The sequence below is a fragment of the Marinobacter sp. genome, from assembly GCF_046484525.1.
Lineage (GTDB): Bacteria > Pseudomonadota > Gammaproteobacteria > Pseudomonadales > Oleiphilaceae > Marinobacter.
In genome coordinates, this window is sequence record NZ_JAWOIS010000003.1 from 1 (window position 1) to 57,671 (window position 57,671).

Here is a 57,671-nt window from a genome sequence, read left to right on the forward strand (position 1 = left end):
GCATCAACTACTGACCCTTTACGGCGACCGGCCGGAGGCTCGGCTCGCCGCAGCCCAGAAATTCATTGCCAGCAGGCTCGGGGATGTGTGCGTTATCGCCAGTGTGCTGCTGCTCTGGAGTCATTACGGGACGTTCCGACTGCCCGAGATGATCGCCGCGGAAGCGGCTGTAGGCCAGTCTTCCGCAGCACTGACGCTTGCCTCCGTACTTCTGGCGGTGGCTGCCATCCTGAAATGTGCCCAGATTCCCTTCCACGGCTGGCTGCTGAGGGTCATGGAAGCTCCCACACCGGTTTCTGCCTTGCTCCATGCCGGCGTCATCAACCTGGGTGGTTTCCTGTGGCTGCGATTGTTCCCGGTGTTTGAGGGATTCACCGCCGGCCACGCGTTGTTGCTGGTGGTGGGTGGGGGCACCGCCCTGATTGCGGTACTCACCATGATGACCCAGACCTCTGTCAAGCATGCCCTGGCCTGGTCCACCATCTCCCAGATGGGCTTCATGCTGTTCGAAATCGCACTCGGAGCCTACGTGCTGGCGCTGCTGCACCTGCTCGCCCATTCCCTCTACAAGGCGCATTCGTTCCTGGCATCGGGACGGACGGTGAAGGTATCCGCCACCTCGTTCCACTCGGGTGCGACTACTGGCAGCAACATCATCCTGGCCGCTGCCGGCGCAGCGCTCTCCGCCCTTATCCTCTGGCTCTGGCCCGATCTGGTGCAGGGCAAATCGGTGCTCGCCGGACTGTTGGTGCTTGCGATTGCCAGTGTCATCCTGGGGATTCCCAACGGTGCCAGCACCAGAACGCGGGCACTGGTCATGACCCTGGCACTCATGCTGGTGCCGCTCTATGGCGCATTGCACGCCATGCTAGGCGGTGTATTCGGAACCTACGAGGCAATGGTTCCGCCCCTTGAGGCTTCCATTGTCGCCTGGGCAATCCTGATCGCGCTTGCACTGCTCTCTGCGCTGATCCTGGCTGCCAGCCGGTCCAGAGCAGTCCAGGTGCTCCAGGCGCGATTCAGCCAGGGGCTGCGCCTTGAACAGCCTTTTGAGCAGATCACCCGCAAACTTGCCAGTGATGCCCTGAACGTTCCGCACAAAACTCGCGACCACCTGTCCGGTTATCCCGCTACTGCAGGAGAAAGATCATGACTGCAAAACTCGCTGTTTCTCTGGCGGCCCCCGAGAAAGAGGTCACCGCCTTGCTGTCGGGAATTTCCCAGACCATTGCGCCGATCTGGCCGCTGGACCGCTGGATCGCTGTCAATCCCTGGTGGGGCTTGCGGGACATGTCGATCATCGGCGCAGCCCGGAAGCTGCGGCAGAATGCCGGCATAGAGATGCTGATGCCCGCGGAATTTTATCTGAACGCCCTGGAAAGCGGTCGGATCCGAGAGGAGGATCTCCTGGCGGCTATCTCAGAACGGCAACTGGAGGTGTCGGTTGATGCCGTCATCGGCGCGCTGAAAGGAAATCGCGGTGGCGACCGGCAGGTGTTTTCCGCCCTGGAGCATTTCCCGGCATCGAATTCGCGGCCGTCCCTGGCAGCGGAGATCAGGGAGCAGGTGGGCCGTGTCTGTGCACGATTTTTTGACCAGAGACAGTCACGGTGGCGGGCTGAGGACGATTCCGGGAGTCTGTTTGCTTTCTGGCTGGATCAGACCCGTATCGATCCCTGGCCCGGCAAAGGTTCCGAGCTGAGAATGACCCGCGAGGATCTCTCAGGGCTGCCATCGGACTGGCGTCTTGCGGCCGATCGGATCATCGGAGATCTGCCTTATACCCAGAGTGAATTAGAGGCCCTGGGCCACAGTCTGCTTTGCGGTCTGACCGGCTGGGCCTCCTGGTGCCGCGGTGTGGACTGGCGTGCGGGGCTGGAGGGCCGCAGTTCCCGCGTTTGCGACGAGCTTCTGACCATCCTTCTGACCTGGGAGAAGCTTGCCATTGACCGGCTTCCGGTAGAGCGAAAATCTGCGTGGCAGCGCAGCCGGGGAGCCTGGACGGACACCGCAACCGATTCACCGTCTCTCGATCTTCAGGAAATGAGCCCCTGGCTTTTCCAGCGGGCGTTCGAACTGGCGTGGACCCGAAGCTTTGAGAGCAGGCTGATCAAGGCTGCGTCAAACCATGACAAAGACAAGGTCACACCGCCGGCCATCCAGGCGGCGTTCTGCATTGATGTTCGTTCCGAGGTGTTTCGGCGGCACCTGGAATCAGGGCGGCCGGGGATTCAGACCATCGGCTTTGCCGGGTTCTTCGGTATTCCGGTGACCCGTCAGGAGCCCGGGCCCAGAGAGGATGAACCGCGGCTTCCAGGCCTGCTGGCCCCCAGTTACCGGTTCAATGAATCCACCGGTAACCTTGCTGCGGACCGTGAACTCAACCGCCGACTGGACCAACGGGAAATGACCAGGGAATCGGTACGCAAGGGCAAGTATTCAAGTCTTTCGACCTTTACCCTGGTAGAAACAACCGGGCTTGCCTGGGCGTGGAAACTGATCCGTGACAGCCTGAACCGGAAGTCCGCTTCGATATCGGGAGAGGACGGGCTCGGGGAAGGGCGCCTGTGCCATGTGCATGGCGGTGATCCGGTTCGGGATGAGGAACGGGTCACAATTGGGGAGAATCTGTTGCGGGGAATGTCCCTCACCAACAATTTTGGCAGCCTGCTGTTACTGGTCGGCCACGGGACCCACACCGATAACAACCCTAACGAGGCCGGACTGGCTTGTGGTGCCTGCGGTGGCAAGAACGGCGGTGTCAACGCAAGGATCGCCGCCGAACTGCTCAACGACCGGATTGTCCGTGAGGGACTGGCAGAACGGGGCATCCGTATTCCCGATTACTGCTGGGCGCTAGCGGCGGAGCACTGCACGGTCACGGACCGTATCAGTATTATCGGTCCTGACCTGGTACCGGACTCTCACCTGATCCAGCTTGAGGAGTTGGAGCGGGCCCTGGCAGAGGCTGGTCGAAAAACCCGTCGGGAACGGGCGGCTGCTCTGGGCCTTAATGGCAGCAAGGATTCGGAGCTCGCAGAGGCCATGGAGAAGCGAACCACTAACTGGGCCGAAGTCCGGCCGGAATGGGGCCTGGCCAACAACGCCGCGATTATCTTCGCCAAACGCCAGCGCAGCCGCGCCGCCAATCTTGGCGGCCGCTGCTTTCTGCACGACTACGACCCGGGCCGGGACGAGGATGGCAAGATTCTGGATGCGCTGATGACTGCCCCGATGGTGGTCGCGAACTGGATCAACCTCCAGTACTTCGCCTCCGTCACCGCACCCACCGTTTATGGTGCCGGCAACAAGTTGCTGCATTCCGTGGCGGGAGGCAATCTTGGGGTAATCGAAGGGAATGGCACCGATCTGCGGATCGGCTTGCCGATCCAGTCGGTCCACGACGGCCGCCTATGGCGCCATGAACCCATGCGTCTGACGGTAGTAATAGACGCGCCGGAAGCACGTATCCGGGCGGTACTGGAAAAGCATCCAGACGTGGCAGCGCTCGTGAACAACCAGTGGTTATGGCTGTACCAGCTGGGTAGTGGGGGAGAGTTGATTCCCTGGAGCGGATAAGACCGGCGAAACCGGGGGAGATAAATCCAGGTAGGGGTCAGATGAAAGCCTTCATCTGACCCCACTTTCAAATCAAGTCAAGACGCTCACGCCCAACCCGGGGTCTGATGAAAGCCTTCATCTGACCCCTTCTTTCAATACCGAAGCAGCGCCGACCCCCAGGTAAACCCACCCCCAAAGGCCTCCAGCAACACCACCTCATTCCGCTTGATCCGTCCGTCACGAACAGCCACATCCAGCGCCAGAGGAATAGACGCCGCCGACGTATTCCCGTGCTTGTCTACGGTTACGACCACCTGATCCATGGGCAGCTTAAGTTTCCTGGCAGTCGCCGAAATGATCCGCAGATTGGCCTGGTGTGGCACCAGCCAGTCCACATCGGTCTTTTTCATGTTGTTGGCTTCAAGGGTTTCATCGACGATTTTGCCCAGCGTATTCACCGCGACCTTGAAGACCTCGTTCCCTTTCATCTCCACGAAGGCGAGACCGGCTTTCACACGCTCAAAGTCATCGGAAATACCGCAGGGAACATGCAGCAGCTCTTCGTATTGCCCGTCCGCGTGGATATGGGTTGAGAGAATGCCGGTTTCTTCGTTGGCCTCGAGGATCACCGCACCAGCGCCGTCACCGAACAGTACACAGGTGCCACGATCTTCCCAGTTGAGAATTCGGGAGAACACTTCCGCGCCGATGACCAGGGCTTTCTTGCTGCTACCGGTCTTGATGAACTTGTCAGCAACGGACAGGGCATAGACAAAACCACTGCAGACTGCCTGGATATCAAAAGCCGGGCAACCGTGAATGCCGAGACGGGCCTGGAGTATACAGGCGGAGCTGGGGAAAATCTTGTCCGGAGTTGAGGTGGCAAAAATGATCAGATCGATGTCCTGGGCACTGATGCCGGCGGCCTCAATCGCCCGGAGCGCGGCCTGCTCGGCGAGGTCGACCGTGGTCTGTCTGTCTTCGGCAATGTGGCGCTGCTCGATACCGGTACGTTCCCGAATCCACTGGTCGGTAGTTTCCACCAGAGACTCCATGTCCTTATTGGTCAGAATCTTCTCCGGAAGATAGGAGCCGGTGCCAACGATTCGGGCGTAGGTCATGCTTTTTGTTCCTCAGGTGTACGTGTTCTGTCTGGCATGGGTTGTGATATTGCCATCCTATACCCTGGCGAGTGTTAAGGTTATTAGCGATTTGTCAAAGACCCCACAGGAATGTTCCAGTTCTACTATGATGAGGAGAGAGACAGACGCTCGCTCAAATTCAACTAACCGGAGGCCAATCACTATGGGTATTACCAGCCACGAACTCCACAAGGAATTCCCTGAATACAGGGGCCGGATTGAAGAGCTGAAGTCCAACGATCTGAAATTCAGTGAGAAACTCACCCGATACTCGGAGTTGGACCAGGAGATCGAAGGACTGGAACAAAGAGGTGGACCCATCAGTGATGACAAGATGCACCGATTGAAAGCATGGCGAGCCCAACTCAAGGATGAGCTCTATCAGACATTAACAAACGGTATGTAAAATCCGCTTATCTGCAGTCCTCAGGCAGTGCTTCTGGTGCCGGCGGTCGAGAGCTGGCGCCAAGCCATGAAGAAAATCATCAGACCCGCTACGGCGGTGGTCGCTCCAACATACCCTGTGGATTCCCACCCGAACCCGGCCGTGATCGCGAGGCCGCCCAGCCAGGGCCCCATGGCATTGGCCACATTGAAGGCCGCGTGGTGGGAAGCGGCAGCGAGAGTCTGGGCGCCGCTGGCCACATCCATCAGATGAGTCTGGAGGGCGGGGCCGAGTCCGACCATCAGGGCCACCAGGAAGCACATTCCCATTAATAACCAGAGATTGCCGGTGGTTAGCGGGAACAGCAAAAGCGTACCGGTGGCCCACAACAACAACCAGCCGACACCCTTGAACTGAAGGCGGTCAAAAATCCAGCCTCCCAGGATGTTTCCGGTGAATCCACCTAGCCCGAATATGAAAAGAACGACCGGAATCCAGCCGTCCGACACTTCAGTAACTTCCAGAAGAGTTGGCGCCAGATAGCTGAATACACAGAACATTCCGGAAAAACCGATCGCCCCAATGGCCAGTGGATACCAGATCTCGGCCCGGCCAAAGGCCCGGACTTCATGCCACGGACTGTTGCGTTTCTCGTTGCAATCAACCGGGAGAAATGTGTACACCGAAAAACCGGTAATCAGGGCCACCAAACCCACGAAGGCGAAGGCATAGCGCCATTCCACGCTTTGTCCCATCAGGGTTGCCAGAGGATTGCCGATGAGCAGTGCCAGCGTCAGGCCAATCATGACTCGACTGACCGCCTTGGCCCGTTGGTTGACGGGCACCAGGGACGCGGCAACCAGTGCAGCTACTCCGAAATAAGCACCGTGGGGCAGGCCGGCAACAAACCGGGACACCATGAGCGTGCTGTAATCTCCCGCGACCGCACTGGCCAGGTTGCCCAAAGCATAGAATCCCATCAACCCAATTAACAGGTGTCGCCTGAAAAAGCGCGCACCGATAATGGCGAGCAGGGGGGCACCGACTACCACACCCATGGCATAGGCACTGATCAGATGCCCCACTTGCGGTTCGCTCACTTCCAGATCGCTGGCTACATTGGGCATCAGACCCATAAGGGCGAACTCACCGGTGCCAATGGCGAATCCGCCCAGGGCGAGAGCAATCTGGATCAGTACTGCCCGCGTCGGCGTGACGGCTCGCGCTGCATTCTTGGCTGGCATGGCTTTCCTTTGGAAAGTGGACGGGAAACCGCACATTGTCACGAAGATTGCCCCCGATTTTTATAGGCAATTCCGCGAACTCGAAATTCTGGCTGGAGAATTCCCTAGTTGACCAACAACCTCCCTCGCAGTTCCGAGGACGTCACGTTCATTCGGATGAAACGGGCAGACAGGGTTCGCAGAATAATGATGGCAACGACCAATAGAGCGGTGCTCACCAATAACCGGAGCATCGACCCTGGTACTGAAAAGTTTTCCGGCAACAAAGTCAGATTCTCCAACATAGTCAGGTTCCTTGCGTTACCTCAAACCAGCCGCCGAAAAGGATGCAAGAGTTGGCGTCACTCATAAAAACGATCCCGAAAAGATTGACGGAAATCCTGGTGGCAGACCAGGCAGGCTTGCTGGAGCTCCGCGAACGCGGCGATAACGTCTTGCCCTTCTGCTTGCGTTGCCGCATCTCTCATCTTCATTGCTGCGTCGTGAACTTCTTTGTCGAGAGTTCGGAATGTCCCGGCATTATTACCCAACCATGCAAGAATACGCATTTTTTCACCCAGCGGAGGCTGTGCATGGTCTGCAATTCTCGGCGCTATTTCAGCTACAGAATCCCAATCTTCTTTTGAAATTGAGCCGGTAACCTCCTGCATATCATGTCCTAGCTGTTGCATTATCTTTTGAAGGGCCATTTGATTCGTGGAGTCTTCTTCCGAGGCTGCATATGATACACCGGATATTAGAAACGTCACTAAGGTTATAACAGCGGCATTAACGGTAAGATTTTTATTGGCTTTCATAATATCTCCTCTCAATATTGAGCATGTATTGTGGGTGGGTTGAGCTTTCCGAGTCTAAATTTCCAGACTTATTGCAACTGATCCGAAGGCATGGTGCCCGTTTTGTTCGTCGAACTCGCGTGTTCGCCAAACTCTCATCAATGCCAACCGGACTCCATGTCCCGAAACAAGCCATTGGCTACTAATGCCAATCGCTCCTTGAAGGACGAATGGACGTCGTTTGACATGGTGACTGTTGCTGAAGAGATTTCCGTCCAGAGAAAAATCCCAAAGTACGGCTTTCGCTTCCAGATTGGCGAATGTATGAACTCCCGGTCGAGGTGCATGTGTCGAATCGGGCTGCGTGGTGCGTAATTTGGCTGCTGATGATGGTGGGCGATTCTCGCCTCCAGGACGGATCGAATAGCTACCGAAGTCGTTAGGAATATTCCACCCGGTCCGTAGTTCGAAACCTGCTGAAGCTGAGGTTTCAATGTTTCCCAGACGTAACGCGTAGCGTCCTATAATATCACCACTAAACCCCGGTTCGACGGCGCCAGGAGAAGAAGGCTTAAACTTGCGCTCTAATGCGAGTAAAAATGCCGGTTCGTTATTCAATTGGTTATCCCACCCACTAAAGCGATCTATGCCACGCAGGTTATGCACAAGATCCTGGGACTCTTCAGCAAGCGACCAGGGACCAATTACACCTAATGCCAGTTCGCGACTATCAAGCATCTCGTAACCGACATTCTGGGGCTGGCGGCGTTGATTCCATCCCAAACCAAGGTATAACAACCCGGCATAGGGGCGGTCGTCGCGAATCAGATCAGTACGCGCCTTGTCATCAGGCGTATACATGGCTTGCCCGACACGCATGACGAGGTTCTGTGATACTGATCTCGCTTCCCCGCTTTGCCAGAAGCCCGGATCAACCCGGCCTAGAAAGCGTGTGTAAAGACTTAGAGGGTTTGGAAGGCAGTCTGGAATCAGCTTCCCTTCTAAATCATGGGAGACCGTGGTCACCGCCAATCCATTTGTGTAATTGCGGTCAGTGCCAGCGAACAAATCATTCTCTAAGCGGACAGTGGCACCACGCCAGCTTATGCTTTGCTCCTTCGTGCAAGTCTCATTTTCGCTCCGCCCAGCTAGATCGGCCGAATGGGCAAAACCGGGGAGGAGGGTGCAGTAAGCGAGCAGGCAGGCGATTATTGGACGCATATCGTCCCCCCGGTCTGGAAATCGCGGCATTTGGCGATGGGTACCAGGTATCATCGCTACGTGCCTCTCGGCATTCGGCCATCATAGAAACATTCCAGTGCAGCGATAATCTCGCATGCTTCGTCGACGCAACTGAAAAGATTGATATCCGCAGGCTCGATATAGCCCTCTTCAGCTAGATAGTCGAAATCAATTAGTCGACGCCAAAAGGAACGACCAACCAGGACCACCGGAATTGGATCGATTTTGCCGGTTTGAATCAGTGTTAAAACTTCAAACAATTCATCCAATGTTCCGTACCCGCCCGGAAATGCGATTAGCCCCCGAGCCCGCAAAAGAAAATGCATTTTGCGCAAAGCAAAGTATTGAAAGCGGAAGGCCAGTTCCGGGGTGATATAATTGTTCGGTTTTTGCTCGTACGGCAACGTCACGTTAAGGCCAATTGAACGAGCACCAGCCTCAAAAGCGCCGCGATTAGCAGCCTCCATGATTCCTGGCCCTCCGCCGGTTACGACGACAAAATCACTGCGTTTGCGTTGCTGAAATCGCGCCGAGATCAACTCTGCAAAACGGCGTGCTTGTTCGTAATAGAATGCTTGCCCGACCCGACGATGGGCCCGAGCCAACTCCTGTCCGCTGGTTAATGGATCCACTGCATCCAGTTGAGCTTTCGCAGAAGCGGTATCAACGATGCGGGCACTGCCGAAGACCACGACTGTTGATTGTATACCTTGCTCGCGCAATACCCGTTCGGGCTTGAGTAGCTCAAGCTGTAGTCGCACCGGTCTGAGATCGTTCTGATTAAGAAGCTCAAGATCTTCGTGTGCCAGGCGATAGGTTGGGGACTCAAGAATCGCCTTCAGACGTTTTTCAGGGTTCAGCGAATACTTCATGGCGACCTCGTAAATGATCAGTCAGGCCCAGGTCACTTCATGGCCATATTCAGGAATTGAGGTACTCCATCCGTATCGTTGTTCCAGGGCTTTTGCCAGTGGAAGAGCGGCCTCGATTTCGCCGTGAACAACAAACGTGTGATGCGGTGCTTTGCGAAATAAGCTTGCCCACTTCAAGAGTGCACTCTGATCCGCGTGGGCGGACAGCCCCTCAACCGAATGAATCGAGGCGCGTACCGGGATTTCCTTCCCCAAAATCCTCACTTTGTCTGCCCCTTCTTCTAACTGCCGCCCAAGTGTGCCACGCGCCTGGAAACCTGAAATCAATACGCTACATTCGCGTCTTGGTAGATTGTGCAACAGGTGATGTCGGATACGTCCTGCATCACACATGCCGCTAGCAGAAATTATGATGGCACCAGAGTGAATCCGATTAAGTGCTTTGGACTCCTCAACGGTTGCAGTGAAATACAGGTATGGAATGTCTTTACTTTTTGCGTGCCATCTTGCAAGGCCCTTAGCCTGCTCGTCGAAAATCTCAATGTGTTCGCGTGTGATGCGAGTAGCTTCTGTGGCCATTGGCGAATCGACAAAGATCTTTGTTTGTTGCAAGCGTCTTTCGCATGTGAGTCGATGCAGGTGATAAAGTATTTGTTGAGTACGGCCAACCGCGAACGCGGGAATAATAACGTTACCTCCGCGCTTGAATAGGGTTTTCTCAACGATAGCGATCATGTCCTCTTCCATTGAGAGCATGTCTTTATGGATGCGATTACCGTAAGTGGACTCCATAACGAGAATGTCCGCTTCATCGATTGGAGTTGGATCACGCAAAATGGGACGCCCAGGTTGTCCCAGATCGCCTGTGAATACGAGCTTTTTTGTGCTTCCACCTTCTGTGACCCAGACTTCGATGATGGCGGATCCCAAAATATGACCTGCATCTCGAAAGCGACATTGAACAAAAGGGTGTGGCTTTAACTGAGAATCATATTCAACTGTTGTTGCTTGGTTTAAGCATTCTCTGACATCTTTTTGGGTATACAGTGGTCCAATTTTTTCTTTCTTGCGGTACAACTTGGCGGGGCGTTTGAGCTCACTTTGCTGGATGTGTGCGCTGTCCGAAAGCATAACGCCAAGCAGATCGACTGTGGCTGGAGTGGCAAAAATGGGGCCTTTAAATCCGGATCGGGTGAGCTTGGGTAACAGACCGCAGTGGTCGATATGGGCATGAGTAAGCAAAACGAAATCGATTAACTCCGGGTCGAAAGGGAAGGGTGCATGATTTCGCAAGGCCGCCAAATTACCGCCTTGCACCATCCCGCAGTCAACCAAAAACCGAACATTCCCAGTTTCAACGAGAAAACAGGAACCGGTTACCTCACGCGCTGCTCCAAAGAAGTGTAACTTCATGGGAAACTCTTCTCCCTAAATTATTATGGCGCCCGTTTAACAATTGCCTCTCGGGCACGGATTTCAGCTCGCACGCCTGGCGCCCAGCCTCTGGCTCTGGCTCTGGAGCACTGGGTATTTTTCCCGACTCTACGGGGTGTGTTCGTCATTGCAGGCGTCCCCGTACAAATGCTGAGGCCATGGTGAGCGACACCAGGGCAATGAGTAGCAGTGGCCAGAGATTATCGAGTATGTCTGTGAGTGGCATTGCCTTTAGAAAGCTGCCCTCTACGATGATAAGGAAATGAGTGAGCGGAATTATCTGAGCCAGCCATTGCAGCAGCGTAGGCATATTCTCTACGGGAGTGGCAAAACCGGACATAAGAACAGCAGGTACGCCAATGGCAAACGCGCCTAGAATAGCTTGTTGCTGGGTTGCGCTAACTGCAGAAATCATCAGGCCGATACCCACTACCGAAAGAATAAAGAGCATCAGACTGACAAGGAGCAGAGAGAACGAGCCGTTGAAGGGAATTCGGAATAGCCACACGGCTGCGGCCATCATTGAGAGACCGAGCAATGTGCCGATGGCGAGCGCTGGCAACGACTTTGAAATAATGATCTCTGGTGTTGAGGTTGGAGACACCATCAGTTGGTCGAATGTCCCCAATTCACGCTCACGGGCAATTGACAGTGAGGTGATAACCAGGGCACTGAAAAGGGCAAGGATGCCACTCAGACCAGGTACGATAAACCAGCGGTATATTAGATTAGGATTGAACCAGTTGCGCACGACCACTGATGCTTCAGTCTGAGCGTCTGGGTTAATTTCGACACCAATTTGCGCGGCAATAGTGGAGAGGTAGCCGACGGTGATCTGACCTGAATTGCTACGTCTACCATCTACCAGTACCTGAACGTGGCCGTCGTTGCCTGCTCCGATGGAGCGCGAAAAATCAGCAGGAATATCCAGTGCGGCGATAACTTTACCTTCGTCCAGCAGCGCCCGAAGCTCCTGCCGATCAACCACTTTAAGAACTTGATTGACGAATTCGGCACTGTCCAACCGCCTGATCAATTCGTCAGACCAGCGGCCCGCGTCTTGATTGTAGACCGCGATATCGACGTTTCTTACTTCCAAAGTAGCTGCGAAGGCAAATACGAGTAATTGCAGCAGGGGAGGGACGAAGACAACCATCCGACTGCGAGGATCGCGTAGGATGCTCAATATTTCCTTGATAAACTGGGCGCGAAGTCGAGTTAAGGAAAAGCTATTGAAACGATGTGACATGCGCCTCACTCCAGATTTTTCCGCGTGGCGCGTTTGGCTAACATAAAAAAGAGCACTCCGATTACCGACATTGCAAAAAGGTTTGGCACAAAAACCGCCCAAATGTCGCCAGCCAAAAAAACAGTTTGCAGAGACGATACGAAGTAGCGGGCCGGGATTAACCAGGTAATCGCCTGAATTGGTGCCGGCATGGCTTCGATCTCGTAAAGGAAGCCCGACAACATGAATGCGGGGAGGAAACCCGAGAAGAGTGCGATCTGCGCAGATAAAAACTGATTGCGGGTAACTGAGGAGATCAGTAGTCCCTGGCCTAGCGCGGGAATCATGAATACTGCTGAAAGTAGGAGAAGGGCGGCCAACGACCCCCGTAGCGGCACCTCGAATACGAAGACTGCTAGCGCAGCCGCACCAAGGGTAGATAGCATGCCAAGAGCAAAATATGGTAGCAGTTTGCCGATCAGAATTTCAGCGACTGCAGCGGGAGTGGACAATATAGCTTCCATAGTGCCGCGCTCCCATTCGCGTGCAACCACGAGAGCAGTGAGCATGGTGCCAATAATTGTCATGACGATTGCAATCGCCCCTGGCACGAGTGATCGGCGGCTTTCCAACTCGGGATTAAACCAATAGCGTGGTTCCAGTAGCACCACTGCCGTTCGGGGAGGAGCGGAATCCGCTCTTGCTTGCCAGGTCTGCACGACCCCCTGCGTGTAGTTGGCAACGTAATTGGCTGTGTTTGGCTGCGAGCCATCGGCCACAACCTGCACTAGCGGCTGAGTGTTAACGTTTGAAAGACGGCGCTCGAAATCCTGGGGAATCACCACAAACCCACGGAGCTTGCCTGATACGACCTGTTCGGACACCTCGCGCCGATCATGGGCGAAGGTCACATCGAGGTAACGAGTTCCGGCAAAGGCGGCGGCTAAGTCCTGAGCCGAGGCAGACGGGGACTCCTGTACCACGCCGATTCGAACCTCACTCACATCCAACGATACTGCGTAGGAGAACAAGAATAGAAGTACCACAGGCAGCACGAATGCAATCAGTAACGTGGATGGATCCCGTATTGCCTGCAAACTCTCCTTGAGCACCAAGGCTTGCAGTCGCTTTAGATCAAAGCGGCGCATGGCGTAGGGAGACGAGGTTCTGCCATTTTGACGGCTTTGTGTGTGGTTCACGTTGCGAGCTCGCCACGAGCAGCTTGAGCCAAGTCGGCGGACTCAACCAAATGAATGAAGGCATCTTCCATAGTCGGATCGGGGCGAGAGGCGCTGGCGGCGTTGCGTTTGAGGGAATCGGGTGTGTCTAGGGCAATCAGCTTTGCCCGATAAAGCATAGCAACTCGGTCACAGTACTCCGCCTCATCCATGAAATGGGTAGTGACCATCACAGTGACACCCTTGTGTGCAAGACCATTGATGTGGGTCCAGAACTCTCGGCGCGTAATAGGGTCGACTCCGGAGGTCGGCTCGTCCAGAAATAAGACAGGAGGTTGATGCATCAACGAGCAAGCCAATGCAAGTCGCTGTTTAAACCCCAGGGGCAACGAGTCCGGGGCAGCCGAAAGCCATGTTTCCAGTCCGAAGGTGTCAATCATCTCATCAATACGTTTCCGCCGATTGGCGCCCACCAGTCCATAAACACCGGCTGAAAACTCCAGGTTTTGTTGGACCGACAATAAGCCGTAGAGAGAGAACTTCTGAGCCATGTAGCCAAGCTGGCCTTTCGCCGCGCTTGTTGCCCGCCGCAAATCCAGACCCACCACGTGCGCCTCTCCATGGGTGGGTTTAAGAAGGCCGCACAGCATCTTGAAAGTGGTGGATTTACCAGCGCCATTTGGCCCGAGCAGTCCGAAGATCTCGCCTTTTCGCACTTCAAAGCTAACGTTATCAGTGGCAGTAAAGCTGCCGAAGCTTTTGGTCAAGTTGCGACAGGAGACGGCAATGTCTGAATCGAGGTTCACCGGCGGCAGACGTTCTGCAAGCGCCGAGCGACCGCCAGGGCCACCGCCGAGGAGATCAATGAAGGCATCTTCAAAACGAGGTGGAACTGCGCTCAACCGGGCATTGAGCCGATCAGCCAGGGCGCGGATCTCTTCAGAGCTCTTGTCAGGACGCAACACCACGCGCACTCCGGCTCCCTGAATCACACCATCGCCAATACTGCCAAGAGCTAGCGCATCGGCCAGAACAGCGCGGCGCCGCTGGCCAAGTTCCTCGAGGCGGAAGCTGCGATTTTTTATACGCCCGGTCAGCTCTCGGGGTTGCCCATTGAAAGCGAGCTCTCCATCATTCATTAACATCACGCTATCGCAGCGTTCCGCTTCATCGAGATAGGCGGTCGACCAGACCACCGCCATGCCATCGTCCGCCAGTTCCTGGACCATGCGCCAAAGATCCTGCCGGCTCACCGGATCAACGCCCACCCCAGGCTCGTCCAGCAGAAGTACTCTAGGCCGTGCCATCAAGGCACAGGCCAAGCCTAGCTTCTGCTTCATGCCGCCGGACAGTTTGCCCGCCAAGCGCTCAGTAAAGGGCGTGAGGCGAGTAAAATCGAGCAGTTGGGCGAACAGGTCGGCGTGTCGATCCGTCTTCATGCCACGTAATTGGGCATAAAGACGCATGTTTTCCAACACCGACAGGTCCTCATAAAGCCCGAAACGCTGTGGCATGTACCCGGTTGCCACATGAATGATGTCGTTGTCTTCGACTACATCAAAACCGGCGACGGTAACGCGGCCGGCGTTGGGAACCAACAGGCCTGTCATAATTCGCATCAGGGTAGTCTTCCCGGCACCGTCTGGACCAACCAGGCCTGTGAGTTGGCCATAATGGATGCTTGCGTTGAGTCCACGTAGGGCTTGGACGGTCCCAAAGCGTTTGTCCAGGCCGTCAATGACCACGGCAACACTGGTATCCCCGTCAGGAAGAGGTATTGGCGCATCTGTGTCAATCGCCATATCAGAAAGCCTCTGCCCCGATGCGGGTATCTGGGGAGATCGCTATCTCAATGGTTACAGGCATTCCTTGACGCAGCCCTGCGATCGCATCGGAATCATTGATGACAATTCTCAGCCGATAAACCAGATCCGTACGTAACTCGGTGGTTTCCACGGTTTTTGGGGTGAATTCAGCGCGAGGTGAGATAAAGCCAATTTGGCCTTCGTACGCTTTCTCGGAGGAGTCGCTGTAAACTTTCACACGATCTCCCGGTGCTATCAGACCTAAGTTGGGTTCGTTAACATAGGCACGTACATACACTGGCGAATCAAGGCTTAAGCTATAGATTGCGTTTTGGCTGGTTACCATGCTCCCTGGCTCCCGCACCCTTGAAATAACTGTACCTGAGCTGGGTGCCACCAATTCGGTGTCAGCAAGAGCAGTAGCTGCCTGTGCTTGCGCCGCCTGAGCGGCGGCCAAGCGTGCTTCCGCCGCTGCGATGTCCTCACTACGAAAGCCTTCATTGGCGAGTGACAGGGTAGCTCTGGCTGCATTGACGGCAGCTATTGCCTGATCTCGCAAAGCGAGGGCAGTGTCTACAGTTTGCTGGCTACTGGAACCCGACTGGAGCAGTTTGCTCTGGCGGCGATAGTTGCGTTCAGCCTCGGCGGCGACAGACTGCGCCTGTTCCAGCGCCTCACGTGCCTGCACAATCTCTTGGGGGCGCAGGCCCTGACGCAACTTGGCCAGCTCCGCCCGTGCCATAAGAACGTCAGCTTCAGCTGCCGCCAACGAGTTTTTATAAGGGATGGCATCAAGTGTGGCCAAGGGAGTGCCGGCGGTGACGCTATCACCCTCATCAAACATCATTTCAGCCACCCGGCCGGGCTGCCGGAAAGCCAGTTGAACCTCCCGGATATCGACGTTGCCATACAAAAACAACACATTCCCGTCTTGATGCGTACGCAGCATCCACAGCCACCAAGAGGCACCGATGGCTACCAAGGTAAAAACGATAACCACGGCTACCATTACTGGTTTGGAAGCAAGTTTAAGTCTGTAGTTCTTCATCGGCGGACCTATGTGCACAAAGTAAATAGGAGCGTCTTCATAGCGCGATGATCCACTGCCAAACCATCAAAGAAAGTAATTAATTGCTATCTTAACAGCAATTAAAAGGGGTGCAACGCAATTTGTAGGGCGATCGAACGTTGTAAACGAGGGGTATCTCGTTCTCTAGCCGTTGTTCATGCCTGGCGTGGCAATTGCCGATTTCATTGAAAGCGTCCAGTCAACCCCAGGTTTGCTCGTCACGACCGGTCCACGGCTCCCGAGAAAGCCTGCTCTTGAGAGGTTGGCGAGGGCCAAATTCCTCCATACGCAGGGCCTTGATCAGACCGGCGACCATCATCAAAATCACGATGGAAAATGGAATTCCGGCCATTACTACTGCTGACTGTAGCGTAGGAACGCCGCCACCTGCGAGCAAAATCCCTGTCAGCGTGCCCACTCCCAGCCCCCAAATCACTCGAGGTAAAATTGGTGGTTCTGGATTACCTTCCGCCAGTATTGTGGTGATTACAAGGGTCCCGGAGTCTGCCGAAGTGATAAAATAGGTCGCTATCAACAAGGTAGCTAACGCAGAGGCGCCCGTTGTTATCCAGTCGGCACTTATGACTTCGATGGTGCGGTATAGCGCAAGCGTGACATCGTTCTGTACTGCTGAGGCAATGCCTCCAGTGCCGAACAGCTCGTTATGTATTGCGCTGCCCCCGAACAAACCGATCCATACAAAACTGAAGAGGGTGGGTACGAGCAAAACCCCAAAGACGAACTCACTGAGGGTTCGACCGCGAGAAATTCGGGCAATAAACATTCCTACAAATGGTGCCCAGGCTAACCACCACCCCCAGTAGAAGACTGTCCAATCCTGTTGCCAGCCCGAATCTCCGGTAACATTGGTCCAGAGACTCATCTCGGGCAGATGCTGCACATAACTTCCGGTACTTTGTACGAGGAAATTAAGGAGATAAGCGGTTGGTCCAAATAGTAGGAAAAACGACAGTAAGAAAACGCTCAGCCAGAGGTTACCGATACTCAACCAACGTACGCCCCTTCGTACGCCACTTACCACAGAAAGTGTGGCAAGGCAGGTCACTACAGCAATTATTATGAGTTGGTGCGATAGAGAAACCTCTAAACCGATGAGCTGGTTGAGTCCCGTGTTCATCTGTGTCGCTCCAAGTCCCAACGTGGTGGCGACACCGAACACTGTTCCAAATACGGAAAGGGAGTCTGCAACATTGCCCACCCACCCATGGATGCGATTTCCAAACAATGGATATAACGCCGAGCGAATGGTTAAGGGCAGACCTTTCCGATAGCTGAAATAGGCCAGAATGAGGGCTACCGTGGCAAATATGGCCCAGCCGTGGAGCCCCCAGTGGAAGAAAGTCAGGCGCATGGCTGCAACGGCGGCCTCGGGCGTGCCTGTGGTCGACGTGAAGGGATTTCCCTGCAGGTGGCTAACGGGCTCTGCGATGCTCCAAAAGATCAGACCAACACCAGTCCCGGCGGCGAACAACATCGCGATCCAGGAGGGCAGCCCAAATTCAGGTCGTTCATCGTCTCTTCCAAGTCTGACATTGCGATACCGGCCCGTTGCGAGCCAGATAATAACGGCTAGCAGAAAAGTAACCAACACCACGTAGTACCATTCCAGAGTTGGGCCTACCGCGCTTCGCGCTGCAGTAAGAACACGATTGGCAGTCTCTGTCCAGAGACCTCCCAAAACCATCCATATTCCAACGAGGACGCACGCGACAGTAGTAACCGCAAGGTTCAGCCCACGAAATGGCCCCCGTGCTATGGAGGTTGTAGCTTGTTTTTGCTCTGATACTTTTTGCGTCGACATCAAGCCGCTCCAGCCAGGTTATAGATTCTGGTAGTAACGCTCTGTATATGCCTTAACTGTCATTCGCCTGCGACCATCCCCAGTCATCAAATAATACATAGAGTGCAGGGATCACGAAGAGCACCAGCACCGTAGCGCTGAGAAGGCCAAATACTACCGATATCACCAATGGTTTGATGGCATCCGACTGGGCGCTGGTTTCCAGCAAGATTGGCAACAATCCGGCAATAGTTGTTGTTGAAGAGATCAAAATAGCCCGAAGCCGATCGCGACTGGCTTGACCGGCAGCAGATACAGCATCTAGCCCTCTGGCACGGTGCGTGTTTATAAACTGAATCAGCAGAATGGCATTGTTGACGACTATCCCTGCGAGTCCCGCGGCGCCAATAAGAGAGGGCATTGACATGTAGTACCCCATCAAAACATGCCCCCATACTGCGCCAATAAAGGCCAACGGGATTGAAAGCATTACGATAAGCGGCTCTATATAACTGCGGAATTGGAAGGATAGGATTACAAATATTCCCACAAGCCCGATGAGTAATCCCTGACCGATGGACGCACCGGTTTCCGCCGAACGTGCTACCTGCCCCTCGAAAATGACGTCTACTTCCGGGTGTCGATTTTGGAAGTCTGAAAGCCAACCACCACGCAAGTCGCTTACAATATTCTGGCCACTGCTTTGGCGGGCATCTACGTTGGCGTCAACAGTGACCGTGCGTCGGCCATTGATATGTGTGATGAGTGCCCATGAACGTTGTTCTGTAATCTCCGCCACTTCAATCAATGGTACACGACGTCCATCAGGAAGCGTGATGGTCTGGTCTGAAAGATCATCCAGGCTATTTCGATCACCAATAGGCTGGCGTACCAGCACTTCAACATCCCGTTCGCCTATCCGTAAAGTGTCGGCTATGTCCCCGAGCCATGATGCTCTCAGTTGAGAAGCTATCTCCTCAGCGTTGAGGCCCAGTGCATGGGCGCCAGGCGCAATAGAAATGCTGCGTTGGGGCTTCCCGGGCCGTAGATCATCCATGACGTTGTAGGCAGCAGAGTAGGTTGCCAGGTGTCCCGCCATTTCAAGTGCAGCAGCTTTTAAAGCATCCAGATTTTCACCTTCTAAACGCACCTCAATGGGTATCCCTGCTGGTCCGAACCCCGGTTCTTGAATGATCAGGCTGTGTATGCCGGCAATACTTCCAATCTCATTGCGCCAAGCCTCGGTCAGTTGATCCAATGTCACGGTTCGTTCTTCCGCGGTGAGCAAATCAACCATTATGGTGGCCACATGAGGGCCTTTTTCATCAGCACTTGGATTATAGTTGAAGCGGGTTTGGATGGATTTCACAAGAGATGCCCCGCGGGGTTGCTCTGGAGTCAGGCGTTGGTCGATACGACGCATGGCATCTGCCACTTCCCCGGCAATTATGTCAGTGCGCGGCAAAGGAGTTCCTTGCGGCATTAGAATACGCGCCTCCAGAACATCCCCGTCGATGTCAGGCATCGCTTCACTTCCGACATGGCCGCCAGCCATAAAACCTGCCGAAGCCAGTATTACTGCGAGGATAAGACCCAGAACCAGATAGCGAAATCGGATAGCCAGGTCTGCTATCCTGCCCACACTCTCTCGGAAACGCTCAAAGCCATGATCAAAAACAGTTCGGAATCGAGAATCATGACCTTGTTGGAGATTTTTGACGCTACCTTTCAAATGGTGCGGCAGGATCCAGAATGCCTCAACGAGGCTTGCCGCCAAGGCAGCAATGAGCACTACCGGTAAGACCTCTAGTACCGCACCCAGCTCACCAGCCAGGAACGAGAGCGGAACAAAAACCGAAACCGTTGTCATAAATGACGAAAGTACTCCAGGCAACACTTGACGAGTGCCTTCCACCACCGCCTCCAGTGGACTAGTGCTCTCTTGTGCATGGGCGGCAATGTTATCGGTAATTACAACAGCATCATCCATAACAATGCCGATGGCCATTAGCAAAGCCACCAGTGTGATCATGTTCAGCGACAGCCCTGCCACCGACATGACGAAGAAAGCACCCATGAATGCTGCGGGCAGCCCCAGAACCGCCCACATGGCCAGGCGAGGGCGGAAGAATAGGCTCATCACGCCTACGACCAGAAGCAATCCAAGGAACCCGTTTTCAACCAGCATTTGCAAGCGATCCCGGACTATGCTGGTTGCATCTTGGGTAATTGTCAGTTCCACGCCTCCATTCAGTCTTTTCTGCTCTGAGTCGACGAGATCTGTCAGAGAGGCCATGACATTAAGGGAGTCATCGCGGAGAGTCTTACTGACTTCCAGGACCACCGATTTATTACCGTTGAAAAGGATCTTTTCCTCTTCCTTATCGGAAATCTGCGTGACCTCGGCTATGTCTCCAAGGGTTAATTCTCCCCCTTTGGGATCAGAAACAATGATTAATTGTTCAAGTTCACGCATCGAGCGGCGTTGATCAGTGAACCGTAACTGAATGTCTCGCTCGCCAGTTTCAAGTGTTCCGAGTGGCATATCCACATTTTGCTGGGCAACACGGCGCGCCAGATCCCGTGCGGAAATACCGTGTTGACCGAGCACTTCCCGTGGTACGGCAACCTGCCATTGACGTTGCGAGACCCCGTGAATCGAAACCTCAGCAACTCCAGGAAGGGACATGATGCGATCTTCAAGCCGGTATGCGTAGTCCTCTAACCTGTCAATTGGCATCTCCCCGGTTACAGCAACGGCAGCTACCAAATCACTACGGTGCATCTCTCGTACCACGGGTTCCTCAGCCCTTGCGGGCAAATCCGTGATAGCGTTTACTTCACTGTCGATCTCAGCAAGGAATCGGATAGCATCACCATCCGCTTCCATGGTGGCGATAGCGCTGGCGACGTTATCCTGCGCAAAGCAAACGACTTCATCGAGAAAGTCGACGCTTTTGACGGCGTCATGAATGCGCCGACAAATTTCATCCTCGACATCGGCCGCAGTGGCTCCCCTGTATTCGACTTCGATACTGACTTCTACCGGCCGGTAGTCAGGAAAGGTCTCTCGTTTCAGGGAAGGGGAGGCAAAGAGACCGGCTGCCAGCAGTACAATCAACAAAAGATTGGCGGCCGTGGGATGACCTGCAAACCAGCGAATCATTTAATATCCCCTTCCGCACGAGCTTTCAGTTGTTCTTCTAATGCTTGGTCATGCTGGGGGGTGACCTGCATACCTTCAAACACTGGAACGGGATCATCCACAATTAACCGGTCACCGGGATTGAGCCCTGAGGAGATAATCGCCAAGTCGTGCTGCTCAAAGGACACCTCAACCTCTTGGAACCGCACACGGTCATCACTATCAAGTACGAAAACTTGCCCATCGTGAACCGCAGTTGCCGGAATCGCGATTCGATCGTCAGCTTCTGCAGTGAGTTGCACTTGAACATACATGCCCCGTTGGAGCGGTGGACGATCAGGCGGAAATGCATTGCGGTAGGGGTCTTGTACTCGCACGATCACACGTGCAGTGCGAGTAGTTGGATCAAGGCCACTCGATACGCGCGTAAGCTGGGCAGACCACCGCACACTAGAGGCACCCGCTAATACAACTTCAGCATTCACCGAGGAGAATTCCATCCGCTCACTGATGTCGAGTTGCCATTGATCTGCTTTGGAGACTGAGACTCCGGATAAAAGCCGACGCAGCATAGAAAATGGAACGTGCGCTTCTACTTCCGCTGCAGATATGCTTTCGGCGTCAAAAAGATGCTGACCTGATGCGGCATATTGATGCAACTCGACCTGGACATCGCCCAAACGCAAATCGTATGGCGCCACGAAAATCGTATCGTCGAGGTCCTTTTGCGCCTGGGCCAAACGGACAGCGGCCCGTTCCCTTTGAGATTCCAAAACCTCACGCCTTGCGGGGATCAAGTCGAGTGAGTTTTCCAAGGAGGCCACTGCCTGGCGCTGGCTGACAGTATTCCTGAGCTGGTCATCGCGTCTTGAAACGGAAACAGAGCCACTCTCTGCCAGACGTTCGATGCGAGATAGTTCCCGTTCGGCCAAAGCGAGGCTTTCTTTCTCCAGAGCCAATAGCCGACGAGTATTCTGTTGTTCAATCTCCAGTTGTCCGAGCTCTGCGGTCAGGCTTTCCAGATCTGCCTCAGCCTCGGAGATGGCTAGTTCATACCGAGAAGGATCGAGTTTCAACAAGATCGTTCCTTCTTGCAGCAGCGTTCCGCTTTCAAGTTCTGGATGCCGTTCCACAACGCGGCCAGCGACATTTGCAATAGCCTGCCAAGTCTCTGCCGGGCGGGCCTCACCATAGCCCCGAGCTTCGATTCTGAGGGGAATTGACGCAACATTAATGAATCGCAAATCTGCTACGTAGGATTCCTGGGGAATCTTCTCGGGCACCTGCCTGTCAGCAATAAATAGCAGCAAAAGGCCAGCTCCAACCGCTAAACTTACGACCACTGACATCAACCTTCTGGACCACTTCACGGTGTCTGCTCCTTGTCTGAGCTAATATTCGGTGGAAAACGGAACGGTACCCCAAAACCCGAAAAAGGTTTGTGGTATGGCTAGTCTGTCCAAGTGGGTCTTGAACAAAGAAATTTCGGTAACCGTGAAATCACTGACTTGGGCTCGGTCGTAGTTGCGGCACATTGTGGTTTTAACGTGAGGCCTGGAACCAGTCCTTCATGACTGGTTGATGCGTGGCGTGCGGTTGCCGTTGAAGGCTCCGACTCAGACATACCTTCCCCTCTCCCAGAAGTTAGCGATTAATTACTTTATATCATGGTAGCGATTCGTCGACAACCCGAACCACTGAGCTCCCAGGTTGGAAGTTTGTGAAGGCCGTGAGGGGCTTGGCGATGGCAAGTTGGTAATTCTCTGGTTTCCCGCTATTTCCCCGGGGTGCCAAAACCTGGAAACCAAGACCAGCTTGTTGTGCTTTCCCTGTACGGGCGATCAGGAGTGCTTTGACCCCATAGCCCTGTAGGATCCACATGACAATCAGTTTAGAATCCGACTGGATAACGTGGTGACATGAGATTTTTAGATGGATCACATAAAAGTCCCGGACAGATGGCGCGAGGAATTTGATGCGTATCAAGAGCGCATTGAGGCAGAGCTGGCGATTTATTCGGCCTGGGTTCTCCTGACAGCGCTAGTGATCTACCACGCCTTTCACCTTGGCTTTAATGGCGGGGAATTAACCAGCATCGAAATTTATCTGAGAGCCCCAGTGGTCGCTTTTGTAGTGCTCACATTTATCGCCAGATCTACGGGATTTCCGCCTTGGCCAACACGATATTTGCTGAAACTCACAGGAATATCCCTGCTATTCCTGGTTTTGGCACAGCTATATATCTATGCGAGCAGTGCGCCAGGCATGCTAAGCCGAGTGCCCCAGGGTCTAATGCTTAGTTTTTTTGTCGTTTCCATTTTGTCTTTGCGGAGCTGCCTGGATTGGGTTTTGATAATTCTGGTTCCTGTTCTTGCAATGGCGTTGATTGCTTTGACCAGCAATTTGGCGTCGATAGAACTGGCGGCAATACTTCTAGGGCCACTGATAATCTCATTTGTCACCTGCCTGCTCATAACTTTTATTCAGAAGATCGCCATCGAAAATTTCAAAAACAGGCAAAAGCTCTATGAGCTGGCTACCATCGACCCACTGACACAGCTTTTGAATCGCCGGGCTTTTTTACCCTTGGCCCACCATGAATGTTCCCGTACGGAGCGTTCTGAAAAACCGCTGAGCGTCGTAATCGCTGATTTAGATCATTTTAAGCAGGTCAATGACACTTGGGGTCATAATGCGGGTGACCAAGTGCTACGAGAAGTTGCCAGACGACTCAAAGACTGTCTCCGCAAACAAGATGTTGTGTGCCGATGGGGTGGGGAAGAGTTTCTGATCCTTCTACCCGAAACCGACTCTAATGGGGCGATGAGAGTCGCCGAGAAATGTGGCAGTAGTGTTTCAGAGACTTTGATCGACATTATGGGGCATGGACATACTCAAACAATCAGTCTTGGAGTTGCAACTCTCACTGGTGGTGAGTCAGTAGAAGAACTCATCAATCGCGCGGATAGGGCGCTTTATTCAGCCAAAAAGAGTGGAAGGAACCGAGCTGAATTGGCCCGGGTCACAGCTGCCCCGTCCTCTCAAAAGTCAGATGATTCCTGACATCAAGTCATTCCCTTGAAGAGCCTGCCGTGCCAATCCCTTCAGCTTTTGTCCTCGGAAGTGGTGACTGGGTCTGCGACAAGACTTCAGTTTGCTCTTATATAGCTTCAAATAAGGTACTTGCGCCAAAAAAGTCTTTGATTTATTCTTAAAGCAAGTGTGCAATTACTTTCGTTTCTGGTGCCGGCATGGCGCATTAGGCTGGATGTTCTTCCTGAAAAGATGGAGATCTAACAAGTCCACGTGCCGTTGTTGACACCATACCATGCCGTGCGGAAAAGGGAAGGTTGCGAGAAAAGTCGGTAGCCCCCAAACCCACAGGGTTTTGGGGATGCGATGCTGGCGCCAACGGCGGGATTTTATGATCCGGACAGTTACGCGGCTAACGCGGTCAACGCGGTTTTCGCAGGAACGAGTCCAGAAGAATATGAAAGGTTAACGCTCTGGTGTGGGAGTTTTTAGGTGGTTAACGAGCAAGTTCCGGAGAGAAGGAATGCGACCCTTGGTGAATATCAGGAGCACATCGAGGCAAGGTTGGCTATTTATTCGGCCTGGGTTCTCCTGACCGCGTTAGTGATCTACCACGCCTTTCACCTTGGTTTTAATGGTGGGGAATTAACCAGCATCGAAATTTATCTGAGAGCCCCAGTGGTGGCTTTTGTATTGCTCACAGTTATTGCCAGATCTACGGGGTTTCCGCGTTGGCCAACACGGTATTTACTGAAACTCACAGGAATATCACTGATATTCCTGGTTTTGGCACAGCTTTATATCTATGCGAGCAATGTCCCGGGCATGTTAAATCAGGTACCTCAAGGTCTGATTCTTGGTTTTTTTGTTGCTTCCATTTTGTCTTTGCGGAGCTTCCAGGATTGGGTTCTGATAATTCTGGTTCCTGTTCTTGCAATGGCATTGATTGCATGGATCGGCAACTCTTTGTCGGTGGAGCTGGCGGCAATACTTCTAGGGCCACTGATGATTTCACTTATCAACTGCCTGCTCATAACTTTTATTCAGAGGGTCACCATCGAAAATTTCAAAAACTATGAGCTGGCTATTAATGATCCGCTGACACAGCTTTTGAATCGCCGTGCATTTCTTCCACTATTTCATCATGATCATTCCCGTGCCGAGCGTTCTCAAAAACCGCTGAGCGTCGTAATCGCTGATTTAGATGATTTTAAGCAGGTCAATGACACTTGGGGTCATAATGCGGGTGACCAAGCGCTACGAGAAGTTGCCAGACGACTCAAAGACTGTCTCCGCAAACAAGATGTTGTGTGCCGATGGGGTGGGGAAGAGTTTCTGATCCTTCTTCCGGAAACCGACTCTAATGGGGCGATGAGAGTCGCCGAGAAATGTCGCAGTAGTGTTTCAGAGACTTTGATCGACATTATGGGGCATGGACATACTCAAACAATCAGTCTTGGAGTTGCAACTCTCACTGGTGGTGAGTCAGTAGAAGAACTCATCAATCGCGCGGATAGGGCGCTTTATTCAGCCAAAAAGAGTGGAAGGAACCGAGTTGAATTGGCCCGGGTCACAGCCGCCCCGTCCTCTCAAAAGGCAGATAATATTCCTGACATCAAGTCATTCCCTTGAAGAGCCTGCCGTGCCAATCCCTTCAGTTTTGTCCTCGGAAGTGAGTGACTGGGGCTGCGACAAGACTTCAGTTTTCTCATATATAGCTTCAAATAAGGTGCTTGCGCCAAACTAGTCTTTGATCTAGGCTTCTGGAAAGTAGGTAATTACTTTCCTTTTCTTCCTATAGGCGTGGCGTAACCGGGCAGTTTGTTCTTCGTGAAAGGATATAAGCCTAAGGAATCAAAGTGCCGTGTCGAAGGGGAAATGTACTGTTCCGATTGGCAGGTGAAATGGGGAGGAGACCCTGGCGTTCTATGCCATTCTCATTCCGGTGATCATCTCGGGCGGATATGACGCGGTCACCGGGGTCGCTGTCATCCTGGTGGGCGCCGGCATCGGGGTATTGGGGGCGACCATTAACCCGTTCGCCACCGTTATCGCCTCTAATGCCGCGGAAATTCCATTCACCGATGGCCTTATGTTATGGCTCGTGATGAGGAGATTGAAGATTTCACCCTGACTACTGTCTTCACCTTCTGTTGTGGCAGCAACGTGGTGACCAACGTCCAGGAAGTCGCCGATGAAGGGGTGTATTGCGGCCTGCACCCGGGCAAGGGCGACAAGTATCTGTCGTTTGAGCAGGATCCCCGACCGCTGTTTGAGGTTGTTGCATAACACAAATGTATGGCTTAGTATCAGTGTAAGTAAGCTATTACTTCCTTCGGCGTCAGTATTGATTGAGGAGCACGATGATGAAGGGCGCTGTAAACAATCGAACCTATTTTTTTTTATTGGCTAGTGTTGCAATTTTACTTCTAGGGTTCTTCGCCTCAAAAATCTTTCTAACGTCAGCCTTAGCTCATCATCTGATCGTGATTGGAGAGAATCCGACTTTTTTCAGGAGTACAGTGCAAGAAAATCAATTTATTGAATTTGATATCGGGCCAAATCAACGAACGATAAATTCCACTTGATTGTTGATGGCACGGCCTGAAGCTATCAGAAATATTTGCGCTGACAACCTCTCGAGAAAGGCAAGTGGTTAGAAACGAATGCAGGTAACCCGCCAAGGTGAAGTGTGTCTTGAAGTTTCTGGCCGTGCACCTATAAACCTTCAGGCCGGACCTGCGTACGAAGATAGATTGTTTCAAGCTATGATGCAATCCAAGGTGATTGCTTATAAAGCGATGTTAGAAAAGGTTCTAGGCGAGTTGCCAGAATCAATAAAAGCTCAGAATGTTACTGAGTTAGAGCAGGCCTTGACGGACTTTGACGCATGCTCTGAGAGGATTACTACGGTTACTTTAATGCATGAAATTGATGGGCAAAATTATACAACGCATTTGGTCGTAAATTTAGACCTTTCAGCTGAAATTAAGAGCGTTGTGCTTTCTAAACTGGCAGGCTTCCAATGATTGCACTATTTTTCATTATTTTTTTGGCCGTGAGTATGCCAGTTCACGGTTATAATTACCTCGCTCTCGGTGAGGCCACGGTTCTGAATGATCAAATAGAGGCTGCTAGAATTCTCGCCGCAAAAAGATCGCTTCGGGATATAGTGTTTGGCACAGGCTTATCACCCTCTGCATTAAAAAACATTCTGGTTTATATAAATGAGAAATCGGAAATTGTAATCGATGGCTCATCTGGCACTGTTCCGATCAAAGTCAATAACATCAAGGAGCTAAAACGGGGGAATGAGATTGAGGTTACGGCCGCCGTTGAAGTTCAAGAGTCCAACCACTGTCCAAGTAGTCCTGGAATTGTAGGGGCCGTTAGCATATTGCCTTTTGAGTTTGATTCGAGAGCCATTTTCGTGTCGGAAGAGTTTGGGCGGAATCTGGAAGGAATTTTCGAACGATATATTAGCATCCTTGATCGCTTCGGGGCGGGTTACAAGGTCAAAATTACGAATGCGGAACGAGAGGTCACAAAGCATACATCTGATCATATCACTCCCAAACAGTCGGTTAGGGAACTTGCTCAAGAACTAAAATCGGATTATATTCTAGGCGCTGAAATTTACGACACATCTATCCAGAGGCTTGGAGCAACACCCGAAACATACAAAAAACTGGTGAGGAATTTTAGTATTTCTTTCTCGGTTTTTGATGGTCGTTCCGGTTATAAATTAAGTGAGTACCATTACAAGACATCCGCTTCCTGGCCTTATAAATATACTTTTTACCCAGACCGTAATGCTCATGTTATTTGGGACACTGAGTATGGGGTTGCCATAGAGGAAGTTTTGTATAGTGCTATTCAGGATCTTAGTTTTTTTATTGAGTGCGAAAGACCTAAGAGTTGAGTGATATCGGAAAAAATATCTTGATAGACTGTTGAAATGATATAGAATTTAATAGTAATTTATTTTTTGGTTACAGAAAGATTTAGATTAAAAAAAGAGGTATTTCTTCGTGTCCGATAACAAGCGAACTTATGTTAGAACTGAAAAGCGCAAGGTTGAAACTGTGGAGGCGGTAATTAAGCTTTGCGGAATTCAAAACCCATCTACGCTAACAACCACAGATATAGCAAATGGCGTCAATTTGTCTCAAGGCGCATTATTTAAGCATTTCCCAAATAAGGGTAAGTTATGGGAGGCTGTAGCGAGATGGGTGGCAAATCAGATGATGGAGAAAGTGTTTAAGGCATCAGAGAAATACAAATCTCCTATGAAAGGTCTTGAGGCGATGTTTCTGGCCCATATGCAGTTCGTTTCGGATAAACCGGGAGTTCCAAAGTTGATGTTGGGAGAACTCCAGAAACCGGAAAGAACAGGGGCCCGGCTAATCATCGAGCATGTGTTGGACTCTTATCGGACGCAGGTGAAAAAACTACTCGAGGAGGGTATTAGAAAAGAAGAGTTGCGAGCTGATCTTGACATTGAAGCTGCTGCAACGCTCTATCTCGGGAGCATTCAGGGTTTGGTGATACAGTCACTCTTGGCAGATAACATGAGCAATACTGAGGAGGCTGCGGCCAGGGTTTACCTGATTTATAAGCAGGGGATCCAAGGCCACGCTTAACCTTACGAAGTAACCTCTGACGCCTGGTGTTGTAGTGGTCAACTAATCCCGGACAGTATTTTAAGGTTTTCCTCAGCTGTAACGAGTGAAATGCCGCCGTTGAATGTGTGAGGTCGCTGCCGGTTGTTGTAGCCCATCAGATAACCACCAACATCTTTCTTGGCCTCAGGTAGAATTCGATACCCCAGATCAGTTTAGATTGTCCAGTTTTCATCAGCTTTCAGTGTTCGGTTTTTGAGTGTCGGTGTCGTCAGATTCCTCCTGTTGTGGGATAGTGCCGGGAACGAGACCGGCCATTCGTTTGTCCTTCAACCGGTAGCCCAGCCCAGTCCAGTTAGTGATTGTTTTGATGACGGCTTAACGAGCAGTAGAGGAAGCAGAGACGGCGCCTACCCACCCGAGAGTTACCCACAACTGCGCATAATGTATATTATGTTAAATGCCCTGCAGTGTATCTTTTAGTTCATGAGTTATTGACCAATTCAGCCCTAGCCCAATAACTGTGAGCCTTCCTGCAAAAACCACCGAAAATCGTCCCTTTTTCAAAAAACATAAATGAAGCCAACACCAATCTCCGCTTCGTAATCATTCCGAGATATTGGGCTATCTGAAACGTCACTCCCATAGACTTCGTAAAGAGCTTCACCGAAGATCTGCCAGCTTTCGTTCAAGTAATTTCGGTAGTTAACATTGACACCAGTTGATCTATACCCGCTATCAACATCGGTTTCTGGAAGACCTGAATCTATGGATTGCCGTGTGTTCACGCCAAAGTCCCGGTTGGCTAACTTACCATCGTGGAAAGTGACAACAGCGCCAACTTCCCAGCCAGTGCCGTTAGGTTGGCAACCCAAGCAAGTTCCTGCGCCGAAAATCCCTAGCGTACCGATTTCTCCAGTTAATACACGGCCATCTAAAAAGTAACGCCAATCTTCTGCAAGGGCATGACGCACTTCCAACAGCAATGTCACCCCAGAACTGGATTCGCCTAACCCATCCAGTCTGCCATCTTCTGAATCACCCTCTTCACGGCCTTCTTCGTAGCCTACAGAGGCTTGAAACAACCAGGCATCCCTGGCCAGTGTTCGCCACCCAATTGCTTCACCTGCCCAGAAATAAATATGTTCACCAGTTCGCCACTGAACACCCCCAGCGGGATCGATCTCAAACTCGAATTCGTCCGAACCCTCATAAGCAGACTCATATTCAACGCCCAGCCCAAGCCCAACGCCCCAACCATCGCCATTTGTAAAATCGCCGATAGAAGGAAGCGGAACGAGAGGGGTTCTCGCCTCCGTCGCATTTACCGATCCAAAACATGAAAGAGCGCCTAGAAATGTGGCGACTTGGGGGACTATTTTTTTCATGATTTTTTCACCTATCAAGCAGTAGGTGGTAATACGACTTACTCATCACTATAGATGATTATTTTTAACTCGCACTACAGCGCTTTCGTTATCATCGTTCCGCGAACTCATCAAAAAAATGCCAAATTTGCCAATCGACTAAGAGCTCGAAACCCACTATCGAGACCGCGTTGGGCTTCGCAAAAATACCCCCTCGGCTCCAGACTCAGCCCTCACCAGCGCCATTCCGCCCCCTCGCAGTCCACCACGCAGCAGCAATCGCCGTTGCCAGCAGTATTGGCCAGATCAGAGTCCAGCCTTCACTTGCTGTCAGCACGAACCAGAGCTGTCCTGCCTCAGACAGGGCGCCTGGTAAAAACCAGAATGCCAGCAGACTGCATCCCGTAGCTGCCACCCAGCCCAGCCATTTGAAACGATGGTTATGCCCTGTCTGAACGTTTTGACGGAGTGCCCAGAGAAATCGCCAGATCAGGAGCATGGTGGCAACAGCCCCGGCGGTCATTATCAGAGGTAAGTATTCCGCCATGGCGAACTCATACTGCTCAGGCTTCAAGGCATCCTTCATGGCGAATTTGGCCGCTGCCCCACTGGTAAACGGCAGGCCCGCGAGTGAAAGCCCGGGCAATCCAATCAACAGCCAAACGAGCCACCGGGACCGGCGTTCTTCCGGCAGCGCCACTGCCGTGGAAAGAAACAGGCAACCTTTGGCCAGGCCATGATGCAAAGCATACAAGGCGATAACAGACAAAAGCATTGCCGCCTGGGCGGTATTTGCCATGGCAGCGCCAACCATCAAGGTAATGAGCCCCATCTGGCTGATGCTCGAATATGCCAGAATCGTTTTCGGACGAACCTCTTTTAACCCGAGTATTGCGCCGCCGAGAGCCCCGGTTGCACCAAGAAACACGAGCGTATTGCCCCAGGTCGGCAATGACAGTTCGCCGAACGGCAGCGTAACGAGCCAGCCAAGCAATCCTGCCTTAATCATTGCGCCGCTGAGCACAGCACTGGCCGGGGTCGGCGCGACCGGGTGCGCCAGGGGCAGCCAGAAGTGAAGGAACGGAAGCCCCGCCTTGACCCCGAAACCCGAGACCAGAAAGGCAATGATCAACCCGCTCCGCTCGGAATCCGCAATGGCACCGGGAAGCTCGGTGAGTAGCATGCTGTCCGCCTGCTGGGCCGCCATCAGCAGACCGGTGAGCAGAGCCATCTCGCCAGCGACGGCCATGGCGAGGTAGACCCGCCCTGCCCGGTTGGCTTCGTCGGTCCCGTGATGGACCACCAGTCCGTAGGCGGCAAAGGTCATCAGGGCAAAGAAGCTGTAGAAACTGGCAAGATCCACAGAGATTATCAGGCCCAGGTTTCCGGTTAGCGTGAGGGCCCAGAACACGCAGAATGCGCGTAGTTTGCGTGTGTTCATGTAGCCAACGACAAAGATACCTGCTGTCGCCCAGAGCAAAGACGTGAGCAGAAGAAAGGTTTGCCGCAGCGCATCCAGCCCCCACACCCCGCCAATAAGTAACCAGGGCAGTTCAAGCCAGTTATGGGGCTCGGCTATCAGGCTCGCCAGTATTGCCGGAAGTGGCAGCAGAGGCAGGCTGTACCGGTAACTCTCCTGCCATCGTGACCTGAAGGCCAGCAAAAGAGAGGCCAGAGGCAGAATCACGGTCATCAGAAGCAGTGGTGCGGTGATCATCACAAGTCCACCTCCCTTGCGACAATCAGCTCGACCCATCCCAGCGGGCTGAACGACGCCGAGGCCAGCAAGCCCGCCAGTACCAGGAAGGCGGCAGTCACCAGCGGAGGCCATAGCAGCCAGGCGCTGGTCTCAAAGCGGCCCCATTGCCGTTCCTCGGGCCACGCATCTTTCTGCTCGCGGAACCAGATCCTGTTCAGTACCGGCAAAAAGTACGCAGCGTTGAGCAGACTGCTGATCACCAGCACGGCAATCACCCAATCCATGCCCGCTGCCAGAGCTCCGGTCCCCATGGTCCATTTGGTGATGAATCCCGCCAGTGGCGGTGCTCCGGTCATGCCGAACGCCGCAAGGGTGAAGGCGACAGAAGTACCCGGCATCCGCCGCCCTGCACCATCAAGTTCATCTATTCGGTGTATTCCCAGAGTTTCCGCGTAATTGCCGGCACAGAAGAACAGCGTGATCTTCATGACGCCCTGATGAACCAGATGGACCAAGCCGCCGGCCACGCCCACCGGCCCGGCTAAACAAAGTCCCAGAATGATATAAGACACCTGACTGACGGTTGAAAACGCCAGGCGCCGCTTCAAGTCAGACTGACTCAACGCCCTTACCGAGCCGTAGACAATCGTGAACGCAGCAATGGCGGCCAGTCCCGATAACAAACCCAGCGCATTTGCTGTTTCCAGGCCGTAGATTTCGAGAACCACCCGGATAATGCCGAAAGCCCCCGCTTTTACCACAGCAACAGCATGCAGCAGCGCGCTGACCGGTGCCGGTGCCACCATCGCCACTGGCAACCAGCCATGTAGCGGCACTATGGCGGCTTTTACGCCCAGGCCGGCAATCAGAATCACGAAAACGATGGTCAAGGGGGACTGCAGGTCAGGCGCCATATCGGCAAAGTGACCGCCCGGTCGGAACGACAGGTCACCGGAAAAACCGTGGAGCAAAGCGATCCCAAAAAGCAGAACCGCACCCCCGGTGAGCGTATAGATGATGTAGGAGCGACCGGCCCGCAATGCCTGTTGGGTTCCTCGGTGTACCACCAGCGGATAAGTGGAGAGCGTGAGCATCTCGTAAAAAAGAAAGAAGGTGAACAGATTACCCGCCAGGGCGATGCCCATGGTGCTGGCCACGCACAGGCTGAAAAACCCGAAAAAACGACTTCGGTTGGGGGAGTTCTCCAGGTACCCCACCGCGTACACCGTGGTCAACAGCCACAGTGCTGCCGAGAGTCCCGCAAACAACAAGGCGAGGGCGTCCGCACGGAGCACGAATTCCACACCGGGGATCATGGGAAAAGAAATCCCATACTCCTTTCCCTGAAACACACCCCAGATCATCAGTCCGACCAGCAGGAGCTTCAGGATTGCCGCGGTAAGGTTTACGGCGGTTCGGAGTCGGTGCTTTTGCTCAGGCAGCGTAAAAATGATGACGGCCGCAGTCAGGGGTGTCATCAGCGCGAAAACCGGTAGCAAGGCGCTGGCAGTCATGTGCCCTCCCCGTTGGCGAACGCCAGGGCCATCACGGATAGTACCGGCTCGGCCATCAGGCCCAGCCCCAGGGAAAGCAGCGCCAGAATCATCGGGATGATCTCAAGGCGGCGGGCAGGATGAAAGAAATGATCGATGTTGGAGTCTTCGACAAATGAGGCTCGATACACCCGGAATACGTAGGCAGCAGACAACAGTCCCCCGCCCAGAAGCACCACCAGCCACCACCACTGACCGGTGGCCAGGCTTGCCTGGAGAAACAGCCATTTTGCGGCGAAACCGCCCGTGGGCGGCATGCCCATAAGCGATACCCCTGCCAGGCCAAATGAGAACAGCGAAAACGGTAAAAAATGGCTGACACCGGCCAGCGCATTCACCCGATTGCTGCGCACCGACATGATCAGGTTTCCCGCCGAAAGAAACATTGCAGCCTTGGCAAGCGCGTGGCTGATCACCTGCAGAGTCATGGCTTGTTGTGCCTGCAGTGCCGCCGCCTCTGTGGTGTTCCAGGTCAGCGGGAACAACAGGAACAGGTACCCGATCTGCGCGACCGACGAGTACGCCACAACCTGCTTGAGCTTCGCCTGCCGTAACGCCTGCCAACCACCCCAGAACACCGCCATACCGCCCAGTAATCCAAGCAACTGAGCGAGGGCAAGTGATCCCAGGGACGCACCAAGCTCAAGCCAGAGCCGTGCTGCGATATAGAACGACCCTTTTACCACCAAGGCTGACAGTAGAGCGCTGACCGGTGACCTGGCGATACCGTGAGCGGGTGGCAACCAGCGGTGCATCGGGAACAGCGCTGTTTTCAGTGCCAGACCGAAGAGCATCAGTATCAGGGCGAAACCGGCTCCCTCACCGGTACTCCCATGGATCAATGCAGATGCAATCCCTGTTAGCGACAGACTGCCAAACTGGCCATAGAACAAGGCAACGCCCAACAAGTAAGCCAGGGAACCCAACAAAGCGGCCATCAGGTAACGAATAGCAGCCCGCAAGGCTTCCGACTCCCCGCCAAGCGCAACGAGACCAACCGCCGAGAGGCTTATCAGCTCGAGGCCCACGTACAGGTTGAACAGATCATTTCCCAGCCAGACAACATTCAGTCCAGCCCAGAGAAACCAGAACAGCGGCCAGAAATAACGGTGCCACTGTTTGTCCGGGTCCAGATAGAATCCGGCGTGTAGGCCCGAGGCCGCTGCCACCAGCGCGGTCAGCATAACAAACGTCACTGCCAGGCCATCCACTCGCAGTTCTATTCCCAGGGGAGCCTGCCAGCCGCCAAGCGGGTATTGGAAGCCGCCCTCGCCGGCAACAACGGCCCAGAGCGCCAGAGATACCAATACCTGGATCACTATTCCCAGCCAGGTTATTGCCCTGCCCCGTCTGAATCCGGCAAGGAGGGTCAGAACTGCCCAGGCAAGCGGTGTGAACAGCAACCCCGCCATCAACCAAAGAGTCATTCGTGCGGAGCCTCCCGGGCCTGGCGAGGCTCCTGGCCCGGCGGTATGTCCTGGGCAGGATCCTCAAGGGAGGTCTTTCCGGAGAGGTGGTAATAGCGCCGGATCAAGACCACCGCCAGTGCGGTGGCAGCAATGGCAACCACGATGCCGGTGAGCACCAGAGCCTGAGGGACCGGATCGGGTCCGGAGCGATGCTGGGCAAGGCCGACCAGTATCAGAAAAACCCCGGAACCCATGAGATTGAACGCCAGCAGCTTACGCAACAGATGCGAGATGAAGATAAAACCGAACAGGCCAATGGCGCACAAAGCGGCTCCTGCTAAGCCGTACAACAGGGAAGGCGTCATCAGTCACCGCCCTCTTCCGGTTCCTCTGCATTATTGACCGGTGCAGATACAAACAGCGCCAGCAGTACCATTGCAATGGACAGCGTCAGGACCGTCTCTATTACAACAATAAGAGTCTTGGCCATTTCGGGAGGGTATGCCAGGAATGCACCTCCGGACAGAGCACTCGCCACAGCAACGAGCAGGAACAGGGCGAAGCCCAGTGAGAGTCCCAGCCGAAGCATTAATCCCGGGCGCAAAAAGTCCATTGGAATGCCTCCGAGTCGCATCAGAATCCCGCTCGCAGCCAGAACGGCCCCTGCCTGAAAAGCGCCACCAGGGCGATCGGCTCCGGCCCAGAGCAGATATCCGGCGAGCAAAAGCATCAGAGGTATCAGCCAGCGTTGCAATGCATAGAGCAATTCATCCGAAGTGCGAAGCTCCGGATCTTCCAACGATGAAGTCCTCGCCACCGAGATCCCGGCAATACCCGCGATCACCAATACACCGATTTCAAGCAGGGTGTCGTAGCTGCGAAAGTTCAGAAGCACCGCAGTGACCGGGTTCCCCACGCCGCTTTTTTCAAGGTTCTCGGCCAACAACCCAGGCAAGTCGACTGGTGTGGTCATTATCGAAATCTGCCAAATCGAATAGACCAGGCCAGCTACAAAGACAAGGCAAACGGCGGTGACAGTCAATATGCCCAGAACGCGGATCATGGCTTTTCGTCCTCACCGGCATCATTTCCGTACTCACCGTTCGAGAGGTGTCGGGCGGCGTCCAGCAGCAGCACCCCCGTCAGTCCGGCCCCAATGGCTGCTTCAGCCAGTGCAATATCCGGCGCATGCAGGCGCACCCAGGCAAGGGCCATCAGCAAACCGAAAGCAATAAAGAAGACAACAGCCCGGAACAGGTCCCTCGACCACAGGAGACTCCCGGCCGTCACCAGCAGAGCAATGACAAGCACAATGTCCAGCAACCATTCAGCCATGCTCATCCTCTGTCCCGGAACCATCCGTGGTACTGCCACGCACTGCTCGGGCCACAAGATGAGCCGAGGTGGCACTGGCTGCCAAGGCAACAACCCAGATCAGCAGCGTCTTGAAGCCGGCGGCAAAGGAAGGAGCCAGAGGCAGTAACGCCAGCACAATGAAACCCAAGCCAAGATTATCCGCCTTGGTCAGTGCATGAATACGCGAAAGGGTATCAGGGAAACGGAACAGACCAAGACTGCCCAGTGCAAAAAATACACAGCCCAAGATCAACAGAACCAACTGAACTACAATCAGCAATCCTTCAAACATGTGGCTCCTCTCTGGACTCGGCATTTCGGTAGTCGTCTGAGTTGTCTTCCTGGTCAATCCTGACGACGCGCGTAACGAAGGCCGCTACGGCCAGGACCGACAACACGGCAAGCGTTAATGCCACATCCATCAGGGCCGACCACGAGCGGGCGTATGCCAGTACCAGCAACAAGGCAACGCCGGTGGTGCCGAATAATTGGGATGCCAGCATCCGGTCAGCCGCCGCCGGCCCACGCCAGATCCGAATCAGGGCAAGGAGTAGCGTGAGCAAGAGAAAGACAGCAACACCCAACAAGACCACGGTCATGACCTGACTCCTTCCGGCGGATCCAGAGTGATTCCGAACGCTTGCGCGACTTTAAACTCTGCCTGACGAATTCCGGGTTCTATATCGACACGGGTATCCAGGCAGTGAACTGTAAGCTGGTTTTTTTTCATGTGGACACTGAGAGTGCCCGGCATCAGTGACAGGGTGTTTGCAAGCAGCCAACGAGGGCCACCTTCCGGCAGGCGAAGAGACAGGGTTATCTCTCCGGGTTTGATGGGCAGTGAAGGTGCCAGTAGACGCCTCGCCACATCAACGCCGGCAAGAACCGAGTGGATGAGGAAGTAATACAGGAATTGCACCAGGCCCAGCGGACGAAGCCGATGTATGGAAGGGGGAAACAGCATCACGGATAGCAGGGCCACAAATGCAATCACCACTGCCCCGACCCCCCGGGCTGAGGGGTCTCCGAGGGTCAACATCCACCAGACTCCGGCGAGAATAACCGCACGGGTGGCTAAGGTCGCAATAGGTGACGCCGGTGCCGGCTGCATCGGTACTCCTTTTACCTTGTCAGAGGTTCGGGCTCGCTATCTCCCCGCCATAACCTCCAAAAGCCTAACACAGTCGGGCTGGATGGCGGCACTGGGTGGAATAAGAGGAATTCCTGATCTAATTTTAGTCAAGAGGTCGCAGTCTTGGTTAATACCATTGGTCGTAATCTCGGATGATTAAACCAGGATTAAACGAAAGGAAGCGGATATGAAATGGACAAACTTTCCAATCACACTGGCAGGCTGCGCTTGCCTGTCCCTTGGCTCAGTGACGGTACTGGCTGACTCCCATGGGAAAGGCACGATGCAACTGGCCGAAGAAAAACAATGTATGGCTTGCCATACCACCAGTGAAGAGGTTCCCCGTTCGCCCTCTTTCCAGAGTATCGCCCAGAAATATACGAAAGACGATGCAGATCGACTGGTTCAGGTCGTTCTTACGGGCGGCGAGGATCATTGGGGCTCCGCAGAAATGCCTGAAATGGATGCCCGTGTAGAAGTGAGTGAGAAAGAGGCAAGAAAACTGGTGAACTGGATTCTGGATATGCGTGCGGAAAAGATGTGAAAACCCGGAAATTGGGCAAATGAATCGGGCCGGTGGTAAGTAATTCCACCGGCCGTCTTTTTTCGGCCCAGCAAAAAAGGCGGTAATCAGAACTTCCAGAAAGGCGTGCGAAGTCTTGCTTCGACAACTTCCGGCGAAAATCCCACATCGAGAAGCAGACGGGGTTCGGTGTTCTCTACGAGGCGTACGAAGTTGCGCTTCATACGCCAACCTTTGAACAAGGTAGCAGCTGTTTTCATGGTCTCTGATCATCCTGTTGGAGTTACGGGCAAATGAAACATGCCTTGGTAGTCATTAGGCAACTATTCTAATGCCTGCCTCTTGCTAAACAGATGCTTAGAAACCACTACGACCTGTTATCCTGGCGGGGGGAAGTACTGGCTACTACCTACGAAATCCATTCCTGATTCTTAGAAATACTCAAACTCCAGGTCTTGGTAAACGCGCCCTGCGTTCTTGCCGCCGAGTTCCTCGAAGGTATCAAGGTAAGACCATTGGGACTGGGCGATGATTGGCAGCCCTTGGTCACGCCAATAGCTGTTACCCAGCATCGAGTGGCCCTGGGCATTCTCGTTCACCACATAGTTAACGTCTTTTGACATGGAGAAAGCCGCTCTCGGGGACACCAGGATGCAGAATCAGCGAACCAGTTTGGCCTGCTGTTCTTCTGCCAGCTCCTCAAGAGTGCTGTATTCGCATTCCTTGCCGGCGATGAAGCTGTCCGAGGAGTCGACCAGAATGTTGTCATCCCGCATGAAGCGCCGACCAAGGAGCACCGGGTAGGAAAATTTGCCGCGATCGGTCAGTGAGAACTGGGTGGTGTGCATTGTGCCGGCGATACAGAACTCCAGATCGACGACATACCGGCGTTGTGACGGTGCCCCTTTTCGTTTGATAAGCACCGTCCTGCGCACAGGGCGTTCCAGCACCATAACCACATCATCATGGGCGAACTCGCCCTCCGTCGGTTGATCCTCATGATCTCCCAAAGGGATTTCAAAGCTGACCCACCGCTCTTCGTTACGGGTAAACTCCTCGACATTCACCGCATGCAGAGACGATGTTTTCGCTCCGGTGTCCAGCCGGGCCTTGAGTCTCAGCCGGGTATCTTTCATGACTACCCACTCCACGAAACCGAGCGCCTCAGGGACGCTGTCTTCGGTATCCGTTTTTTCCTCAGCCACGGCAGATGTGACTGCCAGCGACAACATCAGCAGAACAGTAGGCAGAAACCGCATTAAAACTCCTTCGCAATACATTGAAGATCCAAAAAAATTCAAGAAACCGTTCTTCAAGCTCCGGTTGATGATCATGGATTTCCTCAATCATCCCCTCAAACCGGTTGGAAAACCGGATGCGGGAAGCGACCCGATCCAACGCCTGCCCTATGTTATCCAGGTCCTGATAGGCCCCGAACCAGTCATGACCCACCATGCGTGCGGTTACCCGCGCCATTTGAGGCGGCATCAGATGACGGTTTTCGCTCAGCTCCCGATAGGTGCGCCCGATAAAGCAGGCACAATCATGATTACTGAACCTGTGCCAGTGTTTCAGTAGGAAATGGTCATAGAGTATGTCCAGCGCCACACCGGCAAACCGCCTTCGCTGGGATGAAAAAAGGCGTTTGGAAGCAAGAACCTCGGGATGGCGATCAGTGAAGCCATCCACAGAAAAATGGTGACGCACACCCCTGTGGACCTCGCCCGGAAGCGCCGAAAGCTCTACGCCCCGGGTAAAGTCACCGAGAATGCTGCCCACGCGGGCTTCCGGGGAATCCGGTGCGAGGAATACGTGGGCAAGATGGTTCAAATCAACTCCCGATTCGCTAAATCAGAGCAACGATCAAAAATTGAGCTGAATGCCGACGCCGAGGCCGTCGAGCTCAACATTGTCGTCGTCATAGTAACGCATGTATTCCAGGTTACCGGACAGGTTCGGAGCGAACTCCATGTTGGCGCCGATACCGTAGGAAACGTCAGAGTCATCGTCCTCGACCGAACCGACTTCCACCTCAACCCGGGTAAAACCCAAGACCGCGTATGGCGTTACCGGAGATTCGTTAGCCACGTTGAACGTGGCATAGGCGCCGTAGAAGTTGTCCACGGAAACATCAGCTCCGCCGATCCGGTCATCGTCAACACCGAAGCCAGCACGGGCCTCAATACCGAGGAAGGGGGTGGCCAGGACCCCGACCTTACCGGAGAGGGTGCCAACATCCGCATCGTAAGGCCCCAGCTCCGCATTCATGAAGGTATAATTCAAGCCGGCATACAACCCACCAACACCGGATTTGTACATGTCCTGAGCCTGAGCCGGACCGGTAGCCAGGAGGCCGCCTGAAAGGGTTGCCAGCGCCAGTGCGATTTTTTTTGTACGTGTCATGACTTGTTCTCCTTAACCGATTCATTCGGTGTTCAGTACTGAAAATGCACCAACCCCACGCTGTTTGCCATAGTAAAGATCCGAAGTTACCTGTCATTTACGCCGATTTAATTTTCGATTCATTGAACGCTAAGGCCTTGACTGCCTTGCGGATGACATGGCCTGCAGGTATTCTGGCGCGGTCTCCCGGTTCAGCTGGCTAGAGCACCCTTTTGAGAAACCTAAACCCTGTCATTTTTATAGTCAGCGTTATGTTTGTGCTTTTGAGCATTTTCATGACGTTACCGGTGATTTTTCTTGCCGGGTCCGAAGCGCCCAATGCCATGGCGTTTGCGGAATCGGCGGCGATTGTCTGCGGTCTCGGCATACTCGGTATTGTCACCACCTATAACCAGTCACGGGACCTGAAGCCCCGCTTCATGTTTGTGCTCACCGTTTCCAGCTGGTTCATCATTGCCCTCTTGTCGTCCCTGCCTTTCTACCTGAGTGACCTTCAACTCTCCGCCGCCGATGCTTTTTTTGAGGGCACCTCAGGCATAACCACCACCGGCGCAACGGTCCTGAGCGGTCTGGACGACATGGACCGGGATCTGCTGCTCTGGCGTTCAATCCTGCAGTGGATGGGGGGAATAGGGATAATCGGCATGTTCGTTGCCGTGTTGCCGTTCCTGCGGGTTGGGGGTATGCGCCTGTTTGCCACCGAATCCTCCGAGTGGACGGACAAGGCCCTGCCGCGGATGAAAACCCTGAGCCGCGGATTGCTGATCGTCTACGTTTTCTTTTCCGTGATCGCGGTCCTGACCTACTGGTTTTCCGGCATGACCCTGTTCGATGCGTTCAACCACGGGCTCACAAGCATCGCAACCGGGGGATTCTCCACCTCCGATCTCTCCATGGGCAAGTTCAACGATGTGATCCTCATGGAGGCGACGCTCTTCATGATCATTGGCAGCCTGCCTTTTTTCCTGTTCGTGAGGGAAATGCACGGCCAACACGGCGTGTTGTTCCGGGACCAGCAGGTGCGGATGTTCCTGGCCATCCTGCTGATCGTTCCGGCATTGCTGACACTCTATCGCTGGTGGGTCTCGCCGGTTCCGTTCGATCCGATACATAGTTACGCCGCCACACTGTTCAACGTTACGTCCGTCGTCACCACAACCGGTTATGCCTCCGAGGATTACAGCGCCTGGGGACCGCTGGCGTTCGTGCTGTTCTTTTTCCTGATGTTCGTGGGCGGATGCTCCGGCTCAACCGCCGGTGGCATGAAGATTTTCCGGTTCCAGTTGTCCCTGATCATCCTGCGGGAGCAATTGATGCGCCTGCTGCATCCCAGGGCGGTGCTGACCCGGAACTACAACGGCCGCTCCGTCAGTGACGAGATCATCTCCTCAATGATCGCCTACACCTTCATATTCCTGTTGTGCCTTCTCCTGATCACTGTCGCCCTGGCGGCCATGCAACTGGATTTCGTGACGGCCTTGTCCGGAGCGCTCACTTCCCTGACCAATGTCGGCCCGGGGCTGGGCGGGATCATCGGGCCCGCGGGGAACTTCGGACCTTTGCCGGATGCAGCCAAGTGGGTTCTGTCTGTCGGGATGCTGATGGGCCGGCTTGAAATCCTCAGTGTCATTATTGTGCTCTCGCCCGCCTTCTGGCGGGGCTGATAGCAATTTCAGCCATGACTACCGCAGCCAGAGCACCGAGGCGTTTTCCAGTGGCAGGTTCAGGCGATCGTCTCTGACCCGGATTCTGGGTGTGTAATGGCCCTCCGGACGGGCGGGAACGGTGCACTGGTAGATCCAGCCCCGGGCTGATCCTTCCATGGCCTGTTTGCGCTCCATGGCCTGCACCTGCCGGGGGCCGTATTCAGAGGCTTCTGCAATCAGCTCAACGCCGATATGCTCGGCCGGCACCCCGTCCAGATAGACATCCACCATGAAGGTCTGGTTCTGGTCCTGCTCCTCAACCTCAATTGAGGTAAATCGGAGGCGGGACCAGTGGGCATTGATCTCGCGCGTTTCCTGAACCAGGCCATGTGCCGTATCCGGGTCCCGCTGTTTGCCCAGCGCTATCATGGGGCGATAGAAATCCTCCACATATTCCCGAACCATGCGATTGGCAGAATAATGTGGCGTCAGCTGATCCATACTGGCCCGAATCATCCTGATCCAGTCCATCGGCCGTCCGTCCTGATCGACGCGGTAAAACGCCGGTACCACCCGATTTTCCAGCAGGTCAAACAGTTCCCGGGCGTCGGATTCATCATGGTCGTTGGTGTGACTGAGCTCCTCGAAGGTGGCACCGGACCTGATGGCCCAGCCCACATCCGGATTCCAGGCTTCCGCCCACCAACCGTCATATTGGGACAAGTTCAGTCCACCATTGACCAACACTTTCATGCCGCTGGTACCGCAGGCCTCCCAGGGGTGGCGCGGGGTATTGAGCCAGACATCCACACCCTGGACCAGTTGGTTCGCGACGCCCAGGTCGTAATCCTCGATGAACACGACCTTGCCCTCAGCTTGCGGCAATCTCGAAAATTGCTTCCAGCGCCGGATCAACTCCTTACCCGACTTGTCATAAGGGTGAGCCTTGCCGGCCAATACGATCTGTACCGGCTTGTCCCGATGATTGAGTAAGGTCAGTAGCCGGTCAGGGTCGCTCAGTAGCAGATTGGGCCGTTTGTAGTCCGTGAACCTCCTCGCGAAGCCCAGGGTCAGGGTTTCGTTATCCAGCAGCAGGCCGCAGGCCGCGACAGGATCATTGCCAGGATTGTGTTCACAATGCTGGCTGGCGAGGCGTCGGCGCAGGTAGTGGATCAGACGTTTTCTCTGGGCGCGGCGCATGTCCCACAGATCCTGGTCGGAAATCCCGCTCATGGGGCAACTGGCTTCCATCGGGCGGAGCCAGCGATCCTTGCCACAGGCCCGGGTCCAGAGTTCATCGGACTCCGCAGAATCCCAGCTTGGCGTATGAATCCCGTTGGTGACATATTCCACCGGAATGTCCTCCGTGGGCCACCGGGGAAAGAATTCCTGAAGAATGGTCTGGGAGACCTTTTTGTGGATCCTGCTGACGCCATTGACCCGCCCGCTCATGTTCAGGGCAAGCCATGCCATGTTCAGCAAGGGATCCCCGGTGGTGTCCTGATCCGAGTTGTGGGTCCCCAGATCCATCAACTGGTCCACGCTCAGATCCTGTCCGGCCAGCCAGGGGGTCAGGTAGAGTTGTACCAGACGCCTCGGAAAACGGTCGAAGCCTGCGGTCACTGAGGTATGGGTGGTAAACAGATTGGTTGCCCGGGTCGCCATACGGGCGGTATCGAAGTCACGTTCGTTGTCGCCGGCCCATCCGAAAGCCCGTTCAATCAATGCCAGGGCGCAATGCCCTTCGTTGATATGGCACGCGTCAGGGTCCCGCCCCAGGGCGCGCAGCAAGCGCCAGCCACCAATGCCGAGGACCATCTCCTGCTGCAACCGTTTTTCAGGATCACCACTGTACAACTCACTGGTGATACCCCGGTCGCCAGGTTCGTTGCGAAGGTCGTTGCTGTCCAGAAGCAACAGTTCGCAATGGCCTACCTGGCCGACCCAGGCTCTCAGGCGCACATCCCGTCCCGGCAGCGGCACGATTACCCGCAGCCACTGATCATCCTGATCCCGCAGTGGTGACACTGGTAGCATCGTAGGATCGTTGTAGGGGTAGAACTCCAGCTGCTCACCATCGGTACTGATGGCCTGCCGGAAGTAGCCCTGCTGGTAAAGCAGGCCAACGGCGGTGACGGGAACGCCGAGATCGCTGGCCGCCTTCAGGTAATCCCCGGCAAGAACGCCGAGACCTCCACTGTACAGCGGCAAGGACTCGCTCAGCCCATATTCCATACAGAAGAAGGCAATGCCACGGTCCAGTTCATCCCGGCACTCTTCGGAATACCAGTTTCTGGCGCGGACGAACCGGTCGTGGGCATCCATCTGCTCCCGGTACCGGGCCAAAAACTCCGGGTCCGAGCTGAGCTCGTCCAGGCGCTCTCCGGAGACACTATTGAGCACCAGCCAGGCATTTCGTGTGCTGTCCCAGGTTTCCTGATCGAGGGTGCGCCACAGGACATCACTGCCGTGATGCCAGCTCCATCTCAGGTCCAGGGCGAGAGTGAACAAACCATTAAGAGCCTCAGGCAACTGCCTTGGCCGGTAGGCCGCTAACGTCATTGGTGTTCAAATCCCTTTGTAGCTGTTTGCCAAATGATCAGTGCGCTGTGTACCCGCCGTCTATGACCAGTTCGCTGCCGGTCATGAACTTGGACTCCTCGGACGCCAGGAATACGATGCCCCAGGCAATATCATCCGGTTCGCCCATGTGTCCCAAAGGATGCAGGGCCGCGGTGGCTTCCTTGGCAACTTCAAGGTCCTCCCCTGTAGTTTTCAGATGGCCTTCCACCATCGGGGTCCAGATAAAGCCCGGATGGATGGAATTCGCCCGGATATTGTCCGGTGCGTAGAGCATGGCATCGGTCTTGGTCATCAGCCGTACCGCACCCTTGGAAGCATGGTAAGGAGGCACGTCCGGTGCGCTGACCAGGCCGTAAATGGAAGACAGATTGATGATGCTGCCGCGCCCGGCCTTTTTCATGTGCGGGATCACATGCTTGGTGCAGAAGAACACACCCTTCACGTTAACCTTCTGGACCAGGTCCCACTCCTCCTCGGTCAATTCGTGAGTTGGCTTGTTCGGGCCGGAGATCCCCGCATTGTTGACCAGCACATCGATATGGCCAAATTTATCCGCGGCCTCGTTGATGGCCGTTTTTACACTCTCCTCACTGCCGACATCACAATGCCAATAGGCAACCTGATGACCTTCAGCGGAGAGCTTTTTGGCGAGCGCATTACCCTCATCGTCCAGGCAATCCAGGATCGCTACGGTCGCGCCCTCTTCTGTCATCCTGGTTACCGCCGCTGCGCCAATTCCGTGTGAGCCGCCCGTGATAACAGCGACCTTGCCGTTCAGCCTGTCCATAATAACTCCTGGGAATTTAATCAGTAGGCCCGAGATTTCGGGGAAGAACCGTAATTAACCGTTGCGCGGTGGCCGGCCAGCCAGTTGAGGAGCTTGAAGATACCCAAAGCATCGTTCCCGGCACCGTCAAAATCAAGCCCCAGCCCTTTGGTCGATTTCCTGACAACGTGGGCCTTAAGCCTGCGAAGCGGCTTCTCGGTTTTCTCGGGGTAGCAGAGTTCCAGTTCGAGGGTTTGATTCAGATTTACATCATTATAATCAGTTGAGACGAAAACGCCCCTGCGTGAGGCATTACGGACCTGCCCGGTGGCGACGGGCATTCCACGTTTGTAGACCAGAATTGAAAGTTTACCGGGGACGCGTTTGCTGAGCCTGTGTTCCATTAGGTCCTCCCTGAACAAGTGTGAGGTTAATCAAGCTACCAATTTTTTGTACATCAACATGTCCGCGATCATGTTGATGCTGGTCAACATCTGACCAGTCAAACCCGAATTCGTTCATGTCGAGAAGCCACCTCCCGGATTCTTTCTGACAGTTCATCCGTGCACTTCGACAGGTCCACTAGCCAGACCCAGTTGCCCTGTACTGTGCCCGGTGTGTTGAACCGCGCCTCCGAGCCGAGCCCCAGAAAATCCTGCATCGGCACCATTGCCAACCAACATACCGAGCGGAAAGCCGCCTCCACGATTGGCCAGGGCATCCCGGTGCCATCGGTGCCGAGGTACCGGTTTACATAGGTTCTGGTGTGATCGTCCAGTCTCCGATACCAGCCAAGGCTGGTATCGTTGTCGTGAGTGCCGGTATATACAAGATCCCCGGGTTCGTGCCGGTGCAGCAGGTGCGGGTTATCCGGGCTGCCATCGAACCCGAACTGGATAACGGTCATGCCGGGGAGCCGGAACTCCCGACGCAACTGCTCGACTTCATCACTGATGATGCCCAGGTTTTCCGCAACCAGTGGCAATCCGGGGAAACGTGCGAAGCACGCGTCCAGGAACTTGCGGCCCGGTCCCGCAACCCAATACCCGAACCTTGGCTCCGGCGTTGCCGCCGGAATCTCCCAGAAAGATTCAAGGCCTCGAAAGTGGTCAATCCGGATCAGGTCAAACAGCTGGCGCTGGCTTTCCAGCCGTTGTAACCACCACTGGTATCCATCTTCGGCCATGGCATCCCAATCGTAGAGCGGATTACCCCAGTGCTGGCCGTCCGGCGAAAAGTAATCCGGCGGCACACCGGCAATCACGGTGGGGTTGCCATCACCGTCCAGCTTGAACAGATGACGGTTGGCCCAGACATCGGCACTGTCGTGGGCCACAAAGATCGGAATATCGCCAAACAGCAGAACGCCGCGCTCGGCAGCATAGTCTCGCAACGACTGCCACTGATGGTGGAACAGGAACTGCTCAAACCGGATGGCCTGAACTGAATCCGCATGTTCCCGGACAAATTGGGCAACCGCCCCGGGATGCCGGTCCCGCAGTGGCGCCGGCCACTCGGGCCAGCTCATACCCGGTTGCGTCTCCCGGATACCACAAAAGATTGCGAAGTCGTCGAGCCAGTCACCCTGCTCGGCACAGAATTCTTCGAAATCACGGTGGCGTAGTTGTCCTTCCCCATCAAAAAAACGCCTTGCGGCCAGCTTCACCAGTGCCCGCTCACTCCTGTCTGCGGAGGGGGCGAGCTCATCCCGCCGCAACAGACCAAGCGTGACCAGCTCTGACAGGTCGATAAAATCCGGATTACCGGCGTGGGCAGAAAGTGACTGGTACGGTGACAGATCACTGTGGGTCGGCCCCACCGGCAAGGTCTGCCAGATGCTCAGTCCACTCTTCGCCATGAAATCCACGAAGCGACGGGCGGTGGCACCAAGAATTCCGTATTCCCCCCCAAGTGCCGTCGGGTGCAGCAAAACCCCCGCTCGACGTGCTTCGAAAAGACGTTGCGATATTTCCTCCGTACTCATGGCGCCTCGGCATCTTTGTCGTGGCCCGGCCGCATGGCTCCGCCGCGAGCCGGTTCCCCACCACCCTGGCTCAGTTGCTGGAACACCGATGGGGGTGCCGGATAACCAATCCGTTCATACAGATTGACCAGATGCCGTCGGTACAGGCGCTCGAAGTCCTGGACGATCTGCGCCGGGTTATAATCTCCGAACCACCAGAACCAGTCAGAACCCTCACATAACGCAAGCTGTCGCTGTGCGGCCAGCTTTTCCTCGGAGTTCAGACTGCCGTTATCCATTACCCGGTCATAGTGCGCTTTCGCCTCGCACAACAGGTCCCAGGCACGGTTCTTGTCGGGATCCCCGATCCAGGTGGAGAAGGTGCCGTAGATCCAGCTCCCGGCGACGAGATGAGGCAGTTGGACCGGTTCAGCCACTCTCTGCTCAAGCAGCTCACTATAGGTCGCCAGCCTCAGTCGCGGATGATCCTCGAAAACCGAGTAGAGCCGGTCCAGAAAGTGGACGCCATTCTCCGGGTAATATTCCCAGGCATTTTCACCATCGAGAATCACGGAAATGACCGGTCGTGGTTTGCCTTTAATATGCCCGGCAATGTTTTCCATGTGGTATACCAAGTCTCCGACCGCGTCCTCGGCGTGCCAGTCCGCGTAATTGAATCCGATCAGGTCGGAAAGGCCATCGTCACGGAAAAAAACGGTTACGTCAGTGTCGCCGAAGCGGAAGGGCTGATGAATGCCTGCCTGCTCGGGCAGGTCACCGCTCTCGCGGGCCAGGTTCATGCTGTTGTTGATGACAGAATCGCCACTGGCTGTCCATTGGAACCCGTGTTTACCGAGCTCGGCCAGCGTTGCCTGGCTCAGGCCACCCTCGGACGCCCAGCACCCTCGCGGATCGATTTCGAAGAACCGTTTGAAGGTTTCCCGGGCCTGCTGCAATTGCCAACTCGCCCGCAACTCTCCCCCCGGGTAACGGGAGTGTGAGGGTAGGACAATGTCCGGCATGGCCTCCCGGGCTGATTCCAGGTCCAGCAGCAGAGGCAGGATCGGATGGGTGTAGGGGCTGACAGAGAGCTCCACCTGGCCGTTCTTCGCCAGATGCCGGTAACGCGGGCCGATTCCAGCCATCACCTCGAATATCACATCCAGGAGTGCAATCCGGTCCTCCAGGGTGAACCCGGCTGCTTTTTCCTGGAGGCTCTGGACACAGGCGTTGCGCTGGCGCACCGTCTCGCCCATCCAACCCAGGTGGTACCAGACCAGCAGATCGGTCAGGAAAGAGGGCGAGATGTAGCGTTGGATGTCCGGTTTGGACCGGTAGAATTCCGCCAGGTCAGCGAGGCGGGCATAAGCAGGAAAGCGCTTGATAATCCGTTCCGGGTTGGCCCTCAGGGCCTTGTTCATAAGGTCCTGGAATGCCGGGCTGCCGGTCTCGGGAAGCGTTTCGGAAACCAGGGCCGCCAAGAGCGGATCGCCGATGGATCCAGCCCCGTGCCGCCAACGCTCGATCTGTACCAGGTAGGTTTCTATCTGCTCCAGCAACACCGGCGCAAAATTCACCACGGCCCGGGCCTTCGGGTGCGCCTCCAGGTGTGCGGCCATATCGCTGTAATCCTTGATGGTATGGAGGTACACCCACGGAAACAGGAATTGGCCGGTTTTCAGATCCTGGTATCCCGGCTGGTGCATGTGCCAGCACAGCACCACCGGCGTTTTTGCGTCAGAGGCCATGGGGATAGTCCTGCCCGAGCATCTCGGGTGTCACCAGAACAACGCCTTTGGGAGAAACGTGGAAACGCTTGCGATCCTCGTCTTCGTCAAAGCCGATCTGAGTGCCTTCCGGGATCTTGCAGCCACGATCGATCAGGGCCCGCTGGATTTTGCAATTTCGCCCGATATCAACGTCCGGATAGATCACCGAATCAGATACCTCGCTGAACGAGTGCACCCTCACCTGTGAGAAGAGCAACGAGTGCCGCACCATGGCTCCAGAGACGATACAGCCTCCGGCAACCATGGAATCCACGGCGGTACCCCGTCGGTTCTCATCGTCAAAGACGAACTTGGCGGGAGGCAACTGCTCCTGATAGGTCCAGATCGGCCAATTGGAATCGTAGAGGTTCAGTTCAGGGCTCACACCGATCAGCTCCAGGTTGGCCTGCCAGAGGGAATCGATGGTCCCCACGTCACGCCAGTAAGCAGGCCCATTCTGCCTCGGGTCCCGGAACGGGAACGCCATGACTCGTAAACGCCGGATCACAGACGGAATGACGTCCTTGCCGAAATCATGGGAGGATGTGCCCTGCGACTGATGGTCCCGGATGAGTTCTTCAAACAGGATCCGGGTGCTGAACACATAGATCCCCATGGAGGCCAATGCCTTGCCCGGCTTGCCGGGCATGGGCTGCGGATTCTCGGGCTTCTCTTCGAACTCCCTGACCTTCATCTCCTCATCCACATCCATGACCCCGAAGGCCGAGGCATCCTCAATGGGCACCTCGATACAACCAACTGTGATGTCCGCCTCGCTTTCCACATGAGCGGCCAGCATGGTGCCGTAATCCATCTTGTAGATGTGGTCCCCGGCCAGAATCAGGACATATTCAGGATGGTGGCTGCGAATGATGTCGAGGTTCTGCAGCACGGCATCCGCTGTCCCCTCGTACCAGGACGTTTCGATCCGCTGTTGTGCCGGCAACAGTTCCACAAACTCGTCGAGCTCCCCCCGGAGGAATCCCCAGCCGCGCTGGATGTGGCGGATCAGCGAATGGGATTTGTACTGCGTGATTACACCGACCTGCCCGATGCCCGAATTGATGCAGTTGGACAGTGGGAAATCGATGATCCGGAATTTCCCGCCGAAAGGCACGGCGGGCTTGGCACGCCACTTGGTAAGATCGTAAAGCCGGGAGCCCCTCCCCCCGGCGAGTACCAGAGCAAGCGTCTGGCGAGTGATGCGACTGACAAAACGTTTGGCCGTATGCATGAATCCTTCCCTGCAAACCGTTTGGTTTGATGCTCACTGCCGAGCGCCTTTACACGCATCGACAGTCTTCGTACCGCCGTAATAATATTAGAACAGTATCACGGGATTATGACGTAGAATTGTTACAGAACATTTTTTGAACGCGCGTATGGGCGTTCAATACTCGGGAACCCGATAAGGAAGAAGCGCGGACTATGGAAAGCCCCACCCTGAGCGATTTCGATTTATACCTTTTCGGCGAAGGGCGTCACTGGCACATCTACAATGTGCTGGGAGCCCATATCCAGACCCGGAACGGTACCGAGGGTGTCCGGTTCGCAGTCTGGGCACCCAATGCAACCGATTTAAGCGTGGTCGGCGACTTCAATGACTGGACTCCCGGGCACCACCCCATGACTGTTCACGGGGCCTCCGGCGTCTGGACCGTGTTCATCCCGGGTACCGGCGCCGGTAGCCAGTACAAGTTCGCCATTACCACCCGGTCCGGCAACCAAGTCTTCAAGACCGATCCCTACGGTCAATTTTTCGAGCTTCGGCCCTCCAATGCGGCCGTGGTGGTGCAACGCGGGAATTTCAGTTGGGGCGATGGTGACTGGCTGTCCCGGCGCAGCAAGTGGGCCTGGCACAAATCTCCAGTCTCCGTTTACGAAGTACATGCCGCTTCCTGGCAACACCATGGCTCCGGCCGTTGGCTGACCTACCGTGAACTGGCCGACCAGCTGATTCCCTATGTCCGGGAGCAGGGCTTCACCCACATCGAGCTGCTGCCGGTTACCGAACATCCCCTGGATGAGTCGTGGGGTTACCAGACCACCGGCTACTACGCGCCCACCAGTCGCTTCGGCACACCCGACGATCTGCGTTACCTGGTTGACCAATGCCATCGCAACGATATTGGTGTCATTCTGGACTGGGTGCCCGGCCACTTTCCCGAAGATGAGCACGCGCTGGCAAAATTCGACGGTACGGCCCTCTACGAACATGAGGACCCGCGCCGGGGCCAGCATAAAGACTGGGGTACCCTGATCTACAATTACGGTCGACATGAAGTACGGAACTTTCTGATTGGCAGTGCCCTGTACTGGCTCGACACCTTTCACATGGACGGCCTCAGGGTGGACGCGGTTGCCTCCATGCTCTATCTCAACTACTCCCGCAATCCCGGCGAATGGCTTCCCAACATTCATGGCGGCCATGAAAATCTTGAGGCCATCGACTTTCTGAAAAGCCTGAACCAGATCTGCCAGAGCCGGTTCCCGGGCACACTGGTGGTAGCCGAGGAATCCACCTCCTGGCCGCGGGTGACACGCCCACCGGAAATCGGAGGCCTGGGATTCAACCTGAAGTGGAACATGGGCTGGATGCACGATTCACTGGAATACCTGCAGCAGGATCCCATTTATCGACAGTACCACCACGACAAGCTCACGTTCGGCCTGCTGTATGCGTTTTCCGAAAACTTCATGCTGCCGCTCTCTCACGATGAGGTGGTCCACGGCAAGGCCAGCCTGCTGAACAAGATGCCCGGCGACGACTGGCAGCAGCGAGCCAATCTGCGCCTGCTGTTCGGCTTCCAGTTTACCTACCCCGGCTCCAAGCTACTGTTCATGGGTGGGGAGTTCGGCCAGCGCCGGGAATGGAGCGAATCCCGGGAGCTGGACTGGTTTCTCTTACAATATCCCGAGCACCGGGGTCTCCAGAAACTGGTGCAGGACCTGAACGGACTCTACCGGCGTGAGCCTTCCCTGCACGCCCGCGACTACTATGGCGACGGCTTCGAATGGATCGACTGCCACGATTCACCCCAGTCGATCATCAGCTACCTGCGCCGAGGAGAAAACGAAGTCACGGTGGTGGTGATCAACTTCACTCCGGTGCCCCGGTACGGGTACCGGATTGGCGTTCCGTACGGCGGACGCTGGGTGGAGGTGCTGAACTCGGACTCGGAATACTACGGAGGGAGTAACGTCGGAAATCCATACGGTCTGGAAGCCCGTGAGGTTCCCTGGATGGATCGGCCCTGCTCCCTGGAACTCACGCTGCCACCCCTGGCAGCCGTTGTTCTCAGGCCGGAGTCATGAAACGGGTTCTTTTTGTTACCAGTGAAGTCTATCCGGTGATCAAGACCGGGGGACTTGGGGATGTTTCTGCCAGCCTGCCCGAGGCCCTGAGCCGGCAGGACTGTGACATCCAGATACTGTTGCCCGGCTACCCGGCGGCACTGGAGGCCGCGCGAACCGCCGGCAGTCGACGCAAGGCGAGACTGAGCATTGGCCAGTACCACATTACGCTCTGGCGCACCCGGCTGCCCGGAACCGCCGTCAGCCTCTGGCTGGTGGACTGCCCTGCGCTCTTTGACCGTCCGGGCAATCCTTACCAGAACGAGGAAGGCGAGGACTGGTGGGACAACGCCCACCGGTACCAGCTGTTCTGCCGGGTCGCAGCGATGATGGCCAGCGGCCAGCTGGGTCTCGGCTGGGCACCGGACATCGTGCACTGCAATGACTGGCAGTCTGCCCTGGTGCCTGTTTTCCTGGATCATCTGCCCAAGCGGCCAGGCACCGTCTTCACCATCCATAACCTGGCGTACCAGGGACTGTTTTCCCAGGACACTTTCCGGGCGATGGGGCTGCCGGATTCACTCTGGCGTTTTGATCGTCTGGAATTCCATGATCAGCTGTCCTTCATCAAGGGCGGGCTGGTTTATGCTGACAGGATCACCACGGTCAGTCCCACTTATGCCCGCGAGATCCAGACCCCGGAGTTCGGGTCCGGCCTGGATGGCCTGCTGAGATACCGCTCTGATCGCCTCTCCGGAATCCTGAACGGCATCGACACCCGGATCTGGAATCCCTCGGATGACCGGTATCTCGACTTTCACTACGGGCCGGACAGCTTCAGCAACAAGAGCCAATGCAAGGCTAGGCTCCAGCAACAACTGGGACTGGAAGTCAACGGCGCGCCCCTGTTCGGGTCCATTGGACGGCTGGTGGAGCAGAAAGGTATCGATTGGCTGCTGGCCGTCATTCCGCCCCTGCTTGAAAAAGGCTGTCAGTTTGCCATCCTCGGTTCAGGGGAGGCTCGATATACCGATCCCCTCCGGACCCTGGCAAGGGAGCATCCCGGGCAAGTCTCCCTGACCGTGGGTTATGACGAGCCACTGGCCCACAGGATCACCGCCGGTGCGGACATATTCCTGATGCCCTCCCGTTTCGAACCCTGCGGTCTAAACCAGATGTTCAGTCTGCGCTATGGCACCATCCCGGTTGTCCATGCGGTCGGCGGCCTTAAGGATACCGTCGTGGATCCTGGCCAGGCGGCTGGCAGCCGGGCCACCGGCTTCTGTTTTGAGCGACCCAATGCGGATGCGTTCCTGCACGCGATCGACCGGGCGCTGGAGTACTACAGTAACCGCAATCAATGGCGGCACCTGCAGCGCAACGGCATGGCGGGTGATTATTCCTGGAAGTACCGGGCCCGCGAGTATCTCGCCCTGTACCAGTCGATTCTGACCGAGCAATGCAAACGAAACTGACGCCAAGGCAGCAGGTTCCTTTACAGGAGAACAATCATGAGCAAGGTCACAGAGTTCCGGCTTGAAGCACGCCCCAGGATTCCGGAAGGTCTTGAACGCCTGGAAGAGCTGGCCAACGACCTGTTCTACAGTTGGGATCACGGTGTGAGGAATCTGTTTGCCCGTATTGACCCGATACTCTGGCAAAAGGTTGAGCACAATCCCAAGCTCTTCCTTCGCCGGATAGCACAAGAGCGTCTGGACGAAGCCGCGCAGGACCGTGCATTTCTTGCAGAGTATCGTCAGGTTCTGAGCAGTTACGATGTCTATGTGGAGTCCGAGCCAGGACCGGAAGTAACCGAAATACTGGATCCCGCACGGGATCTGGTAGCCTATTTCTGTGCGGAGTTCGGATTCCATGAAAGCTTTCCGATATACTCCGGCGGCCTCGGGATCCTCGCGGGCGACCATTGCAAGGCGGCCAGTGATCTGGGCCTGCCCTTTGTGGCGGTCGGCCTGTTGTATCAACAGGGCTACTTCATCCAGACCATCGACGCCCAGGGTCACCAGATCGCCCGCTACAAAACCCATTCCAGCGACGAACTTCCGATCTCCCTCGTGGAGGTGGACGGAACGCCGCTGAAGGTTGCGGTGCCCTTCCCCGGTCGGATGGTCACGGCTCGGGTCTGGGAGGCCCGGGTCGGACATATCCGCCTCTACCTCCTGGACGGCAACACCGCGGAAAACAGCCCGGAAGACCAGAATCTCACCCTTCAACTCTACGGCGGAGACGAATCCACCCGGATCAGTCAGGAAATGCTCCTGGGCATCGGTGGCACCCGGATACTGCAAACCCTGGGCCTGAAACCTACGGCCTGGCACATCAACGAAGGGCATGCCGCATTCCAGATCCTCGAACGATGTCGCCAGTTGATCGAGCAAGGCCTCGAGTTCGAAGCGGCGCTGGAGGCGGTTGCCGCTTCGACGCTGTTCACCACCCACACGCCGGTACCGGCCGGCCATGACATTTTCTCCCGGGAGCTGGTGCAGCATGCCCTCGGCAACTACCTGGAGGAATCCGGCCTGGATTTCGAGAAGGTCTTTGCTCTTGGCATCCGCGATGGCGGAGACAGATTCAACATGACCGCCCTGGGGCTTCGGGGCTCCCGTTTCCACAACGGGGTCAGTCGCATCCACGGCGGCGTGGCTTCGGGGATGGAGGGGTATGTCTGGCCGCAGGTACCGCCTGCCGAGAATCCCCTCGGGTATATCACCAATGGTGTCCACGTGCCGACTTTCCTGGCGCCGGAATGGGCAAGCCTGTTTGATATTCAGGCACCCACCTGGAAAAGCGAACTTCGGAATCCCGATTTCTGGAATTTCGTCGACCACATTCCCGACTATCACTACTGGAGTGTGCACAAGGCCCTGAAACAGCAAATGGGCGAATTCGTCGTAGAGCAAATGGCGCGGCAGCACGAACGCAACGGCACCGGTCATTCAGTTACAGAACGAATGACGCGGCAGCTGGTATCACCGGAAAAAGACACCCTGGTCATCGGGTTTGCGCGCCGTTTTGCCACCTACAAGCGCGCCACCCTGATCTTCTCGGACCTGGAACGTCTCGAGCACCTGCTGACCAATCCCGAACACCCTGTTGTGCTGATTTTCGCCGGCAAGGCCCACCCGAAGGACAAACCGGGTCAACAGCTGATCAAGGTCATACACGACCTCTCCATGCGCCCCTCCCTCATGGGCCATATCATCCTGTTGGAGGATTATGACCAGGCCATGGCCCGTTATCTGCTCGCCGGTGTCGACGTCTGGCTGAACAACCCCGAGTATCCGAAGGAAGCGAGCGGCACCTCCGGTGAAAAAGCCGCCCTGAACGGTGCCCTTAATCTCAGCGTCCTGGATGGCTGGTGGGGCGAAGGTTACGACGGCACCAATGGCTGGGCCATCAACCCGAGAGACACAGGTCTGGATCCCGAGTTTCGCAATGAAGAGGAAGCGCGGGACCTTCTGGACCTACTGGAATTCGAGATCGTCCCGATATACTACGATCGTGCCTCTCAGGGCTACTCAAAGGGCTGGGTAGCCCGCTCCAAAGCCTCCATGAAGACCATTACACCCCGGTTCAACAGCCAACGCATGGTGATGGACTATGTAGAACGCTATTACGAGCCGGCCTCCGCCCAGGGCCAGAGATTACTCGCCGATGGTGCCAGGGCGGCCCGGGATCTGGCAGAGTGGAAGGCCAGAGTGCGCGAAGCGTGGCCGGGCGTGTCCCTTTCCGTTGTCGGCTGCGTGGAGGGCCGCTGTGCCTACGATGAAACGGTCGAGTTACGGGTCGAGGCGGTGCTTAATGGCCTGACGCCCGAGGACGTTCGGGTGGAATGCATCGTGACACCGGAATGCACCGGCAGTCACGAGGCGCCCGGCACGGACCGTTTCCTGCTCACCATGGAAAGCGAACAGGACGGAAAAACCGTGTTTGCAACACAGGTTCCTCCGCCCTATCCCGGCCTGCAGACGCTCCGTCTGCGCATGTATCCCTATCACCCGGCCCTGACTCATCTTCTGGAGATGGGCGCGATGTTATGGGTTTAGCGGGAATTGGCCTGCAGAGCCGTGACCACCGGATTGGCGTACATGTCCAACAGGTAAGGCCGAATGGCCGGGTCACAGGCCTCCAGCCGCCGCTCCATCTCCGCCTCGGCGGCGGCAATATCCGCCGGAGACCAGGTATCCGCGGTCACGACGGACTCGGTCACCGATTCCGGCGTTGCGTGGGCGTCCGGGTGGAATCCCCGTTGCTGGTAGGCCACCAGGTTTGAGGCATGCAGGTGATAATTGGCGTGCATCTCCCGATCGATGCGGCTCGCCAGTTCCTTCGGGTTTTCCGGAGCATCCGCGATGGGTGCACTGAAGTGTACATGCACATGGCCCTTGAATCCGGTCAGGCCCTTCACGATCTGCTCGCTGTCCTCTCCTTCAGTCTTGGTGTAGCTGCCGGTCCGCGCCCGGGTCTCCAGTTCTTTGGCTTTGTCGACGTCACAGGGATCGTACTCGTAGGAGATCGAAACCGGCACGATATGAAGGCGATTCATGGCCTCGCCGAAGCTCGGCCCGCTCTTCTTGCGGCTCATATAGAACATCTTGATGATGGCCGGATCGGTGTAATCCAGCCCATCCTTGGCGCGGCCTTCCCGTTGGGCAATCCAGATGCTGTGATTGGTGTCGATACTGTGATTGATGAACGCGGAAAGCGTCATGTACGCGTCCCGCATTTCCCGCGGGCTGGTCATGTTCCTGCGCACCACGAAGCTCTTGTTGAGCCGCATCATTTCCGCGAATACCCGGTTCTGGAGCAGGTTGTCACCGATCGCGATACGCGTGGTATAGAACCCGTTCTGGAACAACAGGTAGTTCACCACCATGGGATCGAACACGATGTCCCGGTGGTTGGAGATGAACAGATGGGCGCTGTGCTTGTCCAGGTTTTCCAGACCACTGGTAGTGACCCGGGTGGTGGTGCCCTCAACCAGCTCGCCTACATAAGTGGACAGCCTGGCCTGCAAGTCATCCACGCGGGTGAAATGGCCGAAATGGCTGATCAGCCAGCGGCGGAGGAAAAACCGCAGTAACGCGGGCGCCCAGCGCTCGAGGGTGGGCGACTTGAAACGCCCGACCATGTCGAGAAACTCCCGGTCATTGACCAGGCGCTGGATGGCCGGACCGGTTTCTTCGTCCGAATACGGACGGATGGCATCAAATTCTTGCATTGAAACCCTGTTGTTATCGTATCTAACGGATTACGCCGGGAAATGTCTGGTTCAAAAACCGCGGTATTGTAGCGTTTCTGAGGCAGCTTTGCCTCACCCGAATGGCGCCTTGACCAACCCGCCGGATTATTCTGGTATCATCCCACCCGCGCCACGGACACGGCGCCACCTCCCTGTCATCTTTTTCCAATCACGGACGACACATACGGCTCTGCTATGCAACTTGACCAGGATTTCGAACAACTCGCCACAGAAAGGCCCACGGACACCCGCAGAGACCCCGAGCAGGTTCTGCACGAGGTTTTCGGTTACGAGTCATTCCGGCCACTGCAGGGTGACATTGTTCGTGAGGTAGTCAATGGCGGAGATGCCCTGGTCCTGATGCCCACCGGTGGCGGCAAATCACTGTGTTACCAGGTACCGGCCCTGGTG

The 57,671-nt window shown here is 55.2% G+C and carries 51 protein-coding genes (1 of these 51 running past the window's edge); 16 read left to right on the forward strand and 35 right to left on the reverse strand.

Going from position 1 to position 57,671, the window contains the following annotated elements:
* On the forward strand, window positions 1-1,153 hold a 1,153-nt coding region (locus R6W86_RS00465), incomplete at its 5' end, for a proton-conducting transporter membrane subunit (RefSeq protein WP_410327429.1).
* On the forward strand, window positions 1,150-3,579 hold the full coding sequence (locus R6W86_RS00470; protein WP_410327430.1) for a YbcC family protein: 2,430 nt from the start codon (window positions 1,150-1,152) through the stop codon (window positions 3,577-3,579). The genes R6W86_RS00465 and R6W86_RS00470, both read left to right, overlap by 4 nt.
* Window positions 3,580-3,713: 134 nt before the next feature.
* On the opposite strand, the gene R6W86_RS00475 is transcribed toward R6W86_RS00470, so the two are convergent.
* The gene (locus tag R6W86_RS00475; RefSeq protein ID WP_410327431.1) at window positions 3,714-4,682 is read right to left on the reverse strand and encodes a beta-ketoacyl-ACP synthase III; all 969 of its coding nucleotides are present in this window, start codon (window positions 4,680-4,682) and stop codon (window positions 3,714-3,716) included.
* Between the two features lie 184 nt (window positions 4,683-4,866).
* Between R6W86_RS00475 and R6W86_RS00480 the strand changes: the two genes are divergently transcribed.
* Window positions 4,867-5,109, forward strand: a complete 243-nt coding sequence (locus R6W86_RS00480; protein ID WP_410327432.1) for a YdcH family protein — start codon at window positions 4,867-4,869, stop codon at window positions 5,107-5,109.
* 20 nt (window positions 5,110-5,129) lie between these two features.
* Here R6W86_RS00480 and R6W86_RS00485 read toward each other — a convergent pair whose 3' ends face one another.
* From R6W86_RS00485 to R6W86_RS00540, 12 genes are all read right to left on the reverse strand, one after another.
* Window positions 5,130-6,332 carry an MFS transporter gene (locus R6W86_RS00485; protein ID WP_410327433.1) on the reverse strand — a complete coding sequence of 401 codons (1,203 nt, stop codon included), beginning with the start codon at window positions 6,330-6,332 and terminating at the stop codon, window positions 5,130-5,132.
* A 341-nt stretch (window positions 6,333-6,673) separates the two neighbouring features.
* Window positions 6,674-7,129, reverse strand: coding sequence for a cytochrome c (locus R6W86_RS00490; protein ID WP_410327434.1), 456 nt, complete (start codon window positions 7,127-7,129; stop codon window positions 6,674-6,676).
* A 54-nt stretch (window positions 7,130-7,183) separates the two neighbouring features.
* Window positions 7,184-8,329, reverse strand: coding sequence for a lipid A deacylase LpxR family protein (locus R6W86_RS00495; RefSeq protein ID WP_410327435.1), 1,146 nt, complete (start codon window positions 8,327-8,329; stop codon window positions 7,184-7,186).
* Between the two features lie 56 nt (window positions 8,330-8,385).
* A complete protein-coding gene (locus R6W86_RS00500; RefSeq protein ID WP_410327436.1) occupies window positions 8,386-9,222 on the reverse strand; it encodes a TIGR00730 family Rossman fold protein in 837 nt (278 codons plus the stop codon).
* A 21-nt stretch (window positions 9,223-9,243) separates the two neighbouring features.
* Window positions 9,244-10,635, reverse strand: coding sequence for an MBL fold metallo-hydrolase RNA specificity domain-containing protein (locus tag R6W86_RS00505; RefSeq protein ID WP_410327437.1), 1,392 nt, complete (start codon window positions 10,633-10,635; stop codon window positions 9,244-9,246).
* Window positions 10,636-10,780: 145 nt separating this feature from the next.
* Window positions 10,781-11,905 (reverse strand): ABC transporter permease, encoded by a 1,125-nt coding sequence (locus tag R6W86_RS00510; RefSeq protein ID WP_410327438.1) that lies wholly within the window; start codon window positions 11,903-11,905, stop codon window positions 10,781-10,783.
* 5 nt (window positions 11,906-11,910) lie between these two features.
* On the reverse strand, window positions 11,911-13,032 hold the full coding sequence (locus R6W86_RS00515; RefSeq protein WP_410327480.1) for an ABC transporter permease: 1,122 nt from the start codon (window positions 13,030-13,032) through the stop codon (window positions 11,911-11,913).
* Window positions 13,033-13,079: 47 nt separating this feature from the next.
* The gene (locus R6W86_RS00520) at window positions 13,080-14,864 is read right to left on the reverse strand and encodes an ATP-binding cassette domain-containing protein (protein ID WP_410327439.1); all 1,785 of its coding nucleotides are present in this window, start codon (window positions 14,862-14,864) and stop codon (window positions 13,080-13,082) included.
* A gap of 1 nt (window position 14,865) precedes the next feature.
* Complete coding sequence (gene hlyD, locus R6W86_RS00525; RefSeq protein WP_410327440.1) at window positions 14,866-15,915, reverse strand: secretion protein HlyD; 1,050 nt, start codon at window positions 15,913-15,915, stop codon at window positions 14,866-14,868.
* A 220-nt stretch (window positions 15,916-16,135) separates the two neighbouring features.
* Window positions 16,136-17,758 carry a BCCT family transporter gene (locus tag R6W86_RS00530; protein ID WP_410327441.1) on the reverse strand — a complete coding sequence of 541 codons (1,623 nt, stop codon included), beginning with the start codon at window positions 17,756-17,758 and terminating at the stop codon, window positions 16,136-16,138.
* Window positions 17,759-17,810: 52 nt separating this feature from the next.
* Window positions 17,811-20,903: an efflux RND transporter permease subunit gene (locus tag R6W86_RS00535; protein WP_410327442.1), complete on the reverse strand. Its 3,093-nt coding sequence runs from the start codon at window positions 20,901-20,903 to the stop codon at window positions 17,811-17,813.
* Window positions 20,900-22,252, reverse strand: a complete 1,353-nt coding sequence (locus R6W86_RS00540) for an efflux RND transporter periplasmic adaptor subunit (protein ID WP_410327443.1) — start codon at window positions 22,250-22,252, stop codon at window positions 20,900-20,902. The genes R6W86_RS00535 and R6W86_RS00540 overlap by 4 nt, the downstream gene beginning before the upstream one ends.
* Before the next feature lie 562 nt (window positions 22,253-22,814).
* Between R6W86_RS00540 and R6W86_RS00545 the strand changes: the two genes are divergently transcribed.
* From R6W86_RS00545 to R6W86_RS00575, 7 genes are all read left to right on the forward strand, one after another.
* A complete protein-coding gene (locus tag R6W86_RS00545; protein ID WP_410327444.1) occupies window positions 22,815-23,945 on the forward strand; it encodes a GGDEF domain-containing protein in 1,131 nt (376 codons plus the stop codon).
* A 462-nt stretch (window positions 23,946-24,407) separates the two neighbouring features.
* A complete protein-coding gene (locus tag R6W86_RS00550; RefSeq protein WP_410327445.1) occupies window positions 24,408-25,547 on the forward strand; it encodes a GGDEF domain-containing protein in 1,140 nt (379 codons plus the stop codon).
* Window positions 25,548-25,860: 313 nt separating this feature from the next.
* Window positions 25,861-26,049, forward strand: a complete 189-nt coding sequence (locus tag R6W86_RS00555; protein ID WP_410327446.1) for a hypothetical protein — start codon at window positions 25,861-25,863, stop codon at window positions 26,047-26,049.
* On the forward strand, window positions 26,013-26,204 hold the full coding sequence (locus R6W86_RS00560) for a hypothetical protein (protein ID WP_410327447.1): 192 nt from the start codon (window positions 26,013-26,015) through the stop codon (window positions 26,202-26,204). The genes R6W86_RS00555 and R6W86_RS00560 overlap by 37 nt, the downstream gene beginning before the upstream one ends.
* A gap of 377 nt (window positions 26,205-26,581) precedes the next feature.
* A complete protein-coding gene (locus R6W86_RS00565; RefSeq protein WP_410327448.1) occupies window positions 26,582-26,944 on the forward strand; it encodes a hypothetical protein in 363 nt (120 codons plus the stop codon).
* A complete protein-coding gene (locus R6W86_RS00570) occupies window positions 26,941-27,837 on the forward strand; it encodes a flagella assembly protein FlgT middle domain-containing protein (RefSeq protein ID WP_410327449.1) in 897 nt (298 codons plus the stop codon). The genes R6W86_RS00565 and R6W86_RS00570 overlap by 4 nt, the downstream gene beginning before the upstream one ends.
* Before the next feature lie 109 nt (window positions 27,838-27,946).
* Entirely contained in the window at window positions 27,947-28,558 is a 612-nt protein-coding gene (locus R6W86_RS00575) for a TetR/AcrR family transcriptional regulator (RefSeq protein ID WP_410327450.1), read from the forward strand.
* Window positions 28,559-29,100: 542 nt separating this feature from the next.
* On the opposite strand, the gene R6W86_RS00580 is transcribed toward R6W86_RS00575, so the two are convergent.
* From R6W86_RS00580 to R6W86_RS00625, 10 genes are all read right to left on the reverse strand, one after another.
* Window positions 29,101-29,925, reverse strand: a complete 825-nt coding sequence (locus R6W86_RS00580; RefSeq protein ID WP_410327451.1) for a MipA/OmpV family protein — start codon at window positions 29,923-29,925, stop codon at window positions 29,101-29,103.
* Window positions 29,926-30,130: 205 nt separating this feature from the next.
* Window positions 30,131-31,621, reverse strand: a complete 1,491-nt coding sequence (locus R6W86_RS00585) for a complex I subunit 5 family protein (protein WP_410327481.1) — start codon at window positions 31,619-31,621, stop codon at window positions 30,131-30,133.
* Window positions 31,621-33,117 carry a complex I subunit 5 family protein gene (locus tag R6W86_RS00590; protein ID WP_410327452.1) on the reverse strand — a complete coding sequence of 499 codons (1,497 nt, stop codon included), beginning with the start codon at window positions 33,115-33,117 and terminating at the stop codon, window positions 31,621-31,623. Before R6W86_RS00590 ends, R6W86_RS00585 begins: the two co-directional genes overlap by 1 nt.
* On the reverse strand, window positions 33,114-34,583 hold the full coding sequence (locus tag R6W86_RS00595; RefSeq protein WP_410327453.1) for a complex I subunit 5 family protein: 1,470 nt from the start codon (window positions 34,581-34,583) through the stop codon (window positions 33,114-33,116). Before R6W86_RS00595 ends, R6W86_RS00590 begins: the two co-directional genes overlap by 4 nt.
* On the reverse strand, window positions 34,580-34,930 hold the full coding sequence (locus R6W86_RS00600) for a cation:proton antiporter subunit C (RefSeq protein ID WP_410327454.1): 351 nt from the start codon (window positions 34,928-34,930) through the stop codon (window positions 34,580-34,582). Before R6W86_RS00600 ends, R6W86_RS00595 begins: the two co-directional genes overlap by 4 nt.
* Complete coding sequence (locus R6W86_RS00605) at window positions 34,930-35,628, reverse strand: MnhB domain-containing protein (RefSeq protein ID WP_410327455.1); 699 nt, start codon at window positions 35,626-35,628, stop codon at window positions 34,930-34,932. Before R6W86_RS00605 ends, R6W86_RS00600 begins: the two co-directional genes overlap by 1 nt.
* Entirely contained in the window at window positions 35,625-35,900 is a 276-nt protein-coding gene (locus tag R6W86_RS00610; RefSeq protein WP_410327456.1) for a Na(+)/H(+) antiporter subunit B, read from the reverse strand. The genes R6W86_RS00605 and R6W86_RS00610 overlap by 4 nt, the downstream gene beginning before the upstream one ends.
* On the reverse strand, window positions 35,893-36,213 hold the full coding sequence (locus tag R6W86_RS00615) for a cation:proton antiporter (RefSeq protein WP_410327457.1): 321 nt from the start codon (window positions 36,211-36,213) through the stop codon (window positions 35,893-35,895). Before R6W86_RS00615 ends, R6W86_RS00610 begins: the two co-directional genes overlap by 8 nt.
* The gene (locus tag R6W86_RS00620) at window positions 36,206-36,520 is read right to left on the reverse strand and encodes a monovalent cation/H+ antiporter complex subunit F (protein ID WP_410327458.1); all 315 of its coding nucleotides are present in this window, start codon (window positions 36,518-36,520) and stop codon (window positions 36,206-36,208) included. The genes R6W86_RS00615 and R6W86_RS00620 overlap by 8 nt, the downstream gene beginning before the upstream one ends.
* Complete coding sequence (locus R6W86_RS00625) at window positions 36,517-37,032, reverse strand: Na+/H+ antiporter subunit E (protein ID WP_410327459.1); 516 nt, start codon at window positions 37,030-37,032, stop codon at window positions 36,517-36,519. Before R6W86_RS00625 ends, R6W86_RS00620 begins: the two co-directional genes overlap by 4 nt.
* A 208-nt stretch (window positions 37,033-37,240) precedes the next feature.
* On the opposite strand from R6W86_RS00625, the gene R6W86_RS00630 reads away from it, so the two are divergent.
* Entirely contained in the window at window positions 37,241-37,597 is a 357-nt protein-coding gene (locus R6W86_RS00630; RefSeq protein ID WP_410327460.1) for a c-type cytochrome, read from the forward strand.
* Window positions 37,598-37,683: 86 nt separating this feature from the next.
* On the opposite strand, the gene R6W86_RS00635 is transcribed toward R6W86_RS00630, so the two are convergent.
* The 5 genes from R6W86_RS00635 to R6W86_RS00655 form a co-directional block, all read right to left on the reverse strand.
* Window positions 37,684-37,836, reverse strand: coding sequence for a hypothetical protein (locus tag R6W86_RS00635; RefSeq protein WP_410327461.1), 153 nt, complete (start codon window positions 37,834-37,836; stop codon window positions 37,684-37,686).
* Window positions 37,837-38,007: 171 nt separating this feature from the next.
* Window positions 38,008-38,199 (reverse strand): hypothetical protein, encoded by a 192-nt coding sequence (locus R6W86_RS00640; protein ID WP_410327462.1) that lies wholly within the window; start codon window positions 38,197-38,199, stop codon window positions 38,008-38,010.
* A 36-nt stretch (window positions 38,200-38,235) separates the two neighbouring features.
* Window positions 38,236-38,835, reverse strand: coding sequence for an ATP-dependent zinc protease (locus R6W86_RS00645; protein ID WP_410327463.1), 600 nt, complete (start codon window positions 38,833-38,835; stop codon window positions 38,236-38,238).
* Window positions 38,774-39,406: an ACP phosphodiesterase gene (locus R6W86_RS00650; protein ID WP_410327464.1), complete on the reverse strand. Its 633-nt coding sequence runs from the start codon at window positions 39,404-39,406 to the stop codon at window positions 38,774-38,776. The genes R6W86_RS00645 and R6W86_RS00650 overlap by 62 nt, the downstream gene beginning before the upstream one ends.
* Before the next feature lie 33 nt (window positions 39,407-39,439).
* Entirely contained in the window at window positions 39,440-39,979 is a 540-nt protein-coding gene (locus tag R6W86_RS00655; protein ID WP_410327465.1) for an outer membrane beta-barrel protein, read from the reverse strand.
* A 251-nt stretch (window positions 39,980-40,230) separates the two neighbouring features.
* Here R6W86_RS00655 and R6W86_RS00660 point away from each other — a divergent pair, with 251 nt between their 5' ends.
* Window positions 40,231-41,643: a TrkH family potassium uptake protein gene (locus tag R6W86_RS00660; protein ID WP_410327466.1), complete on the forward strand. Its 1,413-nt coding sequence runs from the start codon at window positions 40,231-40,233 to the stop codon at window positions 41,641-41,643.
* 18 nt (window positions 41,644-41,661) lie between these two features.
* Here the strand turns inward: R6W86_RS00660 and glgP (R6W86_RS00665) are convergent, their stop codons facing one another.
* The 6 genes from glgP (R6W86_RS00665) to glgC all read right to left on the reverse strand — a co-directional run bounded on the left by glgP (R6W86_RS00665) (window position 41,662) and on the right by glgC (window position 49,940).
* Window positions 41,662-44,187, reverse strand: coding sequence for an alpha-glucan family phosphorylase (gene glgP / locus R6W86_RS00665; RefSeq protein ID WP_410327467.1), 2,526 nt, complete (start codon window positions 44,185-44,187; stop codon window positions 41,662-41,664).
* A gap of 37 nt (window positions 44,188-44,224) precedes the next feature.
* On the reverse strand, window positions 44,225-44,995 hold the full coding sequence (locus R6W86_RS00670; protein WP_410327468.1) for an SDR family NAD(P)-dependent oxidoreductase: 771 nt from the start codon (window positions 44,993-44,995) through the stop codon (window positions 44,225-44,227).
* Window positions 44,996-45,015: 20 nt separating this feature from the next.
* Window positions 45,016-45,378, reverse strand: coding sequence for a PilZ domain-containing protein (locus R6W86_RS00675; protein WP_410327469.1), 363 nt, complete (start codon window positions 45,376-45,378; stop codon window positions 45,016-45,018).
* A 98-nt stretch (window positions 45,379-45,476) separates the two neighbouring features.
* Entirely contained in the window at window positions 45,477-46,958 is a 1,482-nt protein-coding gene (gene malQ / locus R6W86_RS00680) for a 4-alpha-glucanotransferase (RefSeq protein WP_410327470.1), read from the reverse strand.
* On the reverse strand, window positions 46,955-48,685 hold the full coding sequence (locus R6W86_RS00685; RefSeq protein WP_410327471.1) for a glycoside hydrolase: 1,731 nt from the start codon (window positions 48,683-48,685) through the stop codon (window positions 46,955-46,957). Before R6W86_RS00685 ends, malQ begins: the two co-directional genes overlap by 4 nt.
* Complete coding sequence (glgC, locus tag R6W86_RS00690; protein ID WP_410327472.1) at window positions 48,675-49,940, reverse strand: glucose-1-phosphate adenylyltransferase; 1,266 nt, start codon at window positions 49,938-49,940, stop codon at window positions 48,675-48,677. Before glgC ends, R6W86_RS00685 begins: the two co-directional genes overlap by 11 nt.
* Before the next feature lie 194 nt (window positions 49,941-50,134).
* On the opposite strand from glgC, the gene glgB reads away from it, so the two are divergent.
* The 3 genes from glgB to glgP (R6W86_RS00705) are packed head-to-tail and all read left to right on the forward strand — an operon-like array spanning window position 50,135 to window position 56,064.
* On the forward strand, window positions 50,135-52,021 hold the full coding sequence (gene glgB, locus R6W86_RS00695) for a 1,4-alpha-glucan branching protein GlgB (RefSeq protein WP_410327473.1): 1,887 nt from the start codon (window positions 50,135-50,137) through the stop codon (window positions 52,019-52,021).
* On the forward strand, window positions 52,018-53,475 hold the full coding sequence (gene glgA / locus R6W86_RS00700) for a glycogen synthase GlgA (protein ID WP_410327474.1): 1,458 nt from the start codon (window positions 52,018-52,020) through the stop codon (window positions 53,473-53,475). Before glgB ends, glgA begins: the two co-directional genes overlap by 4 nt.
* A 36-nt stretch (window positions 53,476-53,511) precedes the next feature.
* Entirely contained in the window at window positions 53,512-56,064 is a 2,553-nt protein-coding gene (gene glgP / locus R6W86_RS00705; protein WP_410327475.1) for an alpha-glucan family phosphorylase, read from the forward strand.
* On the opposite strand, the gene R6W86_RS00710 is transcribed toward glgP (R6W86_RS00705), so the two are convergent.
* Entirely contained in the window at window positions 56,061-57,239 is a 1,179-nt protein-coding gene (locus tag R6W86_RS00710; RefSeq protein ID WP_410327476.1) for a 1-acyl-sn-glycerol-3-phosphate acyltransferase, read from the reverse strand. The two genes, glgP (R6W86_RS00705) and R6W86_RS00710, sit on opposite strands and share 4 nt — an antisense overlap.
* A gap of 216 nt (window positions 57,240-57,455) precedes the next feature.
* Here R6W86_RS00710 and recQ point away from each other — a divergent pair, with 216 nt between their 5' ends.
* Window positions 57,456-57,671, forward strand: partial view of a DNA helicase RecQ gene (gene recQ / locus R6W86_RS00715; protein WP_410327477.1) — the start only. Its footprint extends 1,653 nt past the window's final position; only the first 216 of its 1,869 coding nucleotides appear in the window; it begins with the start codon at window positions 57,456-57,458; its stop codon lies off the right edge, out of view.

Bases quoted from the DNA above. Each gene is read 5' to 3' on its own strand.
- R6W86_RS00470 (WP_410327430.1), top strand. From the start codon at position 1,150: ATGACTGCAAAACTCGCTGTTTCTCTGGCGGCCCCCGAGAAAGAGGTC.
- R6W86_RS00475 (WP_410327431.1), bottom strand. From the start codon at position 4,682: ATGACCTACGCCCGAATCGTTGGCACCGGCTCCTATCTTCCGGAGAAG.
- R6W86_RS00480 (WP_410327432.1), top strand. From the start codon at position 4,867: ATGGGTATTACCAGCCACGAACTCCACAAGGAATTCCCTGAATACAGG.
- R6W86_RS00485 (WP_410327433.1), bottom strand. From the start codon at position 6,332: ATGCCAGCCAAGAATGCAGCGCGAGCCGTCACGCCGACGCGGGCAGTA.
- R6W86_RS00490 (WP_410327434.1), bottom strand. From the start codon at position 7,129: ATGAAAGCCAATAAAAATCTTACCGTTAATGCCGCTGTTATAACCTTA.
- R6W86_RS00495 (WP_410327435.1), bottom strand. From the start codon at position 8,329: ATGCGTCCAATAATCGCCTGCCTGCTCGCTTACTGCACCCTCCTCCCC.
- R6W86_RS00500 (WP_410327436.1), bottom strand. From the start codon at position 9,222: ATGAAGTATTCGCTGAACCCTGAAAAACGTCTGAAGGCGATTCTTGAG.
- R6W86_RS00505 (WP_410327437.1), bottom strand. From the start codon at position 10,635: ATGAAGTTACACTTCTTTGGAGCAGCGCGTGAGGTAACCGGTTCCTGT.
- R6W86_RS00510 (WP_410327438.1), bottom strand. From the start codon at position 11,905: ATGTCACATCGTTTCAATAGCTTTTCCTTAACTCGACTTCGCGCCCAG.
- R6W86_RS00515 (WP_410327480.1), bottom strand. From the start codon at position 13,032: ATGCGCCGCTTTGATCTAAAGCGACTGCAAGCCTTGGTGCTCAAGGAG.
- R6W86_RS00520 (WP_410327439.1), bottom strand. From the start codon at position 14,864: ATGGCGATTGACACAGATGCGCCAATACCTCTTCCTGACGGGGATACC.
- hlyD (WP_410327440.1), bottom strand. From the start codon at position 15,915: ATGAAGAACTACAGACTTAAACTTGCTTCCAAACCAGTAATGGTAGCC.
- R6W86_RS00530 (WP_410327441.1), bottom strand. From the start codon at position 17,758: ATGTCGACGCAAAAAGTATCAGAGCAAAAACAAGCTACAACCTCCATA.
- R6W86_RS00535 (WP_410327442.1), bottom strand. From the start codon at position 20,903: ATGATTCGCTGGTTTGCAGGTCATCCCACGGCCGCCAATCTTTTGTTG.
- R6W86_RS00545 (WP_410327444.1), top strand. From the start codon at position 22,815: ATGGATCACATAAAAGTCCCGGACAGATGGCGCGAGGAATTTGATGCG.
- R6W86_RS00560 (WP_410327447.1), top strand. From the start codon at position 26,013: ATGGCTCGTGATGAGGAGATTGAAGATTTCACCCTGACTACTGTCTTC.
- R6W86_RS00565 (WP_410327448.1), top strand. From the start codon at position 26,582: ATGCAGGTAACCCGCCAAGGTGAAGTGTGTCTTGAAGTTTCTGGCCGT.
- R6W86_RS00570 (WP_410327449.1), top strand. From the start codon at position 26,941: ATGATTGCACTATTTTTCATTATTTTTTTGGCCGTGAGTATGCCAGTT.
- R6W86_RS00580 (WP_410327451.1), bottom strand. From the start codon at position 29,925: ATGAAAAAAATAGTCCCCCAAGTCGCCACATTTCTAGGCGCTCTTTCA.
- R6W86_RS00585 (WP_410327481.1), bottom strand. From the start codon at position 31,621: ATGATCACCGCACCACTGCTTCTGATGACCGTGATTCTGCCTCTGGCC.
- R6W86_RS00590 (WP_410327452.1), bottom strand. From the start codon at position 33,117: ATGACTGCCAGCGCCTTGCTACCGGTTTTCGCGCTGATGACACCCCTG.
- R6W86_RS00595 (WP_410327453.1), bottom strand. From the start codon at position 34,583: ATGACTCTTTGGTTGATGGCGGGGTTGCTGTTCACACCGCTTGCCTGG.
- R6W86_RS00600 (WP_410327454.1), bottom strand. From the start codon at position 34,930: ATGACGCCTTCCCTGTTGTACGGCTTAGCAGGAGCCGCTTTGTGCGCC.
- R6W86_RS00605 (WP_410327455.1), bottom strand. From the start codon at position 35,628: ATGATCCGCGTTCTGGGCATATTGACTGTCACCGCCGTTTGCCTTGTC.
- R6W86_RS00610 (WP_410327456.1), bottom strand. From the start codon at position 35,900: ATGGCTGAATGGTTGCTGGACATTGTGCTTGTCATTGCTCTGCTGGTG.
- R6W86_RS00615 (WP_410327457.1), bottom strand. From the start codon at position 36,213: ATGTTTGAAGGATTGCTGATTGTAGTTCAGTTGGTTCTGTTGATCTTG.
- R6W86_RS00620 (WP_410327458.1), bottom strand. From the start codon at position 36,520: ATGACCGTGGTCTTGTTGGGTGTTGCTGTCTTTCTCTTGCTCACGCTA.
- R6W86_RS00625 (WP_410327459.1), bottom strand. From the start codon at position 37,032: ATGCAGCCGGCACCGGCGTCACCTATTGCGACCTTAGCCACCCGTGCG.
- R6W86_RS00630 (WP_410327460.1), top strand. From the start codon at position 37,241: ATGAAATGGACAAACTTTCCAATCACACTGGCAGGCTGCGCTTGCCTG.
- R6W86_RS00635 (WP_410327461.1), bottom strand. From the start codon at position 37,836: ATGAAAACAGCTGCTACCTTGTTCAAAGGTTGGCGTATGAAGCGCAAC.
- R6W86_RS00640 (WP_410327462.1), bottom strand. From the start codon at position 38,199: ATGTCAAAAGACGTTAACTATGTGGTGAACGAGAATGCCCAGGGCCAC.
- R6W86_RS00645 (WP_410327463.1), bottom strand. From the start codon at position 38,835: ATGCGGTTTCTGCCTACTGTTCTGCTGATGTTGTCGCTGGCAGTCACA.
- R6W86_RS00655 (WP_410327465.1), bottom strand. From the start codon at position 39,979: ATGACACGTACAAAAAAAATCGCACTGGCGCTGGCAACCCTTTCAGGC.
- R6W86_RS00660 (WP_410327466.1), top strand. From the start codon at position 40,231: ATGTTTGTGCTTTTGAGCATTTTCATGACGTTACCGGTGATTTTTCTT.
- glgP (WP_410327467.1), bottom strand. From the start codon at position 44,187: ATGACGTTAGCGGCCTACCGGCCAAGGCAGTTGCCTGAGGCTCTTAAT.
- R6W86_RS00670 (WP_410327468.1), bottom strand. From the start codon at position 44,995: ATGGACAGGCTGAACGGCAAGGTCGCTGTTATCACGGGCGGCTCACAC.
- R6W86_RS00675 (WP_410327469.1), bottom strand. From the start codon at position 45,378: ATGGAACACAGGCTCAGCAAACGCGTCCCCGGTAAACTTTCAATTCTG.
- malQ (WP_410327470.1), bottom strand. From the start codon at position 46,958: ATGAGTACGGAGGAAATATCGCAACGTCTTTTCGAAGCACGTCGAGCG.
- R6W86_RS00685 (WP_410327471.1), bottom strand. From the start codon at position 48,685: ATGGCCTCTGACGCAAAAACGCCGGTGGTGCTGTGCTGGCACATGCAC.
- glgC (WP_410327472.1), bottom strand. From the start codon at position 49,940: ATGCATACGGCCAAACGTTTTGTCAGTCGCATCACTCGCCAGACGCTT.
- glgB (WP_410327473.1), top strand. From the start codon at position 50,135: ATGGAAAGCCCCACCCTGAGCGATTTCGATTTATACCTTTTCGGCGAA.
- glgA (WP_410327474.1), top strand. From the start codon at position 52,018: ATGAAACGGGTTCTTTTTGTTACCAGTGAAGTCTATCCGGTGATCAAG.
- glgP (WP_410327475.1), top strand. From the start codon at position 53,512: ATGAGCAAGGTCACAGAGTTCCGGCTTGAAGCACGCCCCAGGATTCCG.
- R6W86_RS00710 (WP_410327476.1), bottom strand. From the start codon at position 57,239: ATGCAAGAATTTGATGCCATCCGTCCGTATTCGGACGAAGAAACCGGT.